Raw genomic sequence first — 44,643 nt, forward strand, 5'->3', positions numbered from 1 at the left:
GTAACCACGAGAGTTGCCTCTCTCTTGAGCATTCCTCTCCAGAAGATCCGAGAGGGCGTGATAACCGGAAAAGTCAATCGTGCCGAAATAAACGACGTAGTCGTATGTTGGGTCCAATTCTAATTTGGAATCCATCGGTTTCTCACTCTTTTCAGCATACGAACCAGGATTATGCAGTCAACCCACAAAGAGGGTGGAAAGCAACCTCGAATGCCCCTTCCGATCCCCAAAAATCACCGTCCCCTACACCCCATGCCGCTGCCGGTTCCGGTCTTCCTGCGCCCGGTACTGCTGGAATCTGGGAATGAACTTGTCCCAGTCGATGCTGTGGGCGTCGATCTCCGGGCCGTCGATGCAGGCGTGTTTGCGCACCAGCTTGCCGTCGCTGGTCACGGGGACCATGCAGGCGCCGCACATGCCGGTGGCGTCGACCATGATGGAGTTGAGGCTGGCGATGGTGCGCACGCCATAGGGCTGGGTGAGATCGCTGACGGCGCGCATCATGAGCGGCGGGCCGATGGTGACGACCTCGCCGACGGTGCGGCCGGTGCCGGCCTTGGCCGCATCGAGTAGCCCTGCCAGCGGTCCGGTGACGAAGCCCTCGATGCCGAAGCTGCCGTCGTTGGTGGCGTAGATGACCTCGAGCGTATCCGGGAACTCGGCCTGGAGTTGGCCAATGCGCGCGTCCGGCTCGGCCCAGAACATGAGCGCCTGAGTGCGAAAGCCGGCGATCAGGGTCACGTGATTACCCATCCGCAGATGCTCGCGCATGATGGGGTATACAGGCGGCAGCCCGACCCCGCCGGCGGTGAAGACAAGGGTCTCGCCTGCGGTGTAGCGGTGCAGTTGGCTTGGGAGTCCGAGGGGTCCGGCGATGCCGGTGAAGGCGTCGCCGACCTGCATCTTGTTCATGACGATGGTGCTGCTGCCTAGTCCCTGGATGACCAGGTCGATGGTGCCGGCCGCGACATCCCAATCCGCCAGGGTCAGGGGGATCAGCTCGCCCTTCTCCCAGGCCAGGACGCGCACGAACTGACCGGCCTTGGCGGCCTTGGCCACCAGGGGCGAGTGCACGACGAACTCGACGATGCCCGCAGCCAGCTCGAGCTTGTCCAGGATCTTCGCCGGGGCCTGGCCGGTCTCGGTGTAGCGTTCCGCGTGCGCGACCAGGGATTTGATCTCACTCGGGCTGAAGGGATTTTCACCCATAATCTCGCGGGCGGCCTCCTGGCCGTCGCCGGCGGCCTTGATGGCGGTGGAGCCACCCCGAGCCGCGTCGCCGCCGGTGTAGACATCATCCACCGAGGTCTCTTGGGTCCCGGACCGGATCTCGATGGTGCCCCACTTGCTGGTCTTGAGCTCCGGCTCGGCGTCCTTGACGATGGGGTTGGAGGTATTGCCGAGGGCCATGATAACCAGATCGACGGGCATTTCTTCGATGGCACCGGTGGCAACGGGACGCCGGCGCCCGGAGGCATCGGGCTCGCCCAGCGCCATGACATCGAGCAGGGCGCGGGTGACGAACTGGGTCTTGTGGTCGCCGACGAACTCCTGGGGTGCCCGCAGCACCTTGAGCTGGATGCCCTCTTCCAAGGCATGGTGCAACTCCTCGACGCGCACCGGCATCTCGGCCTGGGTGCGGCGGTAGACGATGGTGACCTCCCCCCCCAGACGGCGGGCGGTGCGGGCGGCATCCATGGCGGTATTGCCGCCGCCGATGACCATGACCTGCTTGCCTGCGGTGGTGGGCAAAGGTGTCTCGTACTCTTCCTTATGGGCCTGCATCAGGTTGACGCGGGTGAGGAATTCGTTTGCGGACAGGATGCCGAGCAGGTGCTCGCCGGGCACGTTCATAAAACGGGGCAGGCCGGCGCCGGTACCGATGAAGATCTTCCAGAAACCGGCGCGCTTCAGGGCCTCTAGGGTCGCGGTCTTGCCCACGATGAAGTTGCGGACGAATTTTCCGCCCAGCTGCTCGACCTTCTTGACCACATCGTCGATCAGCTCGTTGGGTAGGCGGAATTCCGGAATCCCGTAGCGCAGCACGCCCCCCAGCGCGTGGAAGGCCTCGAACACCGTCACCGGATAACCCTCCTTGGAGAGCAGATAGGCATTGATCAGCCCGGCGGGGCCGGAGCCGACCACCGCGATGGGCGGGCGCTCGGCCTTGGCCCAGGGGCTGATGGCCTGGGGTAACTCCAGGTACTTGTTCGGATTCAGGACCTTCTGGCTCTGGGGCAGATACCACTCCAGCTGGCCGATCTCGATCGGGCGCTGGTTGTGGGTGCAAACCCCCTGGCATTGGATTTCCTGCGGGCACACCCGGCCGGTGACATTAGGCAGGGGGTTGGACTCCTTGATCAGCTCCAGGGCCTGACGGAACTTCCCCTCCCCCATCAGATGCAGCAGCTCCGGGATGTGGATCTTGACCGGACAACCGCCTTTGTTTTCGCCGCCGTCCATGACCGGCAGACCGATCTCGCAGGGACGGTCATCGCACTGCTTGTCCCGTAGCACCTCCAGCCAGACGAAAAGCTCCACCTCGCGGAAGCTGTAGCCGAGCCCCATATAGCCGAGGTAGCCCTGGTTGACCAGATCGAAATCCTTGGCCCGCTCCTCGGGCGGTCGGATATAGGGTGGGATGTTGTTCTCTCCCGGCCAGTTGACCGATAGCCCCTTGAACATGGGATAGCGATCGGAGAGGTGCGCGTCGATGGCGCGGATGAACTTGCGCTTGGACTTCAGGGAGATATTCCAGAGGAAGCGCATCAGGAGAGTACTCATGTCATCCTCCCGCAGCAGCAGGCCCCAGAGCTTATAGGTAAAATCCGGGTCCAGCTCATCCTTCCGAAATTCCCAGGCAATGGCATCGATGCCCTCGGAAATGAACAGCTGGTTGAAGTACTGGGGATCGGTGACCAGACGCTTCTGCAAGAGATCGATCTGTTTCTGAAAGACCTCGACCGCCTCGCTATGCTCCAGCGTCCGGATCTCATCCTGGGCATCCCGGAGCCGGTTGCGATTGGAGGCGACCGCTTGGTTGGCCCGGTAGTAGCGCTCCAGGTCTGCGCGCTGGTAAGGGCCGGGAGGTTGCGGTTGCGGGTCGGCGCCCGGAGGCGACGCTTGATCCACGACTTGATGTGACATTAGGTTCACCTTTACCGGTGCGGTGGAAAATGTAGCCGGGAGAACCGGCGGCCGGCACGCACAGCCCGACGCTCGATCGCGGCGGCGGACTGTATCCCACCGCGATTTTCGAGAAACAGCAGAAAGGCTCGGGTGCTCACTTTGCGACAATTGTCCGGTAAGAAAAATCCGGCCCGAGCAATCTTGTGATCCTCGAACAAAAACACACCCGTCCGGGACGGCGATTCCAGCACCAGCCCGGTCATCACCTCTTGAATTGCGAGTTCTCCGAGATTCCTTTTCCGGGGCGGCGGAACCGAGTCGGTTGATAGCGCGTGTATGGTTCGTGTGGATAGAACTTTGACCTGCCGCTTCCGCGACCATTCGGCCAGCTTGTTACTGGTTGGCGTCTTGTTTCGGGTGACCTCGTGCAACACCATATCGACCAGGGCCAGGCTCCATCCCGGTTCGAGCAGCAGGTCCAACGCGTCCGCGTAGGCCAGGGTGATGAGAGGACCGGCATCCGGCAGCAATACGACCTGCCGATAACCAACAGGTTCCTGCTCTCTATGTGGACAGCCCAACCTCCCGCGCCTTGACGTATGAACAAGTGTAGCACTTGAGTTGAGTGCCGGTCTTTGTCCAGGATCCCCAGAGGTTTGATGGGCACGCTTCGCTGAATTTCATACTGCTGGCTCCCACGCTGGAGAGACTGTGAAAGAATTCGCCGCTGGTGGTGTCAGGTTCTTTGAAATTCCGATTGCCCGCGACTTCCGACGCCTCGAAGGTCTCGACGATAGCGCAGCCCGGAACTGAAGAGGGCATTGACTGAGGTCTCCCGCCTTAGCGGCAACTACCTTGGCTCCGCTTGAGCAAATCGCGATCGACCAGCGTAGTTGACATTCGTAGACATGTTAGCCTCCCACCCTATAGCACACGAATAAGTGTAGCACATGAATAGGTACCGGCTGGTAGCCCTGTCTGGTGATCGGCACGGACCTGACGCCGCTTTGATCGCTTGGATAACCTCGTACCGATCTCACATGCTGGCCCTGGCTGGCAGGGAAAGCGCCGTCGCCGCGGTGTGTGGCGTGCAATATTCAGGTTTCTATTCAGGTTCTTGGCAACTCACGATGGCGTCACTTAGCGCGGATCTCGACTAATACCTCGTGCTGCTCTGCCTCGGCGCACTCCAAAAAGAGTCGGATCGATATCTGACGGTCCCGACTCACTCCAGGCAACCGTTTATTCTTGCAGCAGCGACACCCGGGAGTCCTGCCCGCGGACGACACTTCATCGAGCGCCCGTCCCGGACGGCGCATCCGATCTCGGCTTTGGTGGTGGCGAGCGCTCTTACCCTCTTTTTACCTTAAATCCAATGCCATTGTTAAGCGTTACCGACGCGGTTTGTGGGATCACCGATCGTGCGCTGTTTTCGCCTCGCCCCAACCTCTCCCCGCCGCTGAGGGTGTCGTAAAAGGTGAGGCCTGACGCGTCATTCGTTCCTACGCTGGAGCGTCACTGCCATTGCTATGAAAAGCGCAAAAAAATATATGCTCGCATACCTACGCTCTTTTCGAGATCATATAAATGAGCAAAAGTCACCGGGGATCGGAGAAGACCCGTGAGCCGCTGACCGAGTGATGACTTTGCCACCAAGATCGCAGCTCAGCGGTCCTTCACCCGTGAGCGGGTGCTCACGTTCACCGGTGGTGGCGGACCTTTGGTGCCTGAAAGCGTGAAGTCGTTGCAGAACCTCAACGAAATATTGAACTGGCTGGCGATGAGCTGGTCAGTCACGGCAAGCGTTCCGCTAAGTATCGTTACACACTCAAGTAATAATGGCCTTTATCGAGATCACCGAGGAAGGCCGTGTAGACGCTCTACAGAAGCGATGATGATGACCCGCGTTACTGGGGCTCGGACTGGCTGGGAGGGACGGCCTGGATTGCGTTAAGCTGCCCGACACGATGCCGTGCGCGAGGTTCTTTGGCAATTAATACCGCCTGCGAATGGCAAAGATAGCAAGGCGCAAGGAGAGCACCCCGATGCCTTGGCCTCGGTGTCCTATGATCTGCGTAGGGAACTGCGTGGCCCTGACGCACGTCTGGAGCGGGCCGATGCCTATGTGAGGTGGATTTGGCGGTGGCGCATCTGAGCATGCCCGCCCGCGACTTGCTGCTGGCCACGATCGCAACGACCTATCATTCTCCAGTTGGCGGAACTCAGTCAGCGTGGCATCGACTTTCAGGATTCCGCTGCTCGGCGTGGCCCTCCTTCCGCTGGTATTCCGAGCCATGCTGCGCTGGTCAGGGTGCCGATATTGTCGTCACGCCTTACGCCCTGTTGTAAAGGCGGCGGATCCGCCGCCCCGCTGATGCGTATGCGTACCGTGCGTGTCTGGAGCACCGGGGAATGGGAAGTGCCGGTGACGTCCTTTTGTGCGATTAAGGCCATTCCACAGCGGATTTCGCGCTACTCTACCACCAGCCGCTGGGGTGCGGAGAGCTCTATGGGGTGCCTGACGCGCTTTGGCGTTAAGGACTTCACTGGCCCTGGTCCTGAGGCGGTGCGCTGTGATTTCTTCGGGCTACCGTCTTCGCTAGCGGCCTGGAGTCGTTGCTCACCGAAAGCGCACAGGTCAACCTCGATGCCAAACCGACCCGCCACCCCCAGCAGGTCAACCGCGCTGTCTCCTTCAATGCCATTGCTAATAACGCCCTGTGATGCTCACCAAGATAGCGAACATCGAGGTATTCCGCGAGCGCCTCACGGTCCCTGTTTATGACTACACCCTGCTCTCAGCGCCAAGACCGCAACCCCCCGCGTCGCAACACCTCCGCCAGAGGCTTACTCGATTTCTATCAGCGCCGACGCAAGCCTTGCTACTGAGGCCGTTGACACTAACTTAATGGCAGTGACGCTCCAGCGTGGGAACGAGCCAAAAACTTACCCATCACCAAAATCCTGTAAATCCTGGGTAATCTTGTAAATCCTGTACGATTAGGGCTTCGCACAAATCATTCAGATACTGCACCCATGACCGGAGCAATCCGGACTACGCAGGCGCAGGAGCCCCGTCAGCCAGGACCCAATGGGCTCGATGCGGTTGGGATTGTCTGCTGCGGCGCCTTCCCACTCCCTCTTGCCAAGCAGGAAACGCAAACTACCCTTGCTGAATCCACCCAATCTCAATGCTTCCAGCCAGTCCAGGTCTGCTAGCTCCGGCGGCGGTCGGGTCAGGCCCAGATTGCCGAGATCCAGGCGGCCGGTGCGGGCGGCTTGCTCGGCCGCGATGCGCTCACGGGCGATGTCGAGGCGTTCCGCGGTCTGCCGCTTGTCCTTGCTCATAAGCCGGGATTTTATCCGGTAGGGTGGGCTGTGCCCACCGAGGACTCTGAAGGGAAAGCCACGAATCACGCGATGCGTAGTTTCTCTTCTTGAATCCGCAGATTACGCAGATTTCCGCAGATTAAGGCATGGAACAATCTGCGAGAATCGGCGTAATCTGCGGATAAAACAGAGGTCCTCGATTGCCCGATTAGGATGGGCTTAGTAAACTTCGGGTCGCTTACCGGCGCCCCAGGACCACGTGGAAATCAGCGCCGCATGGAAATCAGCGCGGCAATGGCCCGGCGCGCACGCCACAGACCACACCAGCAAGAGGTTCCCCCATGGCCAGCGAACGTACCCTGTCTATCATCAAGCCCGACGCCGTCGCGAAAAACCACATCGGCGCCATCTATGAGCGCTTCGAGCGGGCGGGTCTGCGTATCGTCGCGGCGCGCATGTTGCACCTGACCCGCGAGCAGGCGAGTGCCTTCTACGCGGTACACCAGGCGCGGCCCTTCTTCGTGGAGCTGGTGGACTATATGACCTCCGGCCCTATCCTGGTCCAGGTGCTCGAGGGTGAAGACGCCATCGCCCGCAACCGCAAGGTAATGGGGGCCACGGATCCGAAGCAGGCGGAGCCGGGCACGATCCGGGCCGATTTTGCCGCCGATGTGTCGGAGAACGCGGTCCACGGTTCGGATGCGCCGGAGACCGCCACCACGGAGATCGCCTTCTTCTTCCCGGACGGTGTGTGCAAGCGCACCCGTTAAGCGCCCGGACCGTGAACGCTGCTGTCCCCAAGCCCAATCTGCTGGATCTGGATCTGCAGGGTTGCCAGGCCTTGGTAACCGGGATGGGTGGTAAGGGCTTCCACGGCCGCAGCCTGTTCAAGTGGATTCACAAGCACGGCGTGGTCGACTGCGAGGCCATGACCGACCTCTCCCAGGCCCTACGCCGGCGGCTGGGCGCCGAGACCCGGATCTGCCTGCCGCGGTTGGTGGAGACACAGCCCGCCGCGGACGGTACCCGCAAGTGGGTCTTGGAGTTGGCCGACGGCCAGCGGGTGGAGACGGTGTTGATTCCGGAGGGGCGCCGCACCACGGTGTGCGTCTCTTCGCAGGTGGGGTGTGCCCTGGCTTGCAGCTTCTGCGCCACGGCGCGCCAGGGGTTCAACCGCAATCTGACGGCCGGGGAGATCGTGGGCCAGGTGTGGCACGCGACCCGCGCCCTCGGCAGGGCGCCCACCAATGTGGTCCTGATGGGGATGGGGGAGCCGCTGGCGAATTTCGAGGCGGTGGTGACCGCCGTGGATATCCTGCGGGACGATCTGGCCTATATGCTCTCCAAGTACCGGGTGACCCTGAGCACTGCCGGGGTCGTGCCCAATATCTATCGGCTGCGGGAGGTGAGCGACGTGTCGCTCGCCGTTTCGCTGCACGCCGCGGACAATGCCCTGCGCGACCGATTGGTGCCCATCAACCGCAAGTATCCTTTGGAGACCTTGCTGCCCGCCTGCAAGGCCTTCGTCGCCGGCGATAGGCGCCGCCGCATTACGTGGGAATATGTCATGCTCGATGGGGTCAATGACCAGATCCTTCATGCCAAGCGCCTGATCCGGTTGCTGGAGGGGGTTCCGTCCAAGCTCAATCTGATCCCCTTCAATCCCTTCCCCGGCTCGGATTTCCGGACCTCACCGGAGGAGCGGGTGGAGGCGTTTCGCCGGCGGGTCCTGGGTTCCGGTATCGTGGCCACCACGCGCAAGACCCGCGGGGGCGAGATCGCCGCCGCCTGCGGCCAGCTTGTGGGCCGGGTCCGCGATCGCAGCCGCCGCGCGGCTCGTGGGCAAGCGGCCATCGGGGTCGTCGTACCATGAGCCGCAAAGGGTGTGCAGGGTTACTGTCGATGGTCGCCTGCTTGCTGGTGACGGCCTGCGCCGGCGGCAGTGTGCGGGGCGAGAGTGCGGTCGGTGACCTGGGTGGAGACGGGCAGGAGCGCCCCGGAGATCTCTATGTGCGGCTCGCGGTCGAGTATCTCAGACAGGGGCAGACGGAGACGGCCCTGCGTAAGGCCGGCGATGCGGTGGCCGAGGACCCTGACAATCCCCAGGCCCATAATCTCATGGCCCTGATCTACCAGCGGTTGGGGTGGGACCGATTGGCCGAGCAGCACTTCCGCAAGGCCATCGGCCTGGGGCCCGGGGACCCTTACATCCTCAATGCCTATGCCAGTTTTTTATGCAACCGGCGCAGGTTTGCCCAGGCCCGGTCTCAGTATGAGAAGGCCCTGGCTAACCCGCGCTACGCCACGCCCTGGATCGCGATGACCAACCTGGGAATCTGCGCCCGGCACGGCGGCAACGGCGGCCAGGCGGAGACCTACTTCCGGCGGGCGCTGAGTACCAACCCCCGCTTCGGCTCCGCCCTGGCGGCCCTGGCCGATCTGGACTACAGCGACGGCCGTTACCGGTCCGCCAAGACCCATCTAGACCGCTATTTCAAGGTTGCCCAGCCGACCCCCCAGGTCCTCTTGCTGGCAATCAGGGTCGAACGTAAGCTAGGCTCGCGCCAGCGGGCGGATACCTATGCCGAGCTGCTGCGTAAGCGTTACCCCGATGCGCCGCAACTCAGTCAACTCTAGAGATTGCAACCTCCATGAGCACCTATCTCATACCATCACGGGAAGACGATACCACCATGGGGCCGGTGGACAGCCCGGGCAGGCGTTTGCGTATCGCCCGCCAGTCCCGCGGCCTGACGCAGGAACGCGTGGCCCAAGAGCTGCACCTGCACCCGACTATGATCGAGGCCCTGGAGCATGAAGATTACAAGTCCTTACCGGAGCCGGTCTTCGTCGCCGGTTATGTCCGTAAGTATGCACGCTTGGTCGGTCTGGCCCCGGAGCCCCTGGTGGCCGCCTATGGGGCAGCGCCGGCCCGGGTGCATACCGACACCGCGGTGCGTGCCGGCCACCGCCGGACCGGCGTCAGTCATCTGACCGTCGGCCTGGTCGGGGTGGGGATCCTGCTCCTGGCGGGTGTTTTGACGTTCCTGTGGCGACAGTACCAACGACCGGACCCGGGGCTGGAGACGGCCGCTGCCGCGGAGGTCGGGCGGGAAGCGGCAGTGTCGGATATGCTCGATAAGATCCCGGAGCCTGAGCTGTCGGCCTTCCTCACCGACCTGGAGGATCTACTCGCGGATCAGGAGACGGGGCAATCTCCCGAGCCGGGATCGGACCCGGAGACCGCGCAGCCACAACCGCCGACCACCGCAGGTACGACCGCAGCCATGGACACCCGGCCTCCGGGCGTCGCCCAGGACACGGAAGCACCGATGGCCATCAAGCCCGGTGAGATCGAGATCAGCTTCCATGGTCCCTGTTGGGCGGATGTGCGCGATAGCGAGCAAAAACACAAGCTCTTCGGCAAGATGAAGAAAGGTGACCATTACGTTTTGGAGGGTAAGCCGCCGCACGCGTTCATACTCGGAAACGCGGCGGCGGTACAGGTCACGGTGAGGGGGAAGCCCCTCGATTTGAGCACCGTTTCCCGCGGCAATGTCGCTCGCTTCACGCTGGATGCGGACGGCAGGATACGCTGAGCGGCCACCGGCGGGTCGATCCTCACCATGCACGGACCAGCGGCACAAACCCTCCAGGCGATCCGGGGGATGCACGATATCCTCCCGGAGCGGACCGGCCTCTGGCAGACCCTGGAAGACCGCGCCAGGGCAGTCCTCGAGGGCTATGGCTACCAGGAGATCCGCACGCCCCTGGTGGAGGTAACGGACCTGTTCAAACGCTCCATCGGTGAGGTCACCGACATCGTCGAGAAGGAGATGTACAGCTTCGAGGACCGCAACGGCGACAGCTTGAGCCTGCGCCCCGAAGGGACCGCGAGTTGCGTGCGGGCCGCCATCGAGCATGGCCTGGTCTCCGCCCCCCGACGCCTCTGGTATCGCGGCCCCATGTTTCGGCACGAGCGTCCCCAGAAGGGCCGCTACCGTCAGTTTCATCAGATCGGCGTCGAGGTCTTCGGGCTCGCGGGACCGGACATCGACCAAGAGGTGGTACTGCTGACCCAGCGCCTGTGGGACACCCTCGGACTCAGGGACTTAAGGCTGGAGATCAACAGCTTGGGCGAAGGCGACGAGCGCGCTGCTTATCGCCGTGAGCTCGTGTCCTATCTGGAGGGGAAGCTGGAGTATCTGGACGCGGACAGCCGCCGCCGACTGCGGACCAACCCCCTGCGGGTGCTCGATACCAAGCACCCGGACACCCAGGCGGTGATCGCCGGGGCACCGCGCCTCCTAGACTACCTGGGTGAGGAATCACAGGCCCACTTCGACCGCTTTTGCGCCGGTCTCGACGCCGCCGGTGTGGGCTATGAGGTCAATCCACGCCTGGTACGGGGCCTGGACTATTACAACCGCACGGTCTTCGAGTGGATCGCCGACGGTCTCGGCGCCCAAGGCACCGTCTGCGCCGGGGGGCGTTACGATACCCTGGTGGCCCGACTCGGAGGGCGCCCGACCCCTGCCGTCGGCTTCGCCTTGGGGCTGGAGCGCCTGGTTGCCATGTTGGAGACCGAACCACTGCCGGATAAGGGCTTGGATGCCTATCTGATCGCCGTGGGGGACGGACCCCAGGCCAAGGCCCTGCTGGTGTCCGAGACCCTGCGCGATGCCTCGCCTAAGCTACGCCTGATCTGCCACTGTGGCGGCGGCAGCTTCAAGAGCCAATTCAAGAAGGCGGACCGCAGCGGTGCCCGCTATGCCCTGGTGCTCGGCGAAGACGAACTGGCGCGCGGGGTGATCGGCGTGAAGCCCCTGCGCGAGGAGGGCGAGCAGTCGGAGGTCGCACTGGACCAGCTGGGGGCCTTCTTTGCTACCCGAACTTCCAACTAGAAAGGCGGGATGCGCTGCGCTTTCCCGCCCTACGTGCTGGTCTGTCGAAGATATCGAAGTCTATCCAAGAACCGTCGATAACGGCGAACCGATCCCGACTGAATTCGCGTTCATTTACGGCAAAAAAAGATTCCCATAAGCACAACATCCAAAATGTCAGGAGTCCCTAAAACGCATCAGCATTCAAAAATCCGCGGGAGGGAATTGTGATCAACTACGAATCGGACGAGGAAAGGGCCGAAGCGATCAAGAAGTGGTGGAAGGAGAACGGCCTTTCCATCTTGCTCGGGGTGGGCATCGGCCTGGGGGCCATCTTCGGCTGGCGGGCCTGGATGGGCTACCGGGAAACGGTGGGACAGCAGGCCTCCGCAGCCTTCGAGCAGCTCTTGGCCGCCGCCGCCGGCAATGCCCAGTCCACGCGCGCGCAATCCAAGCTGCTGCGCGAGGAGTTCGCTGCCACCGCCTACGCGACCTTGGCGTCGCTGGTGCAGGCCCGCGTCGAGGTCGAGGCCGGCAATCTCGCCGCTGCCCGCACTGCCCTTGAGCAGGCGATCGCCGGCTCCCCCGCTCCCGGCATTAGGCGCATCGCCGCCTTGCGCCTGGCCCGTGTTCTGATCGCGGAGGGCGACCTTGAGGGGGCGGCGGGCTTGGTCGCACAGCATGACGACAGCAAAGGCTTCGGGGGCGCCTTCGCCGCCCTGCGCGGTGAGATTGCACAGGCCCAAGGCCGTATGGCTGACGCCCGCGCCGCCTATGAGCAGGCACTCGCCGCCGGTGCCCCGAGCCCGGATCGGATACGCATGAAGCTCGATAACCTGCCCCCCGCCAGCTGAAGCGATTTCATATTGGTTAACCACGGAGACGCAGAGCACGCGAATATCGGACACGGGCACCGTCAAGGCGGCGTGCTCCCAGAGACATCGTTTTTTTGCCGCAAATGAACGCAAATAGACGCAAATCAGTCGCAATCGGCTCACCATCAGCAACGGTTTTTGGCCCCGTTGCATCCGTCTGTGCCCATTTGCAGCTAACTCTTTCGTTCCCGAATCGAGCCGTAGCCCAATACCGGCTTGGGCACGGGCACCGCAAAAACAGCGCACCATTTTTCGCCGATCGCCTGAAAACCCGCGTGCGCATGGGTTTCCTGACCATATTCTCGGTCCTGCTGCTCAGCGGCTGTGGCATCATGTCCTGGTTCGGCGGCGAAGAGGACCCCCGCCCCCCGACGGAACTCAAGGATCTGAAGCCCGAGATCAGCGTCACCATACACTGGTCCAGGGAGATCGGGGTGGGAACGGACGGGCGGCGGCTCAATCTGATTCCGGCGCTCCATGGCGGGCGCCTCTATGTCGCCGATGCCGAGGGCCGCATCCTGGCCCTGGACGCTGCCACCGGAAAGGTCCTGTGGGAACGGGAGACGGGCCTTCCCTTCAGCGGCGGGCCGGAGGTGGATGCCGAGCACATCATCCTTGGCTCCAGCGACGGTGACCTGGTAGCGCGCTCGGCGCGCGACGGTGCCGAGCGCTGGCATGCCCGCTTGGGCAGCGAGGTCCTCTCCGTACCCCGCATCGCTGGCTCCAGCGTCCTGGTCCACACCCTGGACGACAGCGTCTACGCATTCGATCTCGGCTCCGGCAATCGACTCTGGAAGTACAGCTACTCGGCCCCGGTCCTCACCCTGCGCGGCAGCAGCATGCCGGCCATCACCGACGACAGCGTCATCGTTGGCATCTCCGGCGGTCAGTTGATCAATCTGGAGCTCCAAAGCGGTGTGCCGCGCTGGGAAACCATCGTGACCCCACCGCACGGCCGTTCCGAGCTGGCACGTATCGCCGACATCGACGCCGACCCCATCATCGTCGCGGACACGATTTATGTCGCCACCTACAATGGGGATCTGGCCGCCGTCGACCTGACCACCGGCTCCGTGCGCTGGCGCCGCCAGCTCTCGGCCCACGCGGGGCTGGCAGCGAGCGCCGGCATACTCTATATCACCGACTCCGATGACCTGATATGGGCCGCAACCGCCGCCGGAACCGACATCTGGAAGCAAGAGGCCCTCAAGTACCGACGCCTGACCGCCCCGGCGATACTCGGCAACCTGGTGGCGGTCGGAGACATGGAAGGCTATGTCCATTGGCTGGATCGCCGTGACGGTCGCCTGGTGGCCCGAGTCGAGGTAGCGGACGGACCCATCACAGGGCGCCCCCAGGTGGCAGGCGGTAAGCTCTACGTCTACGGCAACGACGGCACCCTGGCCGCACTCTCTGCAGGATCACCGCCGCCACCGCCGCCTAAACCTAGGAAACCTAAGCCGACCCCGAATCCTGATGATACGGATACTCCAACCGCTCGCGCTGTGGATGCACCATACCCGGCGGGATCGCCGCCCGCATCATCGCCCAAACCTAAGCCGACCCCGAACCCCGGTGGCACCGGCACCTCCCGCGCTGCGGATGTGCCCCGTCAGGATAAGCAGGTACGGGAATGATTAACCGCTTCTCCGAGTCCCCAGCATCTCTGCGGTGCATACGAGTGGGCACCTGTTGTCAAGGAAGCTGAACTTAATCTCAGGAATGTTCTAGAGGGCGTTCTCAATTGAGCTGAATCCTCATGAAGATCAAGCACATCAGGCCCATGCAGCAGCGGCTACGAGTTTCCGAGACACTCCGCGGCGCGGAGCTTCTGCGTTCCCACGCGGCGCGTGGGAACGAGAGAAAATCTGTTAATTGAGAACGCCCCCCTAGGACTATGGGGGAGAACTTATGATCATTCACTTTAAGAAAGAAATTGGATCGGAAAAGGCGAATCAGTATGGAGAGCAACTCGCAGCATTCATTATTGAGAAGGATGATAAGTTTGTTGCTGTAACCTCCTCCAATGTTAAAGAGATCGATTCTTCATTAGCCGCTGATTCATTGGAGAGCTTTGTTTTCGAGAACGATTTGCAATTGTCTGCAAGAAGTTATATGAACCATACTCGAGAAGTACGGATTGGTAACATAACTATTGGAGGCAAAACGAATAACACCTTGGTAATTGCAGGTCCGTGTTCCGTAGAATCTGAAGAGCAGATCCGGCAATCTTCGGCTTTCTTGAAAGAATTGAACTTAACGACCTTACGAGGAGGATGTTATAAGCCGCGAACTTCTCCTTACAGCTTTCAAGGGTTGGGACTGGAAGGTTTGAAGTTGCTCAAAAAGATGAAAGACGAATATGGGTTGAACATCATCACTGAAGTAAGAGATGCAACCCATGTACATGAAGTGATCGAATATTCGGATGTTATTCAAATTGGTGCAAAAGCCATGTACGACCAGGGGATCTTGAGAGCTTGTGCCAAAACTCAGAAACCAGTATTGATCAAAAGAGGATTTGGTACAACATTGCAGGAATTTGCACAATGCGCAGAGTTTGTATTGTCAGGAGGAAATGATAATGTCATTTTGTGTGAAAGAGGGATAAGAACCTTTGAAACGAAAACGAGATTTACCCTTGATCTGTGTGGCGTGGCATTCTTAAAACAATACACCAATCTTCCACTTATATTGGATCCATCCCATGCTATGGGACATGCGTACGGTGTCCCTGATCTTACCAGAGCCTGTGTAGCTATGGGAATTGATGGACTATTGATAGAGGTGCATCCGAATCCTAAAGTTGCAAAGTCAGACGCTACACAACAGCTCGATCGCCAGGAGTTTAAGGAGCTGCTTTCAACTTTATCGCCAATAGCCGCTTCTGTAGGAAGAAAAATAGTATAGAACCCGTAGGTCGGGTCAGGCCAGGGATGGCCGCCACCCGACGGAGGTAGCTAACATACGGCGGATGGCGCAAGCTTATCCGCCCTACGCGGGCCAAGACAACCGGGGAAGAGGGTCACTCGCTCCCCATCGTGTGATGGACCCCACGACACCGATCACCCGGTCGAGGACATCGTGGCAGCTCATTCGCTCCATAACTCGTTGTTTTAGATTGCAATGATGTGGGGATACCTCAGCAACAGCTCCTAACGCCATGCTCCCCATCCTCACCCTGGTGGGCCGGCCCAATGTGGGCAAATCGACCCTGTTCAACCGCCTGACCAGGACCCGAGACGCCCTGGTGGCCGATTATGCCGGACTGACCCGAGACCGCCGTTACGGCATCGGTCGCATCGGCCCCAATCCCTATATCGTGGTCGACACCGGGGGCTTGAGCGGGGAATCCACGGGCGTGGCCGGCTCGGTAGAGCAACAGATCGCCCACGCCCTGGCGGAGGCGGATCACCTGCTGTTCCTGGTAGACGCCCGCGACGGCTGCACTGGCACCGATCTGGAGCTCGCGGGACGTCTCCGCCGCATGGGTAAAGCCATCGCCCTGGTGGTCAACAAGACCGACCACGGAGACCCGGCCCTAGCCACGGCGGAATTCCACCCCATGGGCCTGGGCGAGCCGTTCGCCATCTCCGCGACCCAGGGCCGCGGTGTGAGGATGCTCATGGAGCGGGTATGGGAGGGGCTTCCCAAGACCCGGCCGGATGCAACCACCCCGACGCCCGGGAACGGCGGCACCCGAATTGCCGTCGTGGGCCGGCCGAATGTGGGCAAGTCCACGCTGGTCAACCGATTGCTGGGCGAGGAACGGCTGGTGACCTGCGATGCCCCAGGTACCACTCGCGACAGTATCGAGGTCCCCTTCGAGTATCAGGGCAAAGCCTACACCCTGATCGACACCGCCGGGGTGCGACGGCGCGCCAAGGTCCGGGAGGCGGTAGAGAAATTCAGCGTCGTCAAGACCCTCCAGGCCATCGAGCAGTGCAACCTGGTCATCCTGGTCCTCGACGCTCGGCAGGGCATCGGCGAGCAGGACGCCACCCTCGCCACCCACATCCTGGACAGCGGCCGTGCCCTGGTGGTGGCGGTCAACAAGTGGGATGGGCTCAGCGACGAAGAACGCGCTCGGGTACGCGACGCCCTCGACCGGACCCTGGGATTCCTGGATTTTGCTGCAGTCCATTACATCTCCGCCCGACACGGCAGCGGCGTCGGCCAGTTGCCGGAGGCGACGGACCGGGCCATCGCAAACGCCACCCGCGACCTGGGCACCCCCGAGCTGACCCGCATCCTGGAAGAAGCGGTGCAGGGGCATCCACCGCCGCTCGTGCGCGGGCGTCGCATCAAGCTGCGCTACGCCCATCAGGGGGGACGCAACCCCCCCATCATCGTCATCCATGGCAACCAGACGGCGGCGGTACCCCACGCCTACCGGCGCTACCTCATCAATTGCTTTCGCCGTCGACTCGACCTCAGCGGAACCCCCCTGCGACTCGAATTCCGCACCGCAACCAACCCCTACGCGGGACGTCGCAACCGCCTCACCCCCGCCCAGCAACGTAAACGGGCCCGTCTCAAGCGGTATATAGGCCGTAGGGGATGAATCCCCCGCCCTAAGGAGGGTGTCGCAAAAGCCCCTCTCCCGCCGGGAGAGGAGTTGGGGAGAGGGGATCAAAGGGCGAGATCGGTGCCTTTTGCGACACCCTCCAAGGGCGGGGTATCAATCGGATGGGAGTCTTTTTATATAACTGTCATGTTCCAGATAATGGTATCTGAATACAGGCGCTCATCCGGAGCCGATTTTCTTCTGGCCCGTTCGGAGTATCTCCTTGACTATCTCTAGGGCCTGCTCCGTGACGATCTTCGGCGGATGACCGAAATCCACCGACGTGGGACTGAATACATGGGCAAACTGGGACAGATCCATATCCTTACTCATGGCCTCGATGCGTGACAGGTTGGCCAGCGCCACCAGGGCATCCGCACGGGCGTTGTAGAAACCTCCAAGGCGGACATTGTAACGGTAGGAGTTCACCAGGATTTGGGCGAGGAAGAAGGCGATGACCAGGATGGCGAAACGGATGGCATTGGTGGAAAGGTGAAAATAGAGGTCCGCCTCCTTGGCCTTCGCTTCTTCGATCTTGGTATCCCTCAGGGTCTCGATTTCCTGATTCAGGGTCTTCTTTCTCTGCGAATTGGCAGATAGCCGCTGCGTAATCTCCTTGAGCGGTCGGATGAGCCTCGGTTGTCCGACGACCTCGGGAGCAGCGTCGTTCTCCAGATACGCGACGATTTCATCGACTTTCGTCAGCGCCTCCAACTCGGCGAGTGCTTCTGGATAGACGCTGCTCTGAAGCAGGGTCCCCTTGTCACCGGCAATCCAGCCGGTGGTCCCGTCGTCCGAAAATCCCACGGCATAGAGATGTTTGTCCGTTCCGGTTTCTACCAGCGTCCAGGTCTGACCGCCGTCGAGGGTCCGTACCAGAAGGCCGTCAAGTCCGACGATCCAGCCCGTTTTGAGATCCTCATCGAAGTGGACCGCGGTCAACGTTGCCTTAATACCGCTCTTCTGAGATTCCCACGTGTCACCGCCGTCCTTAGTGTGCAGGACCCGTCCCTCCTCGCCGACGACCCATGCGGTTTGACCATCGGCGGCGAGATGAAGACCCTTCAGATCCACGTTTGTTCCGTGTTTGAGTTCTTTCCAGTTCTGACCGCCGTCCTCGGTTCTCAAAATGACGCCCTTCTCGCCGATCACCAATCCCCTGTTTCCGTCTTTCGCCATCCGGATATCCGTAAGATCCTGCTTTACACCGGTCCCGACCAGCGCCCAGCTCCCCCCACCGTCATCGGACACGATCAGGGTCCCATTCGCGCCCACTGCCCAAATGCGCCGGCCTTCGGCATCCATATCGACTGCAAACAGAGTCGCATCGGTGAGCGACGGCGGGGCATCGGGCAAAGAGAAAGACACGTCAGCAGGGTTCCAGCTCTGTCCGCCGTCGGATGTGTAGTCGATCGTCTTGTCTGACGGACGCCAGACAATGCCGCTAAGGCCATCTTGTGCAAAGGCCATATAATTCCACCGGACGCCTTTATCGTGGATGGTTGTCCAGATCTGGCCGGTCCAGATCTGGCCGCCGTCAGTGGTTCGCAACAGGGTGCCTTTGGTCCCGATAATCCAGCCACGCTGTTCGTCTTGGCTGAATTGGATGCGATAGAGCCAAGCATCGGTATCTGTGGGTAGCGGCTGCCAGGTCTGGCCGCCGTCAGTGGTTCGCAACAGGGTGCCTTTGGTCCCGATAATCCAGCCACGCTGTTCGTCTTGGCTGAACCAGATCCTACGGAGCCAAGCATCGGTATCTGTGGGCAGCGGCTGCCAGGTCTGGCCGCCGTCAGTGGTTCGCAACAGGGTGCCTTTGGTCCCGACAATCCAGCCACGTTGTTCGTCTTGGCTGAACCAGATCTGATGGAGTGAAGCTTCAGTCTCTGTCGGCAACGGCTGCCAGGTCTGGCCGCTGTCGGTGGTTCGCAACAGGGTGCCATTATCCCCGACGACCCACGCGCTTCGACCGTCTTTGCCGAATTGGACCGAGTAGAAAGAAGCATCAGATCCGGTATCCATCCACTGCCAGGTTGCGCCGCCGTCATTGCTTCCTAGAAGGACGCCTTTTCCTGGTACGCGTTTTCCTGGTATGGTCCACCCAAAGATCATTCCCCGCCGACCGTCCGGGCTGAATTTGATTCTGTGAAGGTCCGCGTCGGTACCTGTATCTTGCTGCTGCCAGATCTGGCCGCCGTCGGTAGTTATCAACAACGTACTATTCGACCCGACAATCCAGCCATGCTTGCCTCCGGGATCGAAATGGAGATCGCGTAAATCAGCGCGGGTTGCCGTAGGGACACGCTGGAAGCGCTTGCCCGGATCCTTGCTCGACAACAGCAGCCCATCGTTCGCCAGGACCCAGAAACGCCCGCCACTCCAGATCGGAGGTTTACGGAAGTTGATATGGAATGCAGGGTCGGCACCATGGGTTTGGGTCCAGGCGCCGCCCCTGGCTCGCCTGACAAGGACCGTGCCCAAACGCCCCACGGCTGCGGCAACGACGCCTTGCCGGCCTTTCCCATGGGCCACGTCATTGAGCGCCAGGTCCGTGGTCCCATACGGGGAGTCCCAGTCCTCCGGCATCCACCGGGAGGTGTCTTGCTCCCAGCGCAAGATGGTGCCGTCGCGTCCAACCAGCCAACCTTCCGCACCATTCGGGGAAATGGTCAGTGCATTGAAGCGAACTCGGGGCTCGACATTCCGGACCGTCCAGGCAGCACCGCGTCCCCGGAGCCTGTCTCGGAATTTTTCGACCTCGGAGTCGGCCTCTTTCCGGAGCGAACCCGAGTCCTCGTCGAGCGCCTTGATCTCTTTCTGCTTCGTCTCGATATATTGCGCGCGCGCCTCCCTCGCTTGGCTCAGGTCGTAGCTGACGAGCTTGGGGGCCGAGATGACACCGTAAACCGCGGCCCCGAGCACGCCGAAGATCAGCACTAAGAAGCCAATCGAAAGAATTTGCAGGGTTCGCGCACGCCTGTGCAGCCGCTCGACGAGATAGCGGATCCGATTGGGGAGATCCTTGGCGACTGTCCCCGAAAGAAGGGATTGTGCTGCGTCGACGGACACGATTTACCACCAGGAGAAGATCAGGCAAATCCGATTCTATGGACAATCGGGTCAACAGGATAATACAGGAACCCTTTGTTTTAGGTGCTGCTGACATCGAATGGGCATCCGGCAGGGGTGCCCCGACATAAGCTATCTCTGGCTCCCACGCTCCAGAGACTGGGAAAGAATTCGCCCGCGCATCCGCGCCCTGGGTTTCTGCGCATCGGAAGCGCAGAAATCGTGCCCAGGTGCTCGATCGGCGGCGTTTGGCCGCTCCTCGGGCTCCAGGACCAGGGTCGAGCCCGCGTAGGGCGGATAAGCTTGCGCCATCCGCCGTATGCCAGCCCCATCTGTCGGGTGGCGGCCAGGCTCCCTCCTGCGTCGGGACGGGGCCTGGTCTGACCCGACCTACAGGCCGCCATCCGGCGGGTGACGGCGCGCCCACCGCCGCGGCAATCGCAGTGCTTGGCGCACGCGCCTGACCCGCCCTACGGGCTCAAATCCAAAGCGGCGGCGGGCAACTGCCGTTCGACAACACCTCGGTTACCTCGAGTCCCACGGATTTCTGTCACTGCCGAAGTAAAGTTGCCGCCGCACTCCAAAGGGAGGCCCGGTTTTCGATCCGATGCAATAGCAAAGAGCGATTTCCCATGCTCAATGCACTCACAATCTTTTAGTAGCGACGGTCCTTGATCCTGTTGCGTTCATGTGCGTTGATTTGCGGATAAATTTGGGGTACTAGGGGCTGGACACCCGCAAGGGGTGCCCCTACAGGCCGCGGCCGGTCAAGATGGCCGCTTCACTTCCAGCACGTCGGGGACCTGCCGCAGCTTGACCAGGACCTGGTCGAGCTGGGATACGTCCTTGACCTCCACAGTGAAGCGCATGGTGGCCAGGTCCTTGGTGCGATCCGAGACGGTGTTCACGCCCACGACGTCGATCCCCTGGTCCGAGAACACCGATGAGACGTCCCGCAGCAGGCCCTTGCGGTCACCGGCGATAACGAGCAGATCCACCGGGTAGGCGGCTTCGATGCCTTGGTCTGCCCAGTGCACCTCGATCAGGCGGGCCTGCTCCGGCTCCGGCAGACCGAGCACATTGGCGCAGTCGCGGCGATGGATGGTGACGCCGTGCCCCCGGGTGATGAAGCCCATGATCTCGTCATGGGGTATCGGCTTGCAGCACTGGGCCATGCGGGTCATGAGGTCGCCGACGCCCGCCACGACCACTTCCGTGCGATCCGGCACCCGCTGCTTGGCCGGTGTCGATGGCGTGGGCTTGGCAACGGGTCGGTCGTGCTCCTTGATTCCGGGCTCGCCTACCTGACGCGCCACTTGCCCCACCGACACCTTGCCGCGGCCGATGGCAGCCAGCAGCTCCTCCCCCGTGGGGAAGTTGTAGCGGTGACAGATGTGCTCGAGGCGGGGCTTCTCCTCGATCTGGAGTCGCTGCAGCTCTTTCTCCAACAGGGTGCGGCCCAGGTTCCGATCACGGTCGAAGTCCTGCCGTTTGAACCACTGGCGGACTCGGTTGCGGGCCTTGGCTGTCTTTAGATAGTTCTGGTGGGGACTGAGCCAGTCGCGGCTGGGCGCCGCATTCTTGCGGGTAAGGATCTCCACCGTCTGGCCGCTGACCAAGGGCCGATTGAGGGGCACGATGCCGCCGTCGACCTTGGCCCCGCGACAACGGTTGCCGACCTCAGAGTGAATCGCGTAGGCGAAATCCAGCACCGTGGCCCCCATGGGCAGCTCGATGACCTTGGATTGGGGGGTGAGCACATAGACATGCTCCGGCTCGAACGCGGATGCGAAGCCTTCTCCGAAGTCCCCGTCGTCCTCGCCCTCGTGCTTGCGTTCGAGCCAGTCACGCACCGGCGCCAGCCAGCGTTGGAAGGCCGCGTCCTGTTGTTTGTTCTCCTTGTAGGCCCAGTGGGCCGCCACGCCGAGCTCGGCATGCCGGTGCATGTCCCAGGTGCGGATCTGCACCTCGAGGGGCTTGTCTTCGGGTCCGACCACGGCCGTGTGCAGGGATTGGTACAGGTTGCCCTTGGGGGTGGCGATATAATCATCGAACTCCCCAGGAATGTGCTTCCAGAGTCCGTGCACGATCCCCAGGGCGGCATAACAGGAGGCGATGTCCCCCACCAGGATGCGTACCGCCCGCAGGTCGAAGATCTGCTCCAGGTCCAGATCCTTGCACTGCATCTTGTGCCAGATGCTATAGATGTGTTTGGGCCTGCCGCTGATGTCGGCGTCGATGCCGGCCTCGGCAAACCGCTCTTTTAGGGTAGTGATCACTGCGGCGATGAAGGATTCGCGTTCCGCGCGCCGACCATCGAGCCGCTTGGCAATGCGTTGGTAGACATCGGGCTCGAGGTACCGCATGGCCAGGTCCTCGAGCTCCCACTTGATCTGCCAGATCCCGAGCCGGTTAGCCAGGGGGGCATAGACGCGCCGGGTGTCCTCCGCGATCCCGCGCCGGCGCCCGTCGTCCAGACCATCGATGCTGCGCATCAGGTGCAACCGTGCGGCCAGAACCACCAGCACCACCCGGACGTCCTTGGCGATGCCGAGCAGCAGGCGACGCAGATTTTCTTCGTGCTCGTGCCGGTCCTCGGCGGCGATCACCGCGTCCAGATTGGCAAGCTGATCGATGCGGTCGAGGTCTGCCACCATGCCTGCGATACCAGGGCCGAAACGGGCCGCCGGCAGCTCCTCGCCACCCTCCGGTCGCCCGAGACAACCCTTGAGCAGGGCGGCAATCAGGGTATCGGCATCGAGGCGTAGCTGCACCAGGATGTCCGCGGTGCAGAATAGGTGACGGATCTGGGTCTCGCCGGTATCCAAGCCCCGATTGCCGTGGCAACGCACCAATATTTCGCAGGCCTCGGCGAGGCGCTCGCGGTCCTCGCCGGGGTAGCGCTCGGGTAGGGCGTCGAGCCAGTACCGGGCAGCCGCGGCGGCGTCGCGCTGGTCTCGGTTGAGGGTATAGACGGGTTTGACCATGGGTCAGTGGGCTTGTCGCCCGCGGCTGAAGCGTTCCCGTGGTACGGACGGACCCGCGTCACAGACGCGGTCCCAGTTGCGGCTATAACCGGGTTCAGTCGAGCAAGTGACTCACCAGGCCATCGGCCAACTTGGGCTCGAACCAGGTCGATTTGGGGGGCATCATCTTTCCCGCATCCGCTACCGCCATCAGATCTTCCATCGGGGTCGGATACAGCGAGAAAGCGACCGCCATATCGCCCGCGTCCACCTGCGCGGCAAGCCAGTCGAGGCCACGGCTGCCGCCGACGAAACCGATGCGGTCGTCCAGGCGCGGGTCCGAGATGCCGAGTATGGGCCCGATGACATTGTCCTGGAGCAGGCTCACGTCCAGCCGTCCGACCGGATCCTTCCGGGGAATGCGGCGCGCGTCCAGGGTAAGGCGGTACCAGGCGCCGTCCAGATACATGCCAAACTCCGCGTGGCGGGCCGGTGCAACAGGCATCGGACTGGGTTCTACCTTGAAGGAGGGCCGCAGCCGGCTCATGAAGGTCTCGGCCTCGAGTCCGTGCAGGTCCTTTACTACCCGGTTGTAATCCAGGATCTGCATCCGGTCATGGGGAAAGATGACGCTCAGGAAGTAATTATAGGATTCATCCCCCGTATGGTTCGGATTGACGGCCTTGCGGGCCACGGCCACCCGGGCGGCCGCGGCGGAGCGGTGATGACCGTCCGCGACGTACAGACCATCGAGCTGCTCGCAGGCCGTGGAGAGCCGCTCGATGGTGGCCTCGTCATCCACCACCCGAAGCTCATGGCGCACGCCGTCCTGGGCCCGGATATCGATGGCCGGTGCCGAGGTGCTCACCGCAGCCAGGATATCGTCGATGGCGGCGGTGCGCTTGTAGACCAGAAAGACCGGGCCGGTTTGGGCATCGAGGGCATCGATCTGACGCACCCGGTCGTCCTCTTTGACCGGCCGCGTGAGCTCGTGCTTTTTGATTCGATCCGCCTCGTAGGCGGCCACGGAGGCCACTGCCACCAGGCCGGTCTGCATATGCTCGCCCCTGGTGAGGCGATAGACGTAATAGCAGGGCGCCGGGTCCCGGATCAGCACCCCCTCAGAGCGCATCCGATCCAGATTCTCCCGGGCCTTGGCATAGACCTGGGGGGCATAGGGGTCCGTATCCTCCGGCAGGTCCACCTCGGGCCGCGAGATGTGCAGAAAGCTGTGGGGCCGGCCTGTGACCATCCGGCGCGCTTCCTGAGCGCTCATCACGTCGTAGGGTGGAGCAGCCACATCCGAGGCCCATCCGGGGGCCGGGCGCAATCCGGCGAAAGGTTTGATCAGGGGCATGGTGATACTCCTTCAGATTCCGGGATCTTGTTCTGATCGATCCGTCGATACGACCTAATTCCTTAGCTGGTCAACAACGGATAAATCAGTCCTCGTTTTGCTCACCACCCTTGCGATAACCATAGGCGTATCCACCCAGCCCTGCACCCACCACGGCTGCTGACAACTTGATCAACTCAAGCACGACGTCGGGTTGCTTCAAATACAGGGTGAACGCCGCGAACGCCAACACCGCAACTACCAGAAAGATGCCGAACCATATGTTGTGCTTGTGTGTCGTTAGATGCGACTGGTGTAGCAGACGTTGTGCCTCAAGCTGAGCATCGACGGAATGCTTCACCTCTTCCACATAGAGTCTGTTTTCGTCCTTGCGCAGCTCGATATCCTCGCTACGAATCTGCAGCTCCCGTTCCTGCACGGCAAGCAGCCGGTTAATTTCCTCCCTGCCAGGAAGATCGGAATCCATCGGCTCTTCGGCGCTGATTTCGCGTGCTTCGTTCATCCTATTGGCCTCCCCATTGGTTTCCGCGGTTTCCTATAGGTCACGGAAACCGCACCAAAGGTGCCGTCACCTAGTTTGGGCGGAAGAAAACGCGATTCGCGAATAGCGTCCGGCTCGCTCGTGGCCAATCGCAAAAATGCCTGTGGCGATACGATCTCCCGGCGCACCGGTACCAACCGCCTGAAGCGATTGACTTTTCCGCGCAGTCTTGGTCGTGCCGCAGGTGGTTTTAGTCGCGTCATGGTAAGGATCCTCAAGTTATCGGCTTATCTCCGCGAGTACGGGGAATGGGCCACAACGCCAGCATCCGAGTTAGTTCAGCAGGTATACGTCTGACGCTAACGCATCGACAAGCAAGCCTCGCGGCGCACTTCTTCGGCGATGGTAGTACGGAATTCGGCGATGGAAAGGGGACTCATGATCGCTGCCAAACCGGAAACGACAACAATGACTGGTGACAACACCAAGAGTATCGGACTGCGTAGGACCATGGCACCGATCAGGATCAACACCATCCGCCCCATAAGTTGGATACGCAGCGTGTTTACCTCGGGATCGTCAAGGGGTTTCAGCGCCGGAGGCGGCGGCAGCGCGGCTAAGGTCTTGCGCGCGACAGCAACACGCAGCCAGGTCACTTTGTGAGCAAATCGGATCACCGCGTTTAGTGAGGATCCGCGTGATTCGTAGTTTCTCCGCTTGTTTGCCGACCGTAACGCTTAGAGGCTGTCTAAAAACTAACCTATTGATTTTAAGCCAGTAGGCTGGGTCGAGGGACGAGATTCGGCAAACCACACTACCACAAAAAAACTGGGTTTCGTTCCTCAACCCAGCCTACCGCCTACGGTCCTTTTTTAGACAGCCTCTTAGGCCCCGAGACCTCATGAAAGCCGGCATCCGCAGCATAGGTTTGTTGCAGATGACGGTACTCCAACAAGGGGAATATGTTCTGTTGCCGCAGCATCTCATAGAAGGCGCCGCCTTCGAGATCGATCGGTTTTGTGTGCCGGGCTACGATCTGGTCGACGACCGCCGCCTTCCCGTCCAGCTGCTCCTTGACGATCTTTGACAACGCGATGTCGAGCCCCCAGCCGCTCACGGTTTCGTTGAACAGGTGGGCTCCGGCCTCCAGGGCACGGCGGGAAATCAGCGGCATCATGATCTCGACCCCATTGACGTGGCGCACACCCTGCCGACCACGGGTGAAAAACACGGGGTGACATCCGGGCGAATCGGAAGCAAGGCTCGGTTGCGCCAGATCCAGGTCCTTCTCCTCCGCAATGGCGAACAGCTCGCCGATCTCGGACTCCTGGATATGGAGGTCGTCATCTAGTAGCAAGACATAGGCGTATGCCTTAAGGATATCCGGCCAGCCCTGCAGTAGGCCATGAACGGCCGTAAATTTGGTGCCCGGAAGCCTGCCCTGCTGTTGAAACTCGATCTGGCAGGGCAGTTGGCCGATATGGGTCGCATCATAATGATTGACGATCAGGTCCCAAGTCTTTGGACGCTCCGATAGCCAGTGCCGGTGAACCGAGCCCGCCCCGCACTGGAGAAAAACCGCATACCGATTGGCAGTCAAGCGCTCGTCGCGCAGCAGCCGCATGTGGGTCTGCGCTCGGTAGGATTCCTGAAGGGAGACGAGGACTTCCGCATTGCGGTAGGCGCCGGGGGCAACCGCTTTCCCGCTTTCGGCAAAGTGGCGAGGTGCCTCTCGCGGCGAGCAGGTGCCGCCCTGTGCTGCCAGATAAAGGGAGGTCTGAAAGAGCGGATGCGGGTCCCTGTTCTCCGTAGCGGCCGTTCGCAAATAATGTTCCAGGGGATTGGCCCCCTCGTTCGCGACCTCCGGGTTTTGCGCCCTGTACCAGGCGCAATCGAACAAAGGGTGCGGGTCACGTCCTTCGCGCGCGCCCTGCTCCCAAAAGTGCACCAGGGGATTGACTCCCATGGCTGCCACATCCGGGTTGCGGGACAGATACCAACCGCAATCGAACATCGGGTTCGGGTCGCGCCCTTCTTGCCATCCGGCGACCAACCAGTGCAACACCGGGTTGATGCCGGCGAGGACAAGCTCCGGATTGCGCCGCAGATACCAGGGCAGATCGAACAGCCCAGAGGCCAAGAGCGCATTCGCGATCCTGCGGATACGGAGGCGCTTTGCCAACCGAAACCCTAGTGACCACCAGAGTAGCTTGGGTATCGCCGCCAAGCGCCGCACACTCGACGGGTACTTGTCCTCGACGGCATGGAGCGGTCGCGTAAGCTGCCAGGCTGCCTTGGATTGGATTGCATTGAGCCGATAGAGGAGCTCATTTCGTCTCTGCGCCAACCGTTCGTAGCCCGCTTGTTTGGCTGCAATCTCCGCCTGCAGGGCCGCGAGGTCGGCGTTCCGGGCGGAAACCTCTTCCTCTAAATGTTTTATTCGCTGCCGTTTGTCCTCTAATGCCGACGCGGGCCCCTCCCAGGCCATGACCTGATCCAGAACCTTCGTTCCCCGGTCGATCTCCCTGCGAATAGCATCCAATCGCTGTTGTGCCGCACGCCGGTCCCGGTCATGCTCCAGCTCACCGAGCGCGGTGTAGGTTCGCCTCACCCAATCGGGAAGCTGCTGCATGATCTCCTGTGTGTTCACAGCGACCGCATGGTGCCGATGTTCCTCCCGGAGAAAGTGATCGATGTCCGTCTCGACAGCCGCCCCGCTGCGCGGCCAGACGAGACTCAGCGCGTCCGCGAGCTGGTCCATTTCCGACCGCCAATCGCGCAGCAACCCATCGTAGGAAAGGAAGGCGCGGGTTAGTCCCCGGGTAGCCGACTCCCCCTCCAGCACATAGCGCAACCAGAGCAGGTAGGATTTCGAGTAGCTGAAGCCGTCGCGCACCCGGAGCGACTCCGCCACCTCCCGCGGGTGCCGAATCGGCAGAACACACTTGACCTTGGCGCCGAACTCATCCAGGACCCGGCTCCAGAAGGGCAGCAGACGGCAGTTGCGTGGGTCCTTCCACACAAAGCACTGCGACCTGGGAAAATTTTGCCGGAGCATCTTTATGGCGCGGTCCTTAAAGGGACCCTTCGCCACCACATCCAGACGCTCCGGGGCGATGGGATGCCAATCATCCCAGTGCGAACCCAAGGAGGTAAGCAGCTCATCGTTCATACGATAGGCATCTATTGACTCCCAGAATCCCAGCGCATTGTTGTCTGTAGCCGGCGGCATCAGACGCGGCGGCAAATCCGCGCCCAGCAGGTTGATGACCCGGGTCAGCGCCGAGGTCCCGCTGCGGTGCATGCCCAGTACCAGGATGGCCACCGGGGATACGGACTGGGCGAACGGGGTAGCCAGGCTATTCATTCCCTGTTGTGTATGGTCCGTATCGAGGTGGCCTCAGCGGCAATGCCATTAAGTTAGCTGTTGGCCGCTGATCGTGGTGGGTTGGAATACGCAAGAGAAAACGACGAAGCGCGCGAATCCGTTCGTGAGGATTCGTAGTTTTTTCGCTTACTTTGTCGACCGGTAACGCTTAGTATCGGTTCAAAAACAACGTGAACAAATGTCCTTCGTTGCATCCTCTTAGATGCATATTGATCATCGCTGAGATGTTCAACTTGTTTTTGAACCGTGGCTTAACTTAATGGCATCGATCTCAGCGGTGTTTCTTGCCGACGTTCTCCATGTGGTGCAGCCAGGCGCGAAAGGCCCCGAAAGGTTTTCCTAAGGTACCGCGCCGGCCGCGGAAGGTGCCGAAGCACCGCTCGTCGTCGTCGCCGAAACGGGCGGAGCCCACCGCCAGAAAGCCGAGGACGAGGAACACGTCCAACACCAGTGCCGCCACCAGGATGACGGAGTTAAGGACTATGTTGTGACGCCACCATTCAAGCAGGAGCTGGTGGTATTCGAGGACGGCCCAAACGGTCGCGAAGAGCAGCACCAGGGCCAGCACGGAGAACAGATCCGCCATGTGTTCATGGGCGCGGGAGAAATTCTTGATTTCTTTACAGACGGTCATGGCGTAATCCTCATTCGGGCTTGGGCTTGATGCAGACTCTTAGAGGCTGTCTAAAAACCAACACATTTTCGGCTGGCTCCCCAGGCTCCAGCGTGGGAGCAAATCCCGACGCTCCAGCGTCGATTAAGCGCCTCGGTAGGCTAACCGCCAACGCCGATCAGCACAGAGGAGCTGAGTCCGCTGGAGCGGACACAACGGCGTGAGCGTGGGAACGAGCGCGATACCTCCGGGACTGCACATCGGCGCCAAGGATACGTGTTTCCCGGACTATTGGTAAACCGTTGGGGCGAGTGCGTATAACTTTCAGTTTCCAGCTACCAGTCACCAGCTACCAGTCGCCAGCTACCGGTCGCTGGCAGCCAGCCGCTGAAGCTGGCGGCTGATGAACCGCGAAGGACGCGAAGATTTTTCGTCGGGGCATCCCTTGCAGGTGCCCATGCAGGTGCCCAGCCGGGTGGTTCGATATCGTCGCTTTTCCCATACTCAATCCGACTTGGATTGTCCCGCGGTCAACAGCTGTCCTGGCGAGCCGGATTCCGGCACAGCTGTTCTTCTTCTGTACACAATTGACCTTATTTGGGTCGTCCACCGGTTATTGGTCTGCTATGAAGCCGGTTCATGGCAATTTGGAACTTACCCGCCAGCGTTTCGGAAAGACACTGCTCCGCTTGGTCCAGGGCATCCCGGATCCGGCCCTCATCATCCCTGGAGGCCCGGCTGAGGACATAGCTCACGACCTCTGACCGATCTTCGGGATGATCGATACCGATACGCAGGCGCCAGAAGTCTGGGGTATTGAGCGCACTGATGACATCTCGCAATCCATTGTGCCCGGCGTGTCCGCCTCCCTGCTTCAGCCGCAGGGTCCCGACCGACAGATCCAGCTCATCATGCGCAATCAATACCTGTTCGGGAGCAATATCGAAATAGTGGACTACCGCAGCCACGGATTGCCCGCTTCGGTTCATGAAGGTCATCGGCTTGAGGAGCCGCAGGTCCCGCCCCGAGATGAGGAGCCGACAGAGGAGTCCACGGAACCTGTTCTCGATCCGGAACCGACCGCCGTTGCGCGCGGCAAGGGTATCCACGAACCGGTAGCCCACGTTGTGGCGGGTCGATTCGTACTCTGGCCCTGGGTTACCCAGGCCTACGACCAGCCTTATTCCCTTCCCGGCCATGTTGCGTATCCGCCGGTCTTCTCCGATTTCGAACCGCAAAGAGGCCAAGGACGCAAGAACACGATCAAAAACGTTTCTGCGATCAGCATGCAGCGAGAAATCCGTACCATTTTCGTGCACGTAAGCGCATGAAAATAAAGTAATCTGCGGATAAAGCTCACCCGCACGCCCTTTGCGCCTGTGCGGTTCCCGGCGTCAAGACTGCGGCTCGGTGGGCTCGGTGCCTTCTCCCTCCTCGTCGCCCGCTTCCGCCTCTTCTTCTTCGTGGATCTGGGCACCATGGATGATCACGACGGGCACATCCGGGTCCGGTGCGTGGGCGAGTGCCACTCCCTCAGGCAACGGGATCTTGGATAGATGCACGATGTCCCCGATCTCCATTTCCAGCAGATCGACCTCGATATTCCGGGGCAGATCCTTGGGTAGGCAAATGACCTCGATCTCGGTGAGCTTGCGGGAGACCATGCCACCGAGCTTGACTCCCTTGGTATTGTCTTCATTGAGAAAATGCAGCGGTATCGTCTTGCGAATCTTCTCCAGCGCACGAACACGCTGAAAATCCACGTGCAGGATGAAGGGCCTTGCCGGATGGCGCTGCAGATCCTTGATGACGACCTCCTCGGTTTTATCTCCCACCTTGAGGTCCAGGACCTGGGAGTAAAACGCCTCGTATTCCAGGTGCCGAACCAGCTCGTTATGGACCAGACTAATCATCTCCGGCTCCCGATCCGCACCATAGATGATGGCCGGCACCAACCCCCGGCGACGCAGGCGGCGGCTCGCACCCTTTCCTGCGTCCTGACGGAGTTGCGCATTGACCTCAAACTTAGCGCTCATGTTATCTTCTCCAGCTCGATTGCATTGCCAAAACACACCCTTTGTCCCGCGACCAGGACATCGGCACTGTTCCGCCTGGTTGTTATTGCAGCCTGCTCCGCAACCAGCATACGCAGCCGTTTCCGCTCGTCGTCGGGGCTTGCTGGCGAACGGGTTGGGGCGCGTTGCTCAGGCATGGCGCCAGCCTACACATGCAACCTGCTGCTTGGCAAGGGGTCCTCAGTAGTTACCGCAAATCAACGCAAATGGATCAAGCGACCGAATGATTCCTGCTGCACCTTCATCGGAGTCCATGCGATGCCTGATCTGATCGTTCGCTTCAGAAAACCCGCCGATTGGGCCGACAGTGTTCACATCCATTACTGGAACACCCACCCTCAGGGCCATAGCTCGACCTGGCCGGGCGTTCCCATGGAACAGGTGGACGGCTGGTTGACCTATCGGTTCCAAGGCGTCGCAGCGGCCAGCTTCGTCTTCAATGACCTCCAGGGCCGTCAGAGCGGCGATCTGCATCGGGATCGCAGCGGTTGGTACACGGAGAACGGCCGCTGGTACGACCAACCACCACAGTCGGCGGCATCCGCCCCAGGCGAGTCTTCGCCGCGGCCCAAGCCTAAGGCGGCACCGCGGATCAAGGCGGAAACCACCGGGCGGCCCGACTTCCGTGCGGAGACCATCTATTTTTTGCTCACCGCCAGATTTTACGACGGTGATCCATCCAACAATTTCTTCTGCCGCGACCGCATCCGATTCAATGCCGCCGGTCAGGCCACGGATCCCCATTGGCGCGGGGATTTCAAGGGATTGATCCAGCGCCTGGACTATATCCGCGACCTGGGGTTCAGCGCCATCTGGATCACCCCACCCATCGAGAACCGTTCCGGTCTCGACTACCACGGCTACCATGGCTACGACTGGACCCGGATCGATCCGCGGCTGGAATCGCCGGACGCCCGCTATCAGGATCTCATCGACGCGGCCCACGCCCGGGGCATCAAGATCATCCAGGACGTGGTCGTCAACCACTCCTGCCAGTACGGCATCCGCGGCCAGGTGTGGATCGACCACCTACCGATCAAGTATTACGTCCCCCAAGGCTCGGAGCCGGGCCGGATCGACCATGGCCCCTACCAAGGCAGCCTGGGCAACTACGCTTGGCCGAACCGGGACGACGTCGACAACCCGGTCGCCCCGGCCTGGTATCGGGAGCGCCATACCCGGGATCCGGAAGGCATCGAGCCCCTGGTCGATCCCAAGACCGGCGAGACTCTGCCCAAGCCCGGCTATGACCCCGGTCGCTTCTTCGGGATCGACGCCAACACCCTCGACCCCGAGTGGTATCACCAGGAGGGATTCATCTGCGGTGGGGATTGGGAGAGTGCCCACCCGCTGCAACACAAGCACCTCGCCGGCGACTGCATCGACCTCGCCACTGAGCGGGAGAACGTCAAGGACTACATCATCGGCAGCATCAACCGCTACCTCGACATGGGGGTCGATGCCTTGCGGATCGATACCGTCAAGCACCTCGAGCGCGACAATCTGCTCGAGTACGTCAATGCCTGGAAGGCCCACAAACCGGGGTTGTTCGTGTTCGGCGAGAACCTGGTCAAGGGCTATGGTTGGGGCGACCTGGGCGGCGGCGACAACGGGCCCTCACAGATCCGTCCCTGGTGGTACACCCGCCTCGGCCACGACCCGCGCGACCCCAGTACCGGGGGCGATTCCGGCTTTCCCCAACTCGATTTCGGCCTCTTCTCCACTTTCCGCGACAACCTAAGCCGCGGCAGCTTCGAGGGCGTCGCCCGGGTGCTGGAGATGGACTGGATCTACGGCAACGCCACCGAGCTCGTCACCTTCCTGCAGAACCACGACGTCGGCCCGGACAACGACTTTCGCTTCCGCTTCAAGGGCGAGCAATGGATGGCCGCGGCCGCCTACAACCTCCTGTGGACGGTACGCGGCATCCCCTGTCTCTACTTCGGGGAAGAAATCGAGTTCATGAAGGGCGCGCCCCAGGACGTCATCGGCAATGACGACACCCTGGAGACGACAGGACGCGCCTACTTCGGCGACTACATCGACGATGCGCACATCGCACAGACCCAAAACCACCCGCTCTACCGACATATCCGGCGCCTCAACCGGATCCGTGGGGCAATCCCCGCCCTCCAGAAGGCCCCCATGAGCCACCTCGCCGAGTGGGGTTCCGGCCTCTCTTTCGTCCGCGATTGGAATGACGGCGAGAGCTACGCCGTCGTCGGACTCACCATCGGCGGCGGTCAGGACATCCGCGTCGAGGGCGTGCGCGACGGCATCTATCGGGATGCGGTCACCGGCAATGAAAGCACGGCCCGCGGCGGAAACCTCTCGTTTCATGTCAAGGGCAACTCCGCCGGTATCTATGTCCTCGGGGGTCCGGGCAAGATCGGTGAGGATGGCGTCTATCTGCGCTGAGGGGTTTTCAGCAATCCTGAATGATGCGGTTCGCCGCCTGCCGCTTGTCTGCCGGGCTTTTCCCATCCCTGGGGGTAGGTAGGCCCGCACCGGCAGGTGTGCTTGGGGCGGTGGGCAGGCGCTCACCGCATCCTACACCCAAAGTGAGGTCCGCACAGGCGGGCCACGCGTTAAGTGTAGGTTGGGTTAGGCGCGCTGTTCGATCCTGAAGCCCAGTGACAGGGCTGAACGCGCCGTAACCCAACACGCCGGACTGGTCCCGACGCAGGAGGGATCTTTTCCTACAACCAACGCCAAATAACCCAGAACCGCGCCCGGACCGGCACGGCGCCGAACGCGGCGTAACGCAACCCGACGCTCGGATCCATTTTAACCAGACAGCTTCTCAGATCGCTGGCAGCTGAAATCAGCTTGCTTAACCGACGGAGATTTATCCCCGCTCGCCCTGGCTTATCTTTCCTTGATTACAGGAAAAAGCCTCTGTAAGGTTGTAATATCCAAAGGGATACCAGGGGACTAACCTGTGGCTCAGGCAACTCGGGTCGGGACGCTGACCTTCAGCGACTATCTGCAACGCGGCATCCGTGAAGGGGCGCTGTGGGCCCTGCTGTGCGTGGCGCTTTATCTACTGCTGGCCCTGGTGACCTACTCCCCCCAAGATCCGGCCTGGTCCCACATCGGTTACGGCGACATCGTGACCAATGCGGGCGGCAGGGTCGGCGCTTGGTTCTCCGATATCGCGTTTTATCTGTTCGGTATTTTGTCCTTTTCTATCCCGGTTATGGTCGCCTGGAGCGGCTATCTGATCTTTCGCAAGCCGGAACCGGAGCCCGAGATCCGACTCCACAAGTTGGCGCTCGGCTGGTTCGGCTTCTTGTTCGCCCTGGTCGCGGGCTGTGCCTTCGCAAGTATCTACCTGCCGGCGCTCGGGGCCGAATTACCGAACGGGACCGGGGGCGGGCTGGGGTTGCTCCTCGGGGACAGTATGATTTTGGCCTTTGGCCCCAAGGGAACAACTGTGTTCCTATTAGGGTTGTTCCTCGCCGGTTTCAGGCTCCTCACGGGGATCTCTTGGCTGGCGGTGCTGGATACCTTGGGGGGCTCCGTCCTGGCTCTTATGCGGTGGGTAAAGGACGGGACCTGGTTTCCGTTATGGCGCCGTCGGTCCCCGGCGGATGGCGAGGAAAGGGACGAACCTGTCTTGCCGGAGGCCCCGGAGCTATCTGAGTCTTATCAACCGGAGATGCCGCCGGTCGCCGAGCCCGGTCCCCCTCCAGAACAGTCGAAACCAGAGCGGTCGAAACCCGTCACGGCAGCTGCACCCGCGGCAGCGCAGGACGGGCCCCAGCTCGAGGGCTCCCAGTTTCTCGGCGAGGGGAGGCCTCCGTCCCTGGAGCTCCTGGACCCGCCCCGCAAGAGCGGTAAGGGTTACACGGAGGAGATGCTGGAAGATCTCTCGCGCCAAGTGGAGGCCAAGCTTGCGGACTTCGGTGTCGTCGCGGAAGTGGTCGCGGTGCATACGGGGCCGGTGGTTGCTCTGCTGGAGCTTCAGCTTGCGCCCGGCACCAAGGTGAGCAAGATTACGGGTCTCGCTAAAGACATCGCGCGGGCGCTGTCCACCGTGAGCGTGCGGGTGGTGGAGGTCATACCGGGCAAATCCGTCATCGGCCTCGAGATCCCCAACGAGCACCGCGAGACCGTCTTCCTGAGCGAGGTCTTGACCTCCCCGACCTATCAGGATGCCAAGGCGCCTCTGACCTTGGCCATGGGTACCGATATCGCCGGACAGCCGGTGTGCGCGGACCTGGCCCGCATGCCCCATGCCCTGATCGCCGGCACGACGGGCTCGGGAAAATCCGTAGCCATCAATGTGATGATCCTGAGTCTGGTCTACAAATCCACACCGAAGGATGTGCGCCTGATCATGGTGGACCCCAAGATGCTGGAGCTCTCGGTCTACGAGGGCATTCCCCACTTGCTCACCCCCGTGGTCACGGACATGAAGGAAGCGGCGAGTGCCCTGCGCTGGTGCGTCGCAGAGATGGAACGCCGGTATCGCCTGATGGCCCAGCTCGGCGTGCGCAACATCGCCGGCTACAACCGCAAGGTCGCGGACGCGGAGGCGGCCGGGGAGCCCATCCCCGATCCCCTGTTCGTGACCGAGCCGGGCGGATTGGGGGTAAATGAGACCGAGGCGGTGCCTCACCTCGCCCACCTCCCCTACATCGTAGTCATCATCGACGAGCTGGCGGACATGATGATGGTGGTGGGCAAGAAGGTAGAGGAGCTCATCGCACGCCTGGCGCAGAAGGCGCGGGCCTCGGGAATTCACCTGCTGCTCGCGACCCAGCGCCCGTCGGTGGACGTGCTTACGGGCCTGATCAAGGCCAATATCCCGACGCGCATGGCCTTCCAGGTGTCCTCGCGGATCGATTCGCGGACCGTCCTCGACCAGATGGGGGCCGAGCACCTCCTTGGGTGGGGCGATATGCTTTACCTTCCCCCCGGCACCAGCATTCCCCAACGGGTACACGGCGCCTTCGTAGACGACCAGGAGGTGCACCGGGTTGCGGAACACCTCAAGCGAGCGGGGGCGCCGGACTATATCAACACCGTTCTGCAGGATACGGGAGAGGCCATTCCCGGCATCGATCCGGACTCCTCCGGTGGTGACACCGAGGACCAGGATCCTTTGTTCGACGAGGCGGTCCAGTTCGTCACCGAGACCCGCCGCGCCTCCATTTCGGGCGTGCAGCGCCGGCTCAAGATCGGCTACAACCGGGCCGCCCGGATGGTCGAGGAAATGGAGCGCATCGGCCTGGTCGGTCCCGCCGAGACCAACGGCAACCGGGAGGTCTTGGTCCCGCCGCCACCTGAGGCTTGACCTTGATCATGTGGTCCGTATCGCGTCCAGGCTGACCACGGGTTCGTCCCCTACCACTTCCGCACTATGGAGGACATGTTTCGGAACCGCCAGCAAGTCACCTGCCTCCAATATCGCGCTGCCCCCCTGCAAATCCATGCGGAAACGCCCTGAGAGAACGCCGTCGATCTTGTCGACCCCGTGGTCGTGCTCCGGGAAGCGCGTCCCCGGAGGATAGACGTACTTGCTGACGGTGTAGCCGCGGGCCTGGAGCTTACGGCGCATGTTGGCCTCGGTGAGCTCGCCGTCGCGCGCCGGATCCCAGTGTTCGATTTGCATAGTGTTTCTCCTGGTCGGAATATTGCCTGTCGAGATTCAAGGGGCGCTACCCATGAAAGCATAGGCGACGGAGGCAAGACAATGAAAGTGATCGAAATGCGCAAAACCGGCGAACCTGAGGCCCTGACCCTGACCGAACGGGCGGTACCGGCGCTCTCCTCACCCACCGGCCTGTTGGTACGCCTGAAGGCAGCCGGGATCAATCCTGTCGATACCAAGCTCCGCGCGCGCGGGGTGTTGGTGCCGGACGGTCTGCCGGCAGTGCTCGGTTGCGACGGCGCCGGGGTGGTGGAGGCCGTCGGTGAGCGGGTCTCGCGCTTCAAGCCCGGCGACCCGGTCTGGTTCTGTCACGGAGGTCTCGGCGGACCCGAGGGTAACTATGCGGAGTATGCCTTGGTGGACGAGGGCATCGCCCAGCCGAAGCCCCGTACCCTCGACTTTATCCACGCCGCCGCGGCCCCCCTGGTCTTGATCACGGCCTGGGAGGCCCTCTACGATCATGCCGACCTGGCTGAAGGCAAGCGAGTGCTGATTCATGCCGGCGCCGGGGGGGTCGGGCATGTGGCGATCCAGCTAGCGCGGCTGGCCGGTGCCCGAGTATGCACTACGGTCAGCAATCCACGGAAGGCGGAACTGGTACGGGCGCTCGGTGCCAAATGCGTGATCAACTACCAGGAGGAAGACCTGGTCGCAGCGGTCATGGATTGGACCGGGGGTAAGGGCGTGGACATGGCACTCGACACCGTCGGGCCGGCGGTCTTCGCCCAAACCGTACCGGCCATGGCCTACCGCGGTAACCTGGTTACCATCCTGCAGCCAGGCCCGGATCAGGACTGGAAGGAGGTCCGCGGCCGCAATCTGCGTATCAGCTTCGAGTGGATGTTGGCACCGATGCTGCGCGAACAGCCCGCTGCGCGCGCACACCAAGGGGAGATCCTGCGCCGCTGCGCCCAGTGGATCGACTCCGGCGAGCTCCGCATCCAGGTCTCCGAGACCTTTCCGCTCAAGCAGGTCGCCGTCGCCCATAATCGTATCGAGGCGGGCCATACCGAGGGTAAGTTGGTGCTTACCATGGAGTAGGGTGGGCTGTGCCCACCGGATAGGCGTAGGGTAGGTTGTGCCCGCCGGGCAGGCACAATACTTGGTGGGCACAGCCCACCCTACGGGTCCAGTTCGCCGAATCGCTCTTGAATGGACGCAACTCAATCCTTGGTGACGTCCTGTTTGGAACCGGAGAGGAACTTGGACCAGGGGTCACCCGGAATCTCCTTCTCCGTCCGCCAGACGACCTCGAATTGGCCGTCTTCCTGGATCTCGCCGATCAAGACCGGTTTGGTGATGTGGTGGTTCTCCAGCATTTTGGCCTTGCCGCCGGTGAGATTCGACGTCTGCAACCCGATGATGGCCTTGGTAACCTTGTCGGTCTCGGTGCTGCCGGCCTTTTCCACCGCCTTCACCCAGAGGTCGAAGCCGATGTAGTGGGCCTCCATCGGGTCGTTGGTGACGCGCTTCTTGTCTTTGATGAACTTGTGCCAGGTAGCGATGAACTTCCGGTTGGCCGGGTCGTCCACGCTCATGAAGTAGTTCCAGGCGGCTAAGTGGCCTACCAACGGTTTGGTGTCGATTCCGGACAGCTCCTGCTCACCGACCGAGAAGGCCATCACCGGGATGTCTTCCGCGGAGATGCCTTGGTTTGCGAGCTCCTTGTAAAAGGGCACGTTGGCATCGCCGTTGATGGTGGAGACCACCGCCGTCTGTTTACCCTTGGATCCGAACTTCTTGATGTCGGCAACGATGGACTGCCAATCGGAGTGACCGAAGGGGGTGTAGCTGATCATGATGTCCTCTTCGGCTACGCCCTTTTGTTTCAGATAGGCCTCGAGGATCTTGTTGGTGGTGCGCGGGTAGACATAGTCGGTACCCGCCAGTACCCAACGCTTCACGCCCACTTCCTTCATCAGGTAGTCAACCGCCGGGATGGCCTGCTGGTTGGGCGCGGCACCCGTGTAGAAGACGTTCTTGGAGGACTCCTCGCCCTCGTACTGGACCGGATAGAAGAGCAGGCCATTGAGTTCTTCGAACACCGGGAGCACGGATTTGCGGGAGACCGAGGTCCAACAGCCGAATACCACCGCGACCTTCTCCTGCTCGAGCAGCTCACGGGCCTTTTCGGCGAACAGGGGCCAATCGGAGGCAGGGTCCACGACCACCGGCTTCAGCTGCTTGCCCAGCACGCCGCCCTTCTTGTTTTGCTCGTCGATGAGCATCAGCATGGTGTCCTTCAAGGTGGTCTCACTGATAGCCATGGTCCCGGACAGCGAGTGGAGGATGCCCACCTTGATGGTATCCGCCGCCGTCAGGGCGCCGGATAGGCAGAGTCCGATAGCGGCACCTAGACCGACGAGCGATTGCTTGATGAGGCTGTGTTTTCGCATAGGTTCTACTCCTGCATGATTGATCCTACTCAAGGTTACGATGGAACACTCGGCCACCGGCGTCTGCGCCTGCGTCCCTCGCGCCGACGCAAAATACCGAAATCTCTGGCGTAGAACAAGGATATCCGAATCTCATAATAAGTAAAATTTATGATAAACGCTATAAAACTGTTTTGACGCCTTCATGGGTATATCATTATCTTCTTACCTCTTAAGCGGCAGGTCCCGGCTGGGACGAGGGTCTTCGAGGGTCTTAGGGACTCGGATCGAATCGCGTAACCTGACTTCAGGGACGGGACGGCAGGCCGGCCGCAATGTCTAAGAGGCTGTCTAAAAATTAAGATACTGATTTTAGGACATAAAATCTGTAAATTCCGCGCTCGTTCCCACGCTCCAGCGTGGGAACGCCGTTGTGTCCGCTCCCACGGACTCAGCTCCTCGATGCTGACTCGGCGTTGGCGGTTAGCCTACCGAGGCACTTAATCGACGCTGGAGCGTCAGATCCCTCCTCCGTCGGGACCAAGTCTGCTCCCACGCTGGAGCGTGGGGAGCCAGCCGAAAATCAATGCCAGTAGAAAATCAATAGGTTAGTTTTTAGACAGCCTCTAAGGACGGCAGATCATCCAGAGTATCGGCAGGCTTGGGTCCACGGGAAGCCACAGGTCGCCAGGTATTATCCATCGCGGCGGCTACACCGCAATGAAACACTTAGGAGAGAATGCACCATGCCAACTTTTGTGCGTACTGAGAAGTGCGATGGCTGCAAAGGCCAGGACAAGACCGCTTGCATGTACATCTGCCCCCATGACCTGATGATGCTCGACAAGGATGGGTCCGAGACGGGTCGTGCCATGAAGGCCTACAACCAGGAGCCCGAGCAGTGCTGGGAGTGCTACTCCTGCATCAAGATCTGTCCGCAGCAGGCCATCGAGGCCCGTCCCTACGCGGATATCGTGCCCCTGGGTGCCTCCGTGCAGCCCCTGCGCGGTACCGACTCCATCATGTGGACCATCAAATTCCGCAACGGCACCATGAAGCGCTTCAAGTTTCCGATCCGCACCACCCCAGAGGGCTCCATCGATCCCTACGGCGGCAAGCCGGAGGCCGACATCTCCAAGGTTACGGAACCCGGCTTCTTCGTACGGGCCAATGGCTTCCGCGCCGGCGATTCCAGCGAACTGATCAAAAAGTAGGCCCCTGAGTCGACTCCAAATCAAGTCAACAGAGATTCAACAGAGGTAACAGAATGGCCGGAGAATTCGGAAAACCCGAGGTTGTCGAGGAAGAGGTCGACATCCTCATCATCGGTGGCGGCATGGCCGCCTGCGGTACCGCTTACGAGATCGGTCCCTGGGTCAAGGCCGCCGGCAGCGACATCAAGGTAAAGCTGGTCGACAAGGCCGCCATGGATCGCTCCGGCGCCGTGGCCCAGGGCCTGTCCGCCATCAACACCTACATCGGCAGCGAGCAGGACCCCGCCGATTACGCCCGCATGGTCTCCAACGACCTGATGGGCATCACCCGTGACGACCTGGCCTACGATCTGGGCCGCCACGTCGATGAGTCCGTGCACCTGTTCGAGGAATGGGGCCTGCCGATCTGGAAGACCGACGAGAACGGCGAGCGCCATGACGGCTCCAAGGGCTTGACCCCCTTGAAGGACGGCGGTAAGCCGGTGCGTTCCGGTAAATGGCAGATCATGATCAACGGCGAGTCCTACAAGTGGATCGTCGCCGAGGCCGCCAAGAAGGCCCTGGGTACCGACCGCATCCAGGAGCGGGTCTTCATCGTCAAGCTGGTAAACGACAAGAACGACAAGAACCGCGTCGCCGGGGCGGTCGGTTTCTCGGTGCGCGAGCACAAGCTGTTCGTCTACAAGTTCAAGGCCTGCCTGCTGGTCGCCGGTGGTTGCGTGAACATCTTCCGGCCCCGGTCGGTGGGTGAGGGCCAGGGCCGTGCCTGGTACCCGGTGTGGAACGCCGGCTCCACCTATGCCATGGCCGCCGAGGCCGGCGCCGAGATGACCATGATGGAAAACCGCTTCGTACCGACCCGCTTCAAGGACGGCTACGGCCCGGTAGGCGCTTGGTTTCTGCTCTTCAAGTCCCAGGCCACCAACGGCTTCGACGAAGTCTACATGCAGCGCAACAAAGAGCTGTTGAACGACTATCCCCCCTACGGCCAGGCCGCCGTTCCGGCCGCCTGCCTGCGTAACCACCTGATGCTCAAGGAAATGCGCGAAGGCCGTGGCCCCATCTGGATGGACACGGTCACCGCCCTGGGCAAGCTGCGCGAGACCCTGTCTAAGCGCGAGGTCAAGCACCTGGAGGCCGAGGCCTGGGAAGACTTCCTCGATATGTGTATCGGCCAGTGCGCCATCTGGGCGGGCGAGAATATCGAGCCGGAGAAGAAGAACTCCGAGCTCATGCCCACCGAACCCTATCTGCTCGGCTCACATTCGGGTTGCTGCGGGATCTGGGTCTCGGGTCCCGAGGACCTGGGTGCGCCCACCGATGAGAAAGAAGCCGGTGTCCCCGAGCATCTGCCGTCCGGTTGGAACTGGGGCTATCGCAGCATGACCACGGTCAAGGGCCTGTTCACCGCCGGCGACGGTGTCGGTGCCTCCGGCCATAAGTTCTCCTCCGGCTCCCACGCCGAGGGCCGTCTCGCGGCCAAGGCCATGGTCAAGTTCGTTATGGACAACAAGGACCTCAAGCCTGAGCTGGATACCGACGTGGACACCCTCATCGAGGAGATCTATCGTCCGGTCAAGAACTTCCTGGAGCACAAGGACTATTCCACCGCGATCGACATCAACCCCAACTACATCACCCCGCGGATGCTGCAATTCCGTCTGCAGAAGGTCATGGACGAGTATGTGGCCGGCGTGGCGACCTACTACACCACCAACGCCAACATGTTGGAGCTGGCGGAGAAGAAGCTGGAGATGCTCAAGGAAGACTCCCTGAAGATGCGGGCCAAGGATCTGCACGAGCTATTGCGCGCCTGGGAGAACTACCACCGCATCCTTACCGCGGAAGCCCATATGAAGCACATCCAGTTCCGTGAGGAGTCCCGTTATCCGGGCTTCTACTATCGGATGGACCACAACAAGGTCGACGAAGAGAACTGGCACTGCTTCGTGAACTCCGTCTATGACAAGGAATCCAAACAGTGGACCTGCTTCAAGCGGGCACACACGGACCTGGTGGACAAGTCCAAGCTGTTCAAGTAATCCTCGACAGCTTCTCAAGACTTGAAAATCCGGGCACCGTGAGGTGCCCGGATTTTTTGTCTTTTTGGATATGAGTCCGTAAATGAACGCGAATGGACGCAAATCTGCTGCTTTGATTGTCGCCTGACGCGGGAGCGGCGCAGTTCGCAACTCTTTCGCTCGCAGACTGTCCGAGCAAAACGAGAGGGCAGGTCGCGCGCCGCCCCGGAACCGTCGGCACCCTTTCTGCCCGCGCGTTTATTTGCGTTCATTTGCGGACTTCCCTCATTGGCCGACCTGACGGCCACCGCCACGCGAGGACCCCCGAGCCATGAACAACGAGCGCTTCGACCTTCCTTTCGAGAGTCCCAACCTGCCGCAGCTGCTCACCGCCGACACCGGATTCAAGTTCCGGTGCTACCAGGGAATCGCCTGCTTCAACGCCTGCTGCCGGCGGGCCGATGTCACCCTGGCCCCCTACGACATCCTGCGTCTGAAATCGCGCTTCGGACTGACCTCCGAGGAATTCCTCAAGCACTACACGGTCCCCTTCCGGATGGACCAGGATGGCGTGCCCGGCCTCAAGTTGCGCACCGACGACGCAGGCACCTGCCTGATGCTGGACGGAGACAACGGTTGCAAGGTCTACGCAGACCGGCCCACTGTCTGCCGTTACTACCCGGTGGCCCTGCTCAATATGCGCAAGAAGGACTCGTCCCAGGCCGAGGAGAACTACTCCCTGATCTCCGAGAGCTACTGCAAGGGCCACCTCGAGGACCGCGAGATCAGTATCCAGGACTACCGCATTGAGCAGGGATGCAAGGAGTACGACGACCGGAACCGAGACTGGTACCGCTTGATCCTCAAGAAAAAGTCCGCCGGTCCCGGGGTAGGGCGCCCCTCCGAGATGAGCCGGCAGGTGTTCTTCATGGCCTCCTACAACCTGGACATGTTCCGCCGCTTCGTGCTCAGCGAGAACTTCCGCCGGTCCTACAAGCTCGACGACGCTTTCTTTCAAGCAGCCGCGACGGACGACCTGCTCCTGATGGATTTCGCCTTCCGATTCCTGCGCCAGGCCCTGTTCGGTGAGCGAACCATCGAAGAAGTCGAGAACGCCTGGGAGAAACGGGTCGAGGAACGCAAGGAGATCTGGAAGCTACGCACCCAAGCGGAACTGGCGCGCAAACAACAGGATGCGGACGATAAATACCGTATCGAGGCCGAATGATTTTTGGGCCGCAAAGGATTTGTGGGGTGGGCTGTGCCCACCACTCTGACTGCCCTTTGGAGTGCGGCGGCAACCGGTTATCCCGGTGTCTTTTAACCAATTGTTAGGAAAGACGATTTGAGATTGCTACGTCAATACTCTTGCTTTTTACACGATTTGTCGTGTACACTGATGTAGTGCATAAAATATATGGAAATCAAAATGTTAAAGAACATTACGCTTAGTGCTGACGAAAAGCTAATCCGCAAGGCGAGAAAAAAAGCCAAACAGGAATATACCACTTTGAATTCCCAGTTTCGCCAATGGCTTGAAAACTATACCAGCGTAGACACAAGTTCCAATGACTATCAAAATTTGATGGAACATCTAAGCTATGCAAAACCTATCAAGCATTACTCCAGGGGAGAAATGAATGAAAGATAAATATTTTCTTGATACCAATATTTTCGTCTATTCCTTTGAGCCTAGCGAACCCACGAAAAATGCTATCGCTCGTGATTTGATACAAAATGCTCTTAAAGAACAAATAGGTTGTATTAGCTCTCAGGTGATTCAAGAATTTTTGAATGTATCAACAAAAAAGTTTAATCCTCCACTTGCTCCTCAGGACAGTTTAAAATATTTAAATACCGTTCTAGCACCACTCTGTGAGATATCTACATCAGTTGAATTGTACCGAAAGACTATTGAAACATCTGAACGATGGAAATACTCGTTTTATGACTCTTTGATTCTTGCCGCTGCAATTCAAACAAACTGTTCAATATTGTATTCGGAAGACTTGCAGCATGGTCAAAACATCCAATCTCTCACAATTCTCAATCCTTTTCTTTCTTCCTAAAGAGTGCGCATAAACCAGGACAAGTCGTGCAACCGGGCTCGATAGACTTCGGCAAGCGCCTCAACCTCGGTGACCTCCGCCTGGGTCATCTCTTCTCGGGACGCCGAGAGATAAGGTATCACCAACAGCGGCCCGGTGAAGAGCGCCGTCCAGCGCCGCAGCACCCCCTCTATCGACCACTCCTAAGCCTGTTCGCGATCAATGCGCACCACGATGTAATAGTGGTTATTCATCACCGCGTAGGCGGCCACATCGATGGCGAACAGGGTAGCAAGCTGCTGCATACGCTCGACGATCCAGCCGCGGCGGTGGTCGAAATTCAGGCCCGAGAACGGGTCCTCGCCACACAAGAAGCCACGTCTGTCCAAGGCCGGCAACCGCTACTTGCGGATCGCCCTCTACATGCCTGCACTGAGCGCCACGCGCCACGATTCCCAGGTTAGGGCCTACGACCAGCACCTCGTCAAGACTCGCGGTCTTAAGAAGATCCAGGCCGTCTGTGCCGTCATGCGCAAGCTGCTCTAGGCCATCCATGCCATGCTCAAGACACGCACACCCTTCGACAGCAGCCGGCT

Annotated in this window: 36 protein-coding genes; 18 read left to right on the forward strand and 18 right to left on the reverse strand. The window is 60.9% G+C overall.

The features are described from left to right. Nucleotides 1-243: 243 nt before the first annotated feature. From E1958_RS16190 to E1958_RS16205, 5 genes are all read right to left on the reverse strand, one after another. Nucleotides 244-3,147 carry a sulfide/dihydroorotate dehydrogenase-like FAD/NAD-binding protein gene (locus tag E1958_RS16190; RefSeq protein ID WP_133512799.1) on the reverse strand — a complete coding sequence of 968 codons (2,904 nt, stop codon included), beginning with the start codon at nt 3,145-3,147 and terminating at the stop codon, nt 244-246. 11 nt (nt 3,148-3,158) lie between these two features. Next, nucleotides 3,159-3,710: a hypothetical protein gene (locus E1958_RS16195; RefSeq protein ID WP_133512800.1), complete on the reverse strand. Its 552-nt coding sequence runs from the start codon at nt 3,708-3,710 to the stop codon at nt 3,159-3,161. Between the two features lie 1,084 nt (nt 3,711-4,794). Next, the gene (locus E1958_RS21700; protein ID WP_279512446.1) at nt 4,795-4,926 is read right to left on the reverse strand and encodes a hypothetical protein; all 132 of its coding nucleotides are present in this window, start codon (nt 4,924-4,926) and stop codon (nt 4,795-4,797) included. A gap of 447 nt (nt 4,927-5,373) precedes the next feature. Continuing rightward, nucleotides 5,374-5,583 (reverse strand): hypothetical protein, encoded by a 210-nt coding sequence (locus E1958_RS16200; protein WP_133512801.1) that lies wholly within the window; start codon nt 5,581-5,583, stop codon nt 5,374-5,376. Nucleotides 5,584-6,150: 567 nt separating this feature from the next. After that, complete coding sequence (locus tag E1958_RS16205; RefSeq protein WP_133512802.1) at nt 6,151-6,477, reverse strand: hypothetical protein; 327 nt, start codon at nt 6,475-6,477, stop codon at nt 6,151-6,153. Nucleotides 6,478-6,800: 323 nt separating this feature from the next. Between E1958_RS16205 and ndk the strand changes: the two genes are divergently transcribed. From ndk to der, 9 genes are all read left to right on the forward strand, one after another. Continuing rightward, nucleotides 6,801-7,229 carry a nucleoside-diphosphate kinase gene (gene ndk / locus E1958_RS16210; RefSeq protein ID WP_089727131.1) on the forward strand — a complete coding sequence of 143 codons (429 nt, stop codon included), beginning with the start codon at nt 6,801-6,803 and terminating at the stop codon, nt 7,227-7,229. An 11-nt stretch (nt 7,230-7,240) separates the two neighbouring features. Continuing rightward, complete coding sequence (gene rlmN / locus E1958_RS16215) at nt 7,241-8,332, forward strand: dual-specificity RNA methyltransferase RlmN (RefSeq protein WP_133512803.1); 1,092 nt, start codon at nt 7,241-7,243, stop codon at nt 8,330-8,332. 29 nt (nt 8,333-8,361) lie between these two features. Continuing rightward, on the forward strand, nt 8,362-9,096 hold the full coding sequence (pilW, locus tag E1958_RS16220; RefSeq protein WP_133512823.1) for a type IV pilus biogenesis/stability protein PilW: 735 nt from the start codon (nt 8,362-8,364) through the stop codon (nt 9,094-9,096). Nucleotides 9,097-9,110: 14 nt separating this feature from the next. After that, on the forward strand, nt 9,111-10,058 hold the full coding sequence (locus E1958_RS16225) for a RodZ domain-containing protein (RefSeq protein WP_133512804.1): 948 nt from the start codon (nt 9,111-9,113) through the stop codon (nt 10,056-10,058). 27 nt (nt 10,059-10,085) lie between these two features. Beyond that, nucleotides 10,086-11,363, forward strand: coding sequence for a histidine--tRNA ligase (gene hisS, locus E1958_RS16230; RefSeq protein WP_133512805.1), 1,278 nt, complete (start codon nt 10,086-10,088; stop codon nt 11,361-11,363). A gap of 206 nt (nt 11,364-11,569) precedes the next feature. Next, nucleotides 11,570-12,196 carry a YfgM family protein gene (locus E1958_RS16235; RefSeq protein WP_243725295.1) on the forward strand — a complete coding sequence of 209 codons (627 nt, stop codon included), beginning with the start codon at nt 11,570-11,572 and terminating at the stop codon, nt 12,194-12,196. A gap of 302 nt (nt 12,197-12,498) precedes the next feature. Further along, on the forward strand, nt 12,499-13,854 hold the full coding sequence (bamB, locus tag E1958_RS16240; protein ID WP_133512824.1) for an outer membrane protein assembly factor BamB: 1,356 nt from the start codon (nt 12,499-12,501) through the stop codon (nt 13,852-13,854). A gap of 274 nt (nt 13,855-14,128) precedes the next feature. Next, the gene (aroF, locus tag E1958_RS16245) at nt 14,129-15,127 is read left to right on the forward strand and encodes a 3-deoxy-7-phosphoheptulonate synthase (RefSeq protein ID WP_133512806.1); all 999 of its coding nucleotides are present in this window, start codon (nt 14,129-14,131) and stop codon (nt 15,125-15,127) included. Between the two features lie 253 nt (nt 15,128-15,380). After that, nucleotides 15,381-16,781 (forward strand): ribosome biogenesis GTPase Der, encoded by a 1,401-nt coding sequence (gene der, locus E1958_RS16250; protein ID WP_133512807.1) that lies wholly within the window; start codon nt 15,381-15,383, stop codon nt 16,779-16,781. Between the two features lie 183 nt (nt 16,782-16,964). Here der and E1958_RS16255 read toward each other — a convergent pair whose 3' ends face one another. The 9 genes from E1958_RS16255 to E1958_RS16295 all read right to left on the reverse strand — a co-directional run bounded on the left by E1958_RS16255 (nt 16,965) and on the right by E1958_RS16295 (nt 30,691). Continuing rightward, nucleotides 16,965-19,850, reverse strand: a complete 2,886-nt coding sequence (locus E1958_RS16255) for a WD40/YVTN/BNR-like repeat-containing protein (RefSeq protein WP_133512808.1) — start codon at nt 19,848-19,850, stop codon at nt 16,965-16,967. Between the two features lie 767 nt (nt 19,851-20,617). Then, a complete protein-coding gene (locus E1958_RS16260) occupies nt 20,618-22,837 on the reverse strand; it encodes a RelA/SpoT family protein (protein ID WP_133512809.1) in 2,220 nt (739 codons plus the stop codon). A gap of 94 nt (nt 22,838-22,931) precedes the next feature. Beyond that, the gene (locus E1958_RS16265; protein WP_133512810.1) at nt 22,932-24,173 is read right to left on the reverse strand and encodes a DUF1015 domain-containing protein; all 1,242 of its coding nucleotides are present in this window, start codon (nt 24,171-24,173) and stop codon (nt 22,932-22,934) included. A gap of 85 nt (nt 24,174-24,258) precedes the next feature. After that, complete coding sequence (locus E1958_RS16270) at nt 24,259-24,675, reverse strand: hypothetical protein (protein WP_089729144.1); 417 nt, start codon at nt 24,673-24,675, stop codon at nt 24,259-24,261. A gap of 338 nt (nt 24,676-25,013) precedes the next feature. Next, nucleotides 25,014-25,310, reverse strand: coding sequence for a hypothetical protein (locus E1958_RS16275; RefSeq protein WP_133512811.1), 297 nt, complete (start codon nt 25,308-25,310; stop codon nt 25,014-25,016). A gap of 203 nt (nt 25,311-25,513) precedes the next feature. Next, complete coding sequence (locus E1958_RS16280) at nt 25,514-28,021, reverse strand: DUF707 domain-containing protein (protein WP_133512812.1); 2,508 nt, start codon at nt 28,019-28,021, stop codon at nt 25,514-25,516. Between the two features lie 292 nt (nt 28,022-28,313). Further along, nucleotides 28,314-28,676 carry a hypothetical protein gene (locus E1958_RS16285; RefSeq protein ID WP_089729149.1) on the reverse strand — a complete coding sequence of 121 codons (363 nt, stop codon included), beginning with the start codon at nt 28,674-28,676 and terminating at the stop codon, nt 28,314-28,316. A 572-nt stretch (nt 28,677-29,248) separates the two neighbouring features. Beyond that, complete coding sequence (gene pth / locus E1958_RS16290; RefSeq protein WP_133512813.1) at nt 29,249-29,854, reverse strand: aminoacyl-tRNA hydrolase; 606 nt, start codon at nt 29,852-29,854, stop codon at nt 29,249-29,251. A gap of 195 nt (nt 29,855-30,049) precedes the next feature. Further along, nucleotides 30,050-30,691 carry a 50S ribosomal protein L25/general stress protein Ctc gene (locus E1958_RS16295; RefSeq protein ID WP_089729153.1) on the reverse strand — a complete coding sequence of 214 codons (642 nt, stop codon included), beginning with the start codon at nt 30,689-30,691 and terminating at the stop codon, nt 30,050-30,052. A gap of 297 nt (nt 30,692-30,988) precedes the next feature. Here E1958_RS16295 and E1958_RS16300 point away from each other — a divergent pair, with 297 nt between their 5' ends. After that, a complete protein-coding gene (locus E1958_RS16300; RefSeq protein ID WP_133512814.1) occupies nt 30,989-33,148 on the forward strand; it encodes an alpha-amylase family glycosyl hydrolase in 2,160 nt (719 codons plus the stop codon). 523 nt (nt 33,149-33,671) lie between these two features. Further along, the gene (locus E1958_RS16305) at nt 33,672-36,032 is read left to right on the forward strand and encodes a DNA translocase FtsK (protein ID WP_133512815.1); all 2,361 of its coding nucleotides are present in this window, start codon (nt 33,672-33,674) and stop codon (nt 36,030-36,032) included. 6 nt (nt 36,033-36,038) lie between these two features. Here E1958_RS16305 and E1958_RS16310 read toward each other — a convergent pair whose 3' ends face one another. Continuing rightward, complete coding sequence (locus tag E1958_RS16310; RefSeq protein WP_133512816.1) at nt 36,039-36,350, reverse strand: cupin domain-containing protein; 312 nt, start codon at nt 36,348-36,350, stop codon at nt 36,039-36,041. An 81-nt stretch (nt 36,351-36,431) separates the two neighbouring features. Between E1958_RS16310 and E1958_RS16315 the strand changes: the two genes are divergently transcribed. After that, nucleotides 36,432-37,430: a zinc-dependent alcohol dehydrogenase family protein gene (locus E1958_RS16315; protein WP_133512817.1), complete on the forward strand. Its 999-nt coding sequence runs from the start codon at nt 36,432-36,434 to the stop codon at nt 37,428-37,430. Between the two features lie 122 nt (nt 37,431-37,552). Here E1958_RS16315 and urtA read toward each other — a convergent pair whose 3' ends face one another. Beyond that, nucleotides 37,553-38,785, reverse strand: a complete 1,233-nt coding sequence (gene urtA, locus E1958_RS16320; RefSeq protein WP_133512818.1) for an urea ABC transporter substrate-binding protein — start codon at nt 38,783-38,785, stop codon at nt 37,553-37,555. A gap of 725 nt (nt 38,786-39,510) precedes the next feature. Between urtA and aprB the strand changes: the two genes are divergently transcribed. The 5 genes from aprB (at nt 39,511) to E1958_RS16345 (ending at nt 44,068) form a co-directional block, all read left to right on the forward strand. Then, entirely contained in the window at nt 39,511-39,978 is a 468-nt protein-coding gene (gene aprB, locus E1958_RS16325; RefSeq protein WP_133512819.1) for an adenylyl-sulfate reductase subunit beta, read from the forward strand. Nucleotides 39,979-40,031: 53 nt separating this feature from the next. After that, nucleotides 40,032-42,020 (forward strand): adenylyl-sulfate reductase subunit alpha, encoded by a 1,989-nt coding sequence (gene aprA / locus E1958_RS16330; RefSeq protein ID WP_133512820.1) that lies wholly within the window; start codon nt 40,032-40,034, stop codon nt 42,018-42,020. Nucleotides 42,021-42,330: 310 nt separating this feature from the next. Then, nucleotides 42,331-43,227: a YkgJ family cysteine cluster protein gene (locus E1958_RS16335; protein WP_133512821.1), complete on the forward strand. Its 897-nt coding sequence runs from the start codon at nt 42,331-42,333 to the stop codon at nt 43,225-43,227. A gap of 189 nt (nt 43,228-43,416) precedes the next feature. After that, on the forward strand, nt 43,417-43,650 hold the full coding sequence (locus tag E1958_RS16340) for a hypothetical protein (protein ID WP_208108610.1): 234 nt from the start codon (nt 43,417-43,419) through the stop codon (nt 43,648-43,650). After that, nucleotides 43,640-44,068, forward strand: a complete 429-nt coding sequence (locus E1958_RS16345; protein ID WP_089727967.1) for a PIN domain-containing protein — start codon at nt 43,640-43,642, stop codon at nt 44,066-44,068. Before E1958_RS16340 ends, E1958_RS16345 begins: the two co-directional genes overlap by 11 nt. On the opposite strand, the gene E1958_RS20460 is transcribed toward E1958_RS16345, so the two are convergent. Together E1958_RS20460 and E1958_RS21405 are read right to left on the reverse strand one after the other, a co-directional pair. Next, on the reverse strand, nt 44,065-44,232 hold the full coding sequence (locus E1958_RS20460) for a hypothetical protein (protein ID WP_165742348.1): 168 nt from the start codon (nt 44,230-44,232) through the stop codon (nt 44,065-44,067). The genes E1958_RS16345 and E1958_RS20460 overlap by 4 nt on opposite strands. A gap of 18 nt (nt 44,233-44,250) precedes the next feature. Beyond that, the gene (locus E1958_RS21405; protein ID WP_243448555.1) at nt 44,251-44,436 is read right to left on the reverse strand and encodes a hypothetical protein; all 186 of its coding nucleotides are present in this window, start codon (nt 44,434-44,436) and stop codon (nt 44,251-44,253) included. 34 nt (nt 44,437-44,470) lie between these two features. On the opposite strand from E1958_RS21405, the gene E1958_RS21705 reads away from it, so the two are divergent. Beyond that, nucleotides 44,471-44,593: a hypothetical protein gene (locus E1958_RS21705; RefSeq protein WP_279381427.1), complete on the forward strand. Its 123-nt coding sequence runs from the start codon at nt 44,471-44,473 to the stop codon at nt 44,591-44,593. Nucleotides 44,594-44,643: the final 50 nt, after the last annotated feature.

It is taken from the genome of Candidatus Thiosymbion oneisti (assembly GCF_004359955.1).
Taxonomy (GTDB): Bacteria; Pseudomonadota; Gammaproteobacteria; order Chromatiales; family Chromatiaceae; genus Thiosymbion; species Thiosymbion oneisti.

Excerpts from the sequence above, each read along its gene's own strand:
- E1958_RS16190 (WP_133512799.1), bottom strand. The coding sequence starts at position 3,147 with ATGTCACATCAAGTCGTGGATCAAGCGTCGCCTCCGGGCGCCGACCCG.
- E1958_RS16200 (WP_133512801.1), bottom strand. The coding sequence starts at position 5,583 with ATGGCCTTAATCGCACAAAAGGACGTCACCGGCACTTCCCATTCCCCG.
- E1958_RS16205 (WP_133512802.1), bottom strand. The coding sequence starts at position 6,477 with ATGAGCAAGGACAAGCGGCAGACCGCGGAACGCCTCGACATCGCCCGT.
- ndk (WP_089727131.1), top strand. The coding sequence starts at position 6,801 with ATGGCCAGCGAACGTACCCTGTCTATCATCAAGCCCGACGCCGTCGCG.
- pilW (WP_133512823.1), top strand. The coding sequence starts at position 8,362 with ATGGTCGCCTGCTTGCTGGTGACGGCCTGCGCCGGCGGCAGTGTGCGG.
- E1958_RS16225 (WP_133512804.1), top strand. The coding sequence starts at position 9,111 with ATGAGCACCTATCTCATACCATCACGGGAAGACGATACCACCATGGGG.
- hisS (WP_133512805.1), top strand. The coding sequence starts at position 10,086 with ATGCACGGACCAGCGGCACAAACCCTCCAGGCGATCCGGGGGATGCAC.
- bamB (WP_133512824.1), top strand. The coding sequence starts at position 12,499 with ATGGGTTTCCTGACCATATTCTCGGTCCTGCTGCTCAGCGGCTGTGGC.
- aroF (WP_133512806.1), top strand. The coding sequence starts at position 14,129 with ATGATCATTCACTTTAAGAAAGAAATTGGATCGGAAAAGGCGAATCAG.
- der (WP_133512807.1), top strand. The coding sequence starts at position 15,381 with ATGCTCCCCATCCTCACCCTGGTGGGCCGGCCCAATGTGGGCAAATCG.
- E1958_RS16260 (WP_133512809.1), bottom strand. The coding sequence starts at position 22,837 with ATGGTCAAACCCGTCTATACCCTCAACCGAGACCAGCGCGACGCCGCC.
- E1958_RS16265 (WP_133512810.1), bottom strand. The coding sequence starts at position 24,173 with ATGCCCCTGATCAAACCTTTCGCCGGATTGCGCCCGGCCCCCGGATGG.
- E1958_RS16270 (WP_089729144.1), bottom strand. The coding sequence starts at position 24,675 with ATGAACGAAGCACGCGAAATCAGCGCCGAAGAGCCGATGGATTCCGAT.
- E1958_RS16280 (WP_133512812.1), bottom strand. The coding sequence starts at position 28,021 with ATGAATAGCCTGGCTACCCCGTTCGCCCAGTCCGTATCCCCGGTGGCC.
- E1958_RS16285 (WP_089729149.1), bottom strand. The coding sequence starts at position 28,676 with ATGACCGTCTGTAAAGAAATCAAGAATTTCTCCCGCGCCCATGAACAC.
- pth (WP_133512813.1), bottom strand. The coding sequence starts at position 29,854 with ATGGCCGGGAAGGGAATAAGGCTGGTCGTAGGCCTGGGTAACCCAGGG.
- E1958_RS16295 (WP_089729153.1), bottom strand. The coding sequence starts at position 30,691 with ATGAGCGCTAAGTTTGAGGTCAATGCGCAACTCCGTCAGGACGCAGGA.
- E1958_RS16300 (WP_133512814.1), top strand. The coding sequence starts at position 30,989 with ATGCCTGATCTGATCGTTCGCTTCAGAAAACCCGCCGATTGGGCCGAC.
- E1958_RS16310 (WP_133512816.1), bottom strand. The coding sequence starts at position 36,350 with ATGCAAATCGAACACTGGGATCCGGCGCGCGACGGCGAGCTCACCGAG.
- E1958_RS16315 (WP_133512817.1), top strand. The coding sequence starts at position 36,432 with ATGAAAGTGATCGAAATGCGCAAAACCGGCGAACCTGAGGCCCTGACC.
- urtA (WP_133512818.1), bottom strand. The coding sequence starts at position 38,785 with ATGCGAAAACACAGCCTCATCAAGCAATCGCTCGTCGGTCTAGGTGCC.
- aprB (WP_133512819.1), top strand. The coding sequence starts at position 39,511 with ATGCCAACTTTTGTGCGTACTGAGAAGTGCGATGGCTGCAAAGGCCAG.
- aprA (WP_133512820.1), top strand. The coding sequence starts at position 40,032 with ATGGCCGGAGAATTCGGAAAACCCGAGGTTGTCGAGGAAGAGGTCGAC.
- E1958_RS16335 (WP_133512821.1), top strand. The coding sequence starts at position 42,331 with ATGAACAACGAGCGCTTCGACCTTCCTTTCGAGAGTCCCAACCTGCCG.
- E1958_RS16340 (WP_208108610.1), top strand. The coding sequence starts at position 43,417 with ATGGAAATCAAAATGTTAAAGAACATTACGCTTAGTGCTGACGAAAAG.
- E1958_RS16345 (WP_089727967.1), top strand. The coding sequence starts at position 43,640 with ATGAAAGATAAATATTTTCTTGATACCAATATTTTCGTCTATTCCTTT.
- E1958_RS21705 (WP_279381427.1), top strand. The coding sequence starts at position 44,471 with ATGCCTGCACTGAGCGCCACGCGCCACGATTCCCAGGTTAGGGCCTAC.